Consider the following 55,359-nt stretch of genomic DNA (forward strand, 5'->3'; position numbering starts at 1 on the left):
TTCATCAGACACTTTGTCATTTGCCAAAACGATGGCATTGCCTGCGTTGATGGTGGTTACGGTTGCAGTGGATTCATTGTGGGTCGAAGAGTTGCCTTGACCTTGTGCAGTGATTTCACCGCCGATGCCTTTGTTGGTGCTGATGCCGGCAGAAACGACCAAACCGCCGCCGTTTTGTTTCACATCGGATTTCGCACCGCTGTGTGCCGCTGCATGGGTAACGTTTTTGGCAGATTCAACCACATTGCCGGTCGCATTAATCACTGTACCTTCTTGATTAATATTGCCGTTTGCAGTGATGGTGGTGTTGCCGCCGGTGTTGATGTTGGATATATGGGATGTATTCGTTACGGTAGTTGCATCTGTTTTGGTGCTGGTAATGCCGACAGATACGCCGACGCCTGCAACGTTATTTTTTTCGTATGCAGTAGCAGATACGCCCAAATCGGTTACGCGGCCGGATTCGGTTACAGTGTTGCTGCCTTTGGATGCAACAATATTGACGTCATTGGCTGCAGAAATGTTGACGGATTCTTCGCCGTTGACTTGGCTGCCGCTGACGGTAATGTTTGAGTTGGAAGACAACTGGGTGTTTTTACCGGTCAAAATGCTGCCGTTCAGGTCGACAGAATGGGTGTCGGTGTGGGTATCGGTGAATTTGATACCGGCTTTGGCAGTCACGCTGCCGTTTTCTTTATTGGTTTCGGTGCCAGAGTAGCCTTTGATGGAATACTCGTTGACCTGTTTGTTTTCTACCGCTTTGGCAGCATCAATGGTCAAATCGCCTGCGGAAGACAGTTGCAGTTTTTGTGCCGCAAACAATGCAGAGCCGATCACATTGATGTCTTTGTTGGAAACAACGGTCAGGTCGGCATTGGAAACCAGGGTAGAACCGGTTACTTTTTCAATGCTGCTATTGCTGCTGGTTTTAGAGGTCGTGATATTGAAAATCGTACCTTTACGCGCGCTTTGTGCGGAAGTATCGGTGCTGGTGGCGTTTTTAATATCAACATTGCCTGCTTTGGAGCTGACGAATGTACCGGCTTGGCCTTCAACGGTACTGCCGTAAACGTTGACGCCGTTTTTTGCACCCAAAACTACGTTTGAGTTGGCAGTAATGCTGCTGCCGTGCAGGTTTTCGGTACGGTTGTTTTGAACTTGGCTTTCACCGCCGAACAGACCGCCCCAGTATTTTTTCTGGTCGTTGAGGCTGTTGGTGTTGATGGTGGTTTGAGTACCCAAGTTGATGTTGTTGACATCGGTAACGACATTACCGTTTGCCGCAATGCTTGCGCCGTAAGTGCTCAAATCGCCTTCGGAAATCAAACCGATATCACCAGCTGCGGAGATTTTGGTTTGATGGGCGGTAGAGTTTTGGGAAGATTTTGTTGCGATACCGGTTTTCAGCGCGGCAGTTTCATTTTTGAAGCTGACATAAGTCGAGCTGCTGTCGGTTTCGCTGTTGCTGCTCAATACGATGCCTTGTTGGGCGGCAATGCGAGCATCAGCAGCCGAGTTCAGTTCGGTCGCGTCCAATTGGACTTTGCCTGTGGTGGCAATATTGACAGAACCGGCATTGATTTTGGTTTGATGCAGGCTTTCGTCAACAGAAGAGCTCAGGTTGTTGTTGTACCAAAGGCCTTTGCTTTGAGTGTGGTCGGATTCTGTACGGTTGGTTGTTTTTACCGCGTTAGAATTGATGTTGCCTGTGGCAGAAGCAGTCAGCGCGCCGGCATTGATGTTGGCTGCGCTCAGGTTGAGGCTGCCGCTATTGTTCAAAGTCAATGACTCGGATGCATTGATATTGCTGGCGGTAAAGTTTTCAGTTTTGTTGCGGTCAGAGCGGAAGTGCTGAACATTTTGCGCTTCTTTGCCACTGGAAGATTTATTGGCGGAATGGCTGGTAACCGTGCCTTTGATGTCGGTATCATGGGCAAACAGTTCCATTTGTGCGCCGGTCAGATTGGCGGACTGGATGCTCAGGTTGCCTTTGCTGTCGATATTCAGGTAGCGGGTACCGGTAATGGCGGCATTTTGAATGTTTTGTTTGGCGCGTTTATCGGTCGCGTGGATGCGGATGGTACCGGCGCGCATACTGCCGAAGATATGGCCGTCAAGCACCGGCGCATTTGAGGCAGCGTCCAATGCTTCGATTTGTGCAGTTTTGTAGTCGAAGTTGCTTTTGCCTGAAGAAACGTTGATGGCATCGGCGGCATTAACGTTGGCTGATTTGCCGACTACAACTTGCGGCGCGAGCAGGTCAACTACGCGGTTGCCGCTCAAATTGCCGTTTACTTGCAGTTGTTTGCCATTGTCGCTGATATTGAAAGATTTCAACGCGCCGTCTGAAACGGTTGGCGTACCGACAACCAAGGATGCGCGGTTGGCATTTAGAATGCTGCCGCCGTTGTGGGTAATGCCGTTAGGGTTTGCCAAAACATAGTCTGCGGCAATACCGAAGATCTCTTGCTGACCTAAGATCAGAGAAGGGTTTTTGCTGACCACTTCGTTCAAGATCACAGATGCGGCCTGACCTTGGAAGTTTTTGTTGGCAGACAGGTTTCCGGCCAGTTGGGATTTACCGGCAGACAGGGCGTTATTCAAAACGGCGCCGTGTTGGGAAACGTTGTACTTGTTATATTGGTTGTGAGAAAGACCTTGGGCCGTCGGTGCGGCAATATTGACGATGTCAACATTGTGCTGCTGCTGTACCGAAGTTTGGCCGATGGCTTCGATATTGGCCGCTACCGCTGCATTTCCCAGGAATGCAAAGCACACGGCGACAGTTACTTTGCCAGAAGCTGAGAGCTTAGGCTGATATAAAGTGTCGATTTTCATGGATTTTAATCCTTATTTATCGTGATGGAGATTGAATCAGAAATCCCATATCGAGTATTGGATTTCTATTGAGGAAATTTTTGAATGTATTAACATTGTTATGAAATTTTTTACAATCATACCACCAGTATGGCCTTGTGTGCACTATTTCAAATGCAAATAAAAACCGCTCATCTTATTGATATTAATAGAAAATTAATAACGTTAAGATGGGCGGTTTATATATTGGATAAAAGGATATATATTTACATAACTTTAAAATGGAATGCGTAAAGAAACGGTCACATGATCCTGTATTTCGCTGTTTGATTGGTTGGGCATGCGTGCAAAACCTTTGCCATAGTCGGCAGAAAGTTGCCATTTGTCCGCTTTGCCCAAATTCAAACCTGCAACTACGCTCATGGCGCGTTGCGAACCTTCGTTATTGTTTTTGGCAACGCCGATGTCTGCGCCCAGATAAGGCTCGATATAGATGCCGTGGGGCGTATTGCGGCGGAAATAAACGGTATTGCTCAACAGGACTGCGCTGTTTGCGCTCAAAGAAGTCGAACGGAAACCACGTACATTTTGATAGCCGACGATGTCCATTTCTTTGGCGGCAAACAAATCATGCGGGCTATATTGGGCATCGATTTGGTGATGGTTGCGCACGATCCATTTACCCAATGGACGGTTTTGAATCAAATTGCTTTGCAAGGATACAGAGGTATAGCGCTTGTCGAACGGCGTATGTTCGGTATTTTTTGCAAACCCTTGTTCCACGCCGATATTGTTGAGCCAAATACCGTTTGGCAGGATGGCTGTATGCGACAGGCCGACTTGTGCCGAATAGATTTCCGGACTTTGCAATTCCAGTTTGCTGTCGGCAAATTTTGCAGTCTGTTTCACATAATCGATACCGGCATAGGCGGAGGTAATGTGTTTTTGACTGCGTGAAAATACGCGGTCTGCTTTGATTCCTGCCGCTTTGGATTTGGAGCGGTAGGCATAGCGGGTCACGCTGGGCGTTAAGATGCTTTGCGATTGCGACGCGGCGGCGTAAGTGCTGAATGTCCATGCGCCATAAGGAACTTGGTAGAACAGGCTGCCGCCGCGACTGTAATGGCTGTCGTGGTTGTTTAGATTGGTATAGCCGTTTAGATAAAGGGAGTCGCTCAATCCCAACGGGCTGCCAATATTCAGGCTACCGCGCAGTGTCGTGGTATTGGGTTTACTGCCTTTATTGTCGATGGTAATGCTGCCGCCCCAATGTTTTTCGGCATCGTTGTTGAGTTGGATGGAGGCGGTGCCGTCATCATGCGGATAAACATCGATGCTGACGTTGTTGCCGACAACATGGTTTGCCTGTTCGATACCTTGGTCGAGGTATTGGATGTTCAGCGGTTTGCCTTGATGATTGGGGAAGAGGGTGTCGACGTTAACTGTACGGGAGCCGCCGGTAATCTCACGGATTTTGCCTTCGATGACGGCCAATTTCAAAACACGCTCGGGCGTGGTTTCAAATTTGATTTGCGTATGCGGATAGCCTTGAGCGATATACTCGGCAACGATGTCCCGGTTCAGTTGGTTGATGCTGTTTTGATTGACACATTTGGGGAGCTTGGCTTCAATCTTTTTGGAATCGATGAGTGTAATGCCGGAAAGCTCAATACCCGTGTAATCCAAGCATTCGGTATTGTTTTCAGACGGCCTCTCTTGTTTAACCGCGTCGTTATCTTGTTTTTTCTGTAAATCCCATGCCGACTGCTCGCGTGTTTGGATTTCGACGGAATGAATTTGATCGAGGTTGTCGCGGAAGTCTTTGTCGAATTGGTTGGGTACGTTTTTATCGATTTGATCGAGGGGATTCGGCGTATTGGCCGCATAGGCGTTTAGCGCGGAAAGAATCAATACGGGCAGGGGAAGAAGGCGGGATTTATACATGGTGTCGTAATTTTATAGAGATAATAATTGGGTTTATTTTATCGAAAATAGCTGCTTGGGGCGTATCAGTTTTTATCCTTGTCTGCAATCAGGGTTTATGAAGCAATAATGGGATAAATTTCTATGATAATACCATAAAAATATTAATGGGATTTGAATAACAAAAACCTGCCTTTGAAAAGGCAGGTTTTTCAGACGGCCTGTGAGCCGTTAAAGATTTTGCAAACGCTCGACAGAAGGCGCGTAGTAGTAAGCACCTGATACGGCTTTAGACAAATATTTCAGCAGTAAGTCGGTTTTGCCGTCAGATTCGCCGAACATATTGAGCAGTTGAACTTCAATATTGTGCAACGTGTTGCAATAGGAAGTGAACATCAAACCGTGTTCGCCGCTGATTTTGCCGAATGGCAAGCTACGGCGGACGATTTTCAAGCCAACGCCGTTTTCTTTGACATTGACGCGGCCGAGATGGGAGTCGGGCAGGCGTACATCTTCGCTGAATTCATCATTGGTTTCTTTGCTGCGGCCCACGCTGGCTTCTTGTTCGGCAGTAGGAACGGCATCCCATTTTTTCAAATCGTGCAGGTATTTTTGCAGCAAAACATAGCTGCCGCCGGCATCGGGCTTGCCTTCGGGAATAATGGCGACATTGCGCACATTGTCATCGCCCTGCGGATTTTCCGTACCATCGATAAAACCGTCAAAGCCGCGGTCTTCATACAGGCGCAGGCCGTGTTCTTCAGTGGATACGCGGATGCTGTCGCCGAATGCGCCTAAAACAGATTGAGCCAAGGCATAGGCGGCTTTTTGCTCGGTGGCTTGAATGTGGATATAGAGGTCGTGTTGGGTGGAAGGGGCGAGGCCGTTGCCCAATTCAGGGAAAGGTTTGATTTCTCTGCCTTCGTCAGTATGGCCGAACGATTGCCATGCGCGGCTGCCAAAAGCAATGGTCAAACCCAAAATATCATTCGGAAAACGAGTTTTCAGTTTGGCCAAGGATTCCAAAGAAAGACGGCAGGCAGATTTGATGTCTTCGTTGCGGCCGTCTGAAATGTCTGCTTCGATAAAAATACCGGCTTGTGCGTGATCAGGAATAATAGCTGATTGAGGTTGGCTCATGATGATTCCTTTCAAAATATTATGGGTTTTTACGCGGGAGATTATACACTGAAAGTTTCAGACGGCCTAAAATCTGCCTTTTGATTTTTTAGGGCGGAAAGGCATGTTTGGCAAGATGTTTTTTGTGAGCGTCATTCTGTTGCAAGTGTTTACATTCGGGCTTGGGCGTTCGCTGCAATGGCTGTTTGCGCCTTGGATTGGCAAAGTCGGCAGGCGTTGGCTGATGGGTATTTCCTATTTCATTACAAACGGCTTGTTGGTCGGCTTACTACTGGAATTGGGGCATATGATGTTCCGCGTGGTGGCGTTTTGGATGGTGATCTTGCTGTTTGTGATGTATGCCGCGCTGGCGACATTTATCCTGTATCTTTTGCTGCGCCGTTTTATGGCACGCCAACCGCTTTCTCGAAGCCTGAGGCTGTTTGCGCCTTTGTTTGTGGCCGGTTTGCTCGGTTTTGGGATGTATAACGCCTATACGCCCGTTGTCCGCCATCAGACCGTATTCATCAATAAGAAAATGGATAAGCCGCTACGTATCGGCGTGGCCAGCGATTTGCACTTGGGGATTTTGTTTGGCGCGCGTCAATTAGACAAGCTGACGGACATTATGAAGCAGGAACAAGTCGATATGGTGTTGCTGCCGGGCGATTTGATGGACGATACCGTCGATGCGTACCTGAAAGAAAACATGAAACCGCATTTGCAGAAGCTGACTGCGCCGATGGGCGTTTACGCCACTTTGGGCAATCATGACTGGTTCCGCGATCAGAAGCGCATCAAACATGAATTGGAAGCGGCAGGTTTGACGGTTTTGGCCAATCAGGTTTTGGAAGTGAATGGTGTGTTGCTGGTAGGGCGGAGCGATGATTTGGATCGCAAGCGTCCTAGTGCGGAGCAGCTTTTGGAAGGTCAAAATACCCAATTACCGGTTTTATTGATGGATCACCGTCCTACTTCAATCGAAACCCATGCCCGGCTGCCGATAGATGTGCAGGTTTCCGGCCATGTCCACAACGGCCAAGTTGCACCCGCCAACCTTATCGTCCGTACGCTTTATCGTCTCGCTTATGGTTATGAAGCAATCGGCAACGGCCATTTCTTCACCACTTCAGGCTACGGCTTCTGGGGCATTCCCCTTCGTTTGGGTTCGCAATCAGAAGTGTGGGTTATTGACATCAAGTCAAAGCATTGAAATAGAAATATAAACTTCAGGCCGTCTGAATTTCAGACGGCCTTTTTTATGAAAATTGGGAAAAAATATTAAAATTGGATTATAATCGATGTTAATAAAATCAGCCACCGATATGAGTGGCATCATAACTAGGGAACTCACTATGGGCATTATCAGTCTTGCACTTATCTTCGTATCAATCGCCGCTGTCTTATTGTATTTCAAACAACAGTTGAAAGACCGCAAAAAAGACTGTCGCGAATCCTTTGTCTCTTTGCGCATTGCGCTCGACTGCCGACATCAGGCTGTCCGTCATGTATTGGATGCATACAGCAAACACCTGCAAGAGCAGGGCATTGCATTGGATCAAAACGTTCAGCAGATGTGTGCCGAAGTCGAAACCGCATTGGCGCAAACTGCCAAAACATTTTCCGAGTCCAAAATCAAACATCTGTGTGAAGCCGAAACAGCATTGAATCATGCGCTGAAAAAATTGCAAACTGCCGTCAAAGGCCTTTTGAAACAGTATCCTGATGAGAAATTGGCCGGTTTGATGGAAATGCTGGATGCAGCAGAGGCGGAAGTCGCATCGGCACGCCGCACTTACAACCGCAGAGCCGGAAGCTACAACCATCATTTGAACAAATTGCCCAACCGCCTTGTCGCCAAGCCATTAGGCTTTGACAAGCAGGTAAGATTGGTTCGTTTTACGGAAAACCAAACGCAACGAATGAGTAGCAATATGTTGGCTTAAAAATTAAGCAGTTTGCTAAATAAGCGATAAACAAAAGGCCGTCTGAAATATTAATTTCAGACGGCCTTTTGTGTGCTCTTAATGAAAAGTACTTAGGCTTTTGCAATTTATTGGGCAAAGCGGATTAGGCTGTCGGCAAGTTTATCGGCTGCAGTTTCATAACCTTGTGCAGAGAAGTGAACGCCGTCTTTGGCTGCCAAGCCTTGAGCCATCCAGTTTTTCATGCTGCATGCCCCGCCCATCGCATCCTGCCAAGACCAGAACATAATTTTTTCGTCACGGGCAACGCGTTGCTGCATTTGTTGTACTTCGCTGAGCAAGACAGGGCGGTTGCCGCAGCTTCCGTAGGCGGTTTTCAAAGATTCCGGAGCACCGAGGATCAGGATACCTGCGTTGGGCAGGGTGTTTTTGATTTGACGGATGTAATTGCGCCATGTCCGCTCGGTAGAAGAAATATCGAGGTTGCCGGAAAAGGCTTCATTGGTACCGTAGGCAAGAATGATTAAATCGGCTTTGGTTTGTGCCAAATCTTCCCACATACCCGGCCGCCATTTTGACCATTGGGATAACTGTGCGCCGTTGATGCCCATGGCGGAAACGGTTACGCCGCGTCCGGGGCGTTCGATGTTAATGAAACCGATTTGCCAAGGCATGCTGCTGCTGAGGGTCATCGGCAGGGAGGCATTGGTACGCACCAGTTGCCAACCGTTTTGTGTGGCAGGGATTTCTCGGCCGTTGACGGTCAGGGTTTGTTCGGACCAAACTGGTTTGCCGAAGATGGAGATTTGTTGCATATCCATGCTGCCGTCGGCTGCGCTTAAGGTAACGCTGCCGCCATCGGCGCGTGCTTCAATCCCGCCGAAAGAAAAATCGCTGTGTGATTTGCGGCTGCTGATGGTGTTCCAACCGCTGCCGCTGTAACGGACGGTTGCCATGCGCTGGCCTTTGACGGTATTAGGATAAACCCAACCGATACCGCCGTTGCCCCATTGTTGTTGCAAACGGCGACGCAGGCGGTCGGTGAAATAGTCGCCGGCGGTGTGGGAGTCGCCGACTTGGATAATGCGGAATTTGCCGTCTGAAGTATGGTTGAGCTGTTGCAGTTTGTTCAGCCAGGCAGGACGGTTGGAGCCGTAGTTGCTTAACAGGCCGTCATTGGTTGCGCAGGCGGTAATAGGGAGTGCGAGAAGCGTGAGGAGTAAGGTTTTATTAAATTTCATGGTTGTATATCGTGTGTAAAATTAATTTTTTCCATAATTTTTCCGGCCAGTAGTTTTTGGCCTTCTGCGGAAAAGTGAATGCCGTCCTTGCTGCGGTAACGGATGATTTTTCCATCTACTTTGACAGAGTCGGCATATTCTTCTGCGCCATTGCTCAACAGTTTGTCGGTCGGCAGCCAAATGGCTTGAGGCGACACCGTACCCGACAGGATTTTGTCGAGGTAGCGCATCTGTTCGTTGAGCTTGGCTTTTTTCATGTAAGGAATGCCCAGCCAAATGACTTGGACATCATGTGCGGAGGCTGCATCAAGAATACGGCGGACGCGGTTGAGGTATTCTGCCTCCCATTCGGGGGAGGCGAACTTCAGGTATTTTTTACCCATCGGGAAATCCCAAGGGTCGTTAGGGCCTAAGAATACAACCAAAACGCGGATGTCGGGTTCTTTTTGCAAAGTTTGTTCGATGGTTTTCGGCCAGTCGAAGAAGTTGGGGTAGGACAAACCGGTGCTTTGTTTGCTGAGGTTGACCGATTGTACGCCATATTCTTGCTTGAGGTGCTTTTGTACGAAAGGTGCAACGCCCTGCATCAGCGAGTCGCCGGCAAAGAAAACTTTATTGCCTTTTTTCAACACGACCTGCGTTGCCGACTGATCAGCCTGATTGCTTGGCTCGCTGGCGGCGGTATCCGTATTGTTAGCCGCATCGGAAGCAGCAGAGTCTTTTTGATTGTCCGATACTTCAATGTTTTCCGTATTTTCAGACGGCCTTGTTGTTTCAATGCCAGAGTCTTCCGAAGCTAAAGCGTCTTCTGTTTCCAGCGAGGCTTTCAGGCCGTCTGAAAATTCGTAGGCTTTTTGTTGCCAATCCGCACCGATACGCCACCAAGCATATTCGGATAAAGGCTCAAGCGGACTGTTTTCATGATAGGTCTGCTGCCAATAGGCATTGATGGAGTTTTGGGCAAACCACGTCAGTGCAACCGCACTGAGCAGAATCGAAACAAACAGGGAGATAAAGCGTTTCATGTTCTGCTCCTTAGAAGTTGGCATAAATAAAGCCGGGAATGCCGGACGGGGCGAAGACGATAATCAGTGCGAGGATAAGCGTGATGGGGATAAACCACAGCCATGCAGGCAGTTTGTCCAAGCCTTTTATCGATGCTTCAAATAAGCGGAGTAAATACGGGTATAGCAAAAGCATCATCGCAAATGCACCCAGCAACATGAGGTCGGTCGGCAGAGGCGCGTTCCAACCTTTATCATTGGCAAATAAGGCGCTGAACAGCATTTCCGTATCGGCAAGCGTTGCGCTGTTGAAGACGACAAAAGCGAAACAAACGAAATGGAAGGTAAACAGCCAGGCAAGCGGTTTGCCGATTTTCAGACGGCCTAAGGCATTGCGGCCGACGATTTTATCGCCGCAGTTAAGGAACACCAACGCCGCACCGTGCAGCGCACCCCAAATCAAAAAGCTCCAGCCGTAGCCATGCCAAATGCCGGAAAGCAACATGGCAATCATCAGATTGAGCTGGGTGCGTCCGAAGCCTTTTTTGCTGCCGCCCAAAGGGATATAGATATAGTCGCGAATCCAAGTGGACAGGCTGATGTGCCATCTGTCCCAGAAGTCGCGGATGTTGATGGCGCGAAGCGGCGCGGCAAAGTTTTTCGGCAGCTGGAAGCCGAGTAGCATGGCCAAGCCGATGACCAAATCCGAGTAGCCGGAAAAGTCGAAAAAGAGTTGGAAGGTGTAGCCATAAATCGCAGACAACACGCCCCAGCCGTCGAACTGGGCCGGATTTTCAAAAACAGGTGATACCCAGCCTTCCGCCAATACGCCGGCAAGCCACCATTTTTTAGCAATGCCCAATACAATCAGGCCGACCGCCAAAGCCGGATAAATCAGCTGGCGTGCCTGTTTGGTGCGGATTTGCACCAATGCCCCCGCCTGTTCGCCATCTATACTTTTAAAAGCAGCCGCACGGATAATCGGGCCGGATGTGATGGTGGGGAAGAAGCTCAGGTGCAGTAGGAGCTCATGCCATTCAAAACGGTCTCCCTTAGGCTCGCGGTAGCAATACACCATGTAAGCCAGCGATTGGAAAGTGTAATAAGACAAGCCCAAAGGCAAAAGGATGTCGATGACGGCGCTTTGCCCCGTATATTGCTGAATAATTGGGCGGAAAAAGTCGAAATATTTGAAGAAACACAAAACAGTCAATGCCGCCGAAATACCGCAACCCAGCCAAAATTTGCGGATATTCTCGTTTTCAGAAAACATCAGCACGCTGATCAGGTAAACCACAGACGAGTAAACCAAAATCAGCGCGGCAAAAATAGGGTCGATACGGTAAAGCCAGCCTAGCCCGGCAACCAAAAGTAAAACGTTTTGAACTTGCGGCAAACGTGCAAATGCCCAGTACACTGGCAAAAATACGATAAAGAATACCGCAAACTCAATAGACAGCAACGGCATGACAATTCCTTGATGTGTTTAAACTTTCAAACTTTTCGATTGATTGTTATTTTTTGGCGTTAAGTTTGGCGCGGACGACTTCGACTACCGCAGGTAAAATCGAAATCACGATGATTGCCGCCATAACTAAGCCCAGATTGTTTTTGACGACGGGGATATTGGCGAAGAAGTAGCCTGCATAGGAAAACGACAATACCCACAACATCGCGCCGATAATGTTGTAACGGATAAACGTGCCATAGTGCATATCGCCCATGCCTGCGACAAATGGCGCAAACGTCCGCACAATCGGCACAAAGCGCGCAATGATGATGGTTTTGCCGCCGTGTTTTTCATAGAACGCATGGGTTTTTTCCAAATACGAACGGCGGAAAATTTTGGAATCAGGATTGGCAAACAGTTTTTGTCCAAAATATTTGCCAATCATAAAGTTGGCCGCATCGCCTAGAATGGCGGCCGCTAAGAGCAGCAATACCATGACGTGGATGTTCATGCCGCCGATGGCCGCAATACCGCCTGCAGCAAACAGCAGTGAGTCGCCGGGTAAAAATGGTGTTACGACCAAACCGGTTTCGCAGAAAATCACAACAAACAAAATCGCGTAAATCCACGGGCCGTATTGGGCGGAGAGGTGGACAAGGTGTTGGTCGATATGGAGGATGAAATCAATAAGGATAGAAATCACTAGGGTTCCCCAAATAAAAAGGCCGTCTGAAAAAGAACAGACAAATGTTTCGGCGAGAAGTTCGACATTGTAAAACCAAAGCGGAATAAAACCAATGCCGTAAGCGCGTCAAGATATGTTTAGAAGTGCAGATATGTTGCAGGTATAGGCTTCAGACGGCCTTTATCCTTGATGGTGGACGGCAAAACAACGTAAAATAAAGCCGATTTCAACCTAACCGGTGCGCCTTTGTGAACCAGCTCATCTTCGATTTTGCCAGCCATGATTATCCCGGCTTCGACAAATTTCTGGGAACAGAAAATGCCGAGCTGGTGTATGTGTTGCAGCACAAACATGGGCAGTTTATCTATGTGTGGGGCGAAGAGGGCGCAGGCAAAAGCCATCTCTTGCAGGCATGGGTCGCACAGGCGCTCGATGCCGGACGAAATGCCCTCTATATTGATGCCGCCGCCACGCCGCTGACAGAAGCCGCGTTGGATGCAGAATATCTCGCCATTGACCAAATCGAAAAGCTCAATAATGAAGAACAGGCTTTACTGTTTGCCATCTTCAACCGCTTCCGCAACAGCGGCAAAGGCTTTTTGCTTTTGAGTTCCGAATATACGCCGCAACAGCTCGTTATCCGCGAAGACCTGCGCACACGCATGGCGTATTGCTTGGTTTACGAAGTCAAACCGCTGACCGACCGGGAAAAAATCAATGCGCTCGTCAGCATGGCGGCCGCCCGTCAGGTAACCATCGATCCGGAAATCTTCGAATACCTGCTGAACCATTGGCGGCGCGATATGGACAGTCTGATGCAAATGCTCGATACCCTTGACAACTACGCCGTTATGATGGGCAAGCGTATTACTTTGCCGCTTTTGCGCCAGCTTTTAAAACAACAGGAAACCCAATGAAAAACCTTGCCATTTTCGACCTCGACAACACCTTAATCAATACCGATTCGGATCACTCCTGGCCGCAATACCTGATTAAAAAAGGCATAGTCGATGCGGCTGAAACCGAGGCGCAAAATGAAAAGTTCTACCAAGACTATCAAAACGGTTGTCTTGATATCGATGCCTTCCTCAAATTCCATCTCGCGCCTTTAGCCCGTTTCAGCAAGGAGGAATTGGCTGAGTTTCATCGCGAGTTTATGGCCGAATATATTGTTCCGCATATTTCTCCGATGCAGCGTATGCTGGTGCAAAGCCATCAAATGGCGGGCGACGAAATGCTGGTTATTTCTTCGACCAACGAATTCATCATTACCCCAATCTGCCATCTTTTTGGTATTCACAACATTATCGGCACACAGCTTGAAACCGGCGAAGACGGCCGATATACCGGCAACTATGTCGGTATGCCCAGCCTGAAAGAAGGCAAAATTACCCGATTGAACCAATGGCTTGCCGAGCGAGGCGAGACCTTTGAAAGCTACGGTAAGGTTTATTTTTACAGCGACTCCAAAAACGACTTGCCGCTGCTTCGTATCGTGGATGAACCTGTCGCCGTCAATCCGGATGCCGAGCTGGAAAAAGAAGCCAAAGCAAAAGGTTGGCCGATTTTGAATTTCAAATAACGACGAATCAGGCCGTCTGAAATATTTAACCTAACCACAACCCTAATAAGGACTAAAACATGAAAACGACTAAACTCCTCGCCTCAGCCCTGTTGTTTGCCGCTGTATTCGGTACAGCACAAGCAGCCGATACCGAAACTCTGGAAGCCATGAAAGCGCAAAACGGCAGCGTTAAAACCGTTTTGATGGATGTCTTCACAACTCCTGCCGGCAATGTTGACCGCGTGAATATCATTCAATCCAGCGGCAATCCTGAAATGGACGAACGCGCAGTGAAAAGCGTTTCCAAATATCCTTATCCGAAACGTAAAACTGCATCTAAATACCAACATACCGTTACTTTTGAGACCAATGTTGAAGTAATCAACAACTGACTTGGAATGGAGACATTAGATGTTATCTGAAGAAAAGGAGGATCTTATTGAAGGGTTAATTGATGAAATTAAAAATATGCGTGGTGATCCCTTAGAATATACGGGTAACAAGCTTGTTATCAGTCGTGGAAATTCAAAAGCAAAGTTGTTAATTATCGGTGAAGCTCCTGGACCAATAGAAAACGAAGAGGGAGAACCTTTTAGAGGTCCTGCTGGTATTCTGCTAGACGAGATGTTGGAGAGTGAGAAATTTAAACTAGACCAGGATATATATATTATTAACGCGGTGTTTCGCATGCCACCAGGTAAAAATGGAAAAAAGTTCGGTCGGCCAAGTACTAAAGTGATTGAATATTACCGCCCGTATATTTTGAAGTTCATTAGACTGATAGAACCAAAGATAATAGTTTTGCTTGGTAATTCTGCATGCAAATCAGTATTGGATAAAGTTGGAATTACTAAGTTGAGAGGTGAGTGGAAATGTGAGAAAGATATTTGCCATTTTATTATGCCGACCTATCATCCTTCGTATGTGCGGATGAAAAAGAATCAATATCTGAATCTGGTAAAAAATGATATCAAAATGATTCGCAAGAAGTTTGATGAACCTACTATGTAAAAGAGTCTAATGCAAGTTATACTGTTTTTGTAGTTCATATTGCTTGATAATGATTGGTTGTAGTTGAATAAATATTGGTTGTTATTAAATTGAATGATGAGATAATGTGGAGTACACTTCTATTTGGAAGGCGTTTTGATTGGGAAATTCCCTGTCAAAACGCCGTTTTATTCTTTAAACAAGTATAACCAAAATTGCCGTAAAACCACACGCTCCGGTGTTATACTGAAACAAATAAACCGCTTCATCACACATCATGTCTCCCCGTCCAGTTACCATTACTTCCTACAATATGCACAAAGGCATGTCTGCGCTCAACCGCAAAGTGCAGGTCAACCGCATGGCTGACGCGCTGGGTGCATTGGGTTCGGACGTTTTGTTTTTACAAGAAGTCCAAGGACAACATCTCAACAGAAGCCGCCGTACCGACTTTCCCGATGCGCCGCATTACGACATCATCGGCGACAGCCTCGATTATCATCGCAGCTACGGCAAAAATGCCGTCTATCCCAAACGACACCACGGCAACGCCATTCTCAGCCGCCTACCGCTGAAAACGGAAAACAACCTCAACATCAGCGTCAATAAACTCGAACAGCGCGGCCTGTTGCATTGCGAAGTCGTGCCCGAAGGTTGGGAAGATCCGCTGGTGTGTCTGTGCGTCCACCTCAATCTGCGCGAGCCTGACCGCCTTAAACAATACCGCGCCATCAGCAACTATGTTGACCGCCATATCAACTCTGACAGCCCCTTGATTATCGCCGGTGATTTCAATGACTGGCGGCAGAAATCAGCCCATGAGCTGGGCAGGGCATTAGATTTGAACGAAGTATTTGTCGATAATACAGGCAAACGCCCCAAAACCTTCCCTTCGCGCCTGCCCATCCTCAGTCTCGACCGCATTTACACGCGCAATCTTGATGTCATCGATTCTGAAATCCACAACAGTAAAGACTGGCAGTATTTATCAGATCATCTTCCATTGAGTGTAACGGTTAGACCGCATCGTAAAATGAATATGAAATCCGATAGAAAAATGTAAGGCTGAAATCTTTTTTAAAGCAAAGCACTATTGGCAATGTATCGAAAGAAAAAGTTTTTTCACTCAGATATTTGAGACAAAAACAGGCCGTCTGAAAAGTTTCAGACGATCTGTTTAAGTTTATAAAAAAGCGCAAACCTTTTTAAATCAAAAGTTTGCGCTTTAAATCTGGTGGAGGCGGGGTCAATCGTACTTTGAACTTAACTTATTGATTTAAATATAATCATATTCTTGTTTGCGGTAAAAGTTACCCCAAAAGTTACCCCAAAAATGTCAGGTAGGTGCATTTTTTGACACTATTTTTCCCTTTGTTAGATTGCCAGTTTAAGCCGTTTGGGTGGCAGGGGCAAAAATATTTTGTGGCATTTCTGCCAAGCTGTGAAATATGGTCTGATTGTAACACCGGCAATCACGCGCCGTCTTGTGGGCTGGTGCTTGCTTTATTTTCCAGCCGTCCGATATTGCCTTTCGGTCTGCTTTTGTCTGTATCAGTTCTGCCGGTCATTTGCCCGCAAAAGAAAGCGTATATATACAAAAAAAACGCAAAAATCGTTTGTTACCTTGTTACCAATGGCTGAAAGGCTTGCTATTCGTGGCTTTCGTGGTAACAAAATACAAATTTTAACCTTGTTACCATTTGTTACCGCCCCTGTTTTTTAAATGTAACCATATGAATATAAAAGGGTAACAAGTGGTAACAAATCGGTAACAAGTAAATTTATGTTCATTTGTTACCGTTTTTTCTGTGTTTTTATATTTATATTCATATAGTTATAAATGTTAAGTTTTGTGGTAACAAAGGTAACAAGTGATTTTGTCTCGCGCATATGGTTTTATCTATTCGCTTGTCTTAGTCTTCTTTTCTTTTTTATGGGCTCGCAAAATTCAAGGGCTACATTATTACGCGCGCGCGTATTGGTGTCGAAATTATTTATCCCTCGTCTGTCTTTGTTGGTCATAGCGGAAACAGGGCGTAATTGCGCTGTAAGCGCGTTTCTTTGTTTTGGTAGGGTAGGTATAGGGAAAGGGTCAAACAGTCCTAATTTTTGAAATTTAGGGGCTTCCTGTTGATTTTATGCTTTCTTGGTTGGTCTGCCTGAATGTTTAGACGTAAAAAAGCCCGCCTGTGTTGGTCATGGCGGGCTTGGTTAGGATTTTGGAATTAACCCCATGTAAATGATTAGTCGTCCAGTTCTATATTTGTAGCTAAAACATGAAACCAGCCGTTACCTTTCCGCTGGTGTTGATAGCCTCTATTTTTGTGGTTATATTTCAACAATCCATTATCTGCTAATACGCGGCAAACTTTCGCTTCATCGAAACTTTGGGCGATTTCATTGGCAAAGACACGGCGGATTACCCATAATTCCAATTTTTCCCCCTCCTGTTTCCTATATCCTGCATGGTCTTTATTGGTGCTTTTATCGCTCCATTCCATAAACCGCGTGCCTAATGCGTGCTGGGCGATAAAATCCTCTGCCTGCTCAATGATTCGGCGGTCTTCGTGTTTTCCTGCTCCGTTGGCTTCTAGCCATTCATCAAAGCATTTTTTCACGCCTGCCATGCCTACACCTACGGGCAAGCCGGTAACAGGGGCGGCAAGTTCCAAAGCAGCGGCGGCAATCGCAAAGCGTTTCGCTACTCTTCGCGCCTGTCCTGATAGTTCGGGAATGGTTGCCATAAATGCGGCCATGCGCTCCGTTGCCTGCTGTTTGGCTTGTTCTAGGTCGTCTAAAAGCTGTCGGATAAATAGTCTTCCTGCCGTTCCGTGATATTTTTCTGTTGATTGGGCGATATGCTCACTCAACAATGCGCCATCTTCAAATCCGTGCAAAGTGTCATAAATGCCGTATTGCGCGGCGGCTCTGATACTAGGCAGGCGGGCGGCTTGTCCTGCGTTCCAATCGCCCTTATGGTGCTTCAAGATGGAATCGGGGGTCTTTTCGCCAGTGGAAAACATCATCACTTTCCAGCGGCTTAAAGCGCGGTTTCCGCCTTGTTTTGCGCCTTGCACTTTGTTGATACCGTTCATAACGCTATAAACAGTATCGCCGATAACGTGCGGGCTTGCCTGTCCTATTTCGTCCAACACCAGCAAGCCATCATTACGGGCGGCGGCTGTGTTGGAAAAGCCTATTTTCGTACCGCTCCAAGACAACAGGCTTCCTGATGGTTTGCCCCATACGCTCAAGGCTACTTTTGCGGCTGTGGTTTTGCCGTCTGAAGAATCGCCCATCAAGTGGAAGCCCCCCGATTCTTCGTTTAACAGGGAAAGCAACGGGGCGGCAAATGAAGCTCCCAAAGCAAGGCATAGGCGGCTATTGTTCTCTGCGTATCGCGCTGCCTGCTCCTGCCATTCCTTGAGGCTGCCTTTTTCTGTGTAACCGTCTTTTTGGCTGGTGTCTCCGTTGTATAGAATGTTTGTGCCGTCTGCATTAACGGCTTCCCCGCCTGCCAGTATGTAGGCGTCCCCGTTCCAACCGGCGCGGTCGGTAATGGTAAAGGCTATCGGGCTTCCCTCTTTCTGCAAATAGTCTGCCAGTCTTTCCCTTTTTGCCCGTCCGCTCATGATGACTAGGCCGAAATTCTGCAAACGCTGCCAGCCTTGAACTGTGCCGATTTCTGCTTGTGGTAGGGCGGCGGTCTTTTGTTGGCGTGTGATTTTGTCTTTAAACTTGATAATCCGATAATACGCGCCGTCATTGTCTTGCCCCGTGCCTATGATGTCGATAGGGTCGGAAAGGAATTGCGGCTCTGATTCGATAATATCGCCGTCTTTATCGGTTCTAACGTTTACCCACCATACGCCCTGATTATCGATTTCAAAGTGAGGGCGCGGGCGGAATAGCTCGATATTCTCAAGGTTGTAATCGTTAGGGCTTTCCTGCTTCGCTGTTTCGGTATTTTTCATGCTGTCTGTCCTCCGGAATGATTGTCTGATTGCTTTTTCTCGTTCAGTTCGTCCAGTGCGTCATAGCCCGGCGTTTTGCTTTGCCATATACTCGCCTTGATTCCCTGCTTAATGGCTCGCATTGCCAAGTCATAAGCGGCTCTGTAACCAACGGGGCGGGGCGTGTCGTTATCGGCAATAATCACAATCTCTTTTATACCGTTCAAAAAGTGAAAATTTGCCAAGCTGTTTGCGCTCAAGGCCGCGCATAAGCCCCAATCGTAAGCCTTGTACAATTCACGGGCGGCAAGGGCGGTTTCTATGCCCTCTGCAATGACAAGACGGCCATTTTCAGGAATCGGGAACAGGTGGACGGCTTGCCCCGATATACTGCCTTTCTTGCGGCTTCTCATTTTCTTGGCCGGTAATGTTTCGCCTGTTACAGGGCCTTTGATTGCCAGTTTCTGGTAGCGCGGGGCGTGTAGTCCGTCCTCTCCGCATGGCTTGTCATAGCTAGGCTGTAAATAGGTTAGGTGTAAGCCTTGTAGCTCTTCGTCCATATCGCGGATAGCGCAAACCATACAGGGGAAACTACCAAGCAACAGCGGCTTATCTTCGCCTGTTGTCCAATAGTCTTTTTCAGGTAGGAAACGGACGTTTTCGGGTAAATGCGCCATGTCCAAACCGCGTGATTTCAAATACTGGATAACAGGGGAATCGGGGCGGATAGGTTCTGTGCTTCTCCACAATGCGGCCAGTTCCTCGATTTGGTCTTTTTCGGGGCGTGGTTGCGCTTGTGGGCGTGTTGGCGGTATCGGCAAAGGGTTTGCATTGTCCATGCCTAAAATGCCTGAAACCTGCTTTAAGGCCGTCTGAAAATCACACCCGAAAAAGTGCATTACCAAGCCGAAACCATCGCCCGCGCCGTTGTTGTAATGGCTGCAAATGAATGTGCCGTTTCCGTCCTTGTCGTCATATCTGAAACGGTCTTTCCCTCCACACGCGGGGCAGGGCTGGTGTTTGTTTTTCAGGTATCGCGGGTCTATGCCTAATGCGGCGTGTATTTCCGGCCAGCGGTATTGCGCGACGGCTTTAATGTCTTGGTATGTTGGTTTCATTGCTCTGCCTCCTCTGATACTGGTTCTAAAACAATTCCGGCGGTCGGGTCGGTTTCCCATATTGCGGGCGTTTCCTGCTCTAGTTGCTCCGTGTCGGCGTGGGCGGGCTGGTTACAGGCTCGGACTACCAAAGCCAAAAGCAACACCCAAAACACCAGCAAGGCGCGGTTAAGATACCGGCGGAAACGGTCGGATTTATTGGTCTGTTTCATGGTTTTATCCTTTGCTCTGCCTCCAGTGTTTCAAAACATGAATCTAATAAAATCAATTAGTTATGAAAACACTAGGGCGAAGTTTGCCCTATGCCGTCTGAAATAGGCGGCATAAAGGCGGGTAAATTTCAGGGAATAGGTGGGCTTAACCGGCGTGGGTTACGCTGTAAACAGCCCATTCTTTCAGGTCGTCTGAATCGTCAGGGCGCGGGATGGGGTCGGTTTTGAATATATCCCTCAAGCTCGGATGACAAATCGAAAGATTCCAAGTTTTCCGCATGGGGGACTAGGGTTTGAATGACTGTGGCAAGGCGTGCCGTGCTTCTGATCGCACTTATGGGGGCGTTGTGGACGGGATGGGCGGCCATGTTGTCGCAAATGGTGTCGATGATTGCGCCCGTATTGGCGATAAATTCGCCGCCGTAATACAGCGCGTCCATGATGCGGTTTGCCAGCTCTAAGGGGATGGTTACCGTTTGGGCTTGATTTTGAATGGTTTGGATTTGGGTAGAATTTGAAGATTTCATGAGGTGCTACCTTTCTGTTTGGCTAATGCCTCCTCCGTTCTCACACGGTAGGGCGGCGGGCAAAGGCAAGGTGTGAGAAACTGGCAAACAGTACCAGCGGGCGTGCGCCCTCCTTGCCCCGCCCACCATGAAAGGTAAAGCTAGGGGATAGATACAAAAAAAACCGCTAGGCGGCTTTGTATCTGCCTGTTTGTTTCAGCTTCTCACGGCTGACCTGCTATTGAACAGGTTTGCTAATCTTGCCGTTTTGCGTGGTGTTTGTAAATACTTTTCAGACGGATTTTTATAAATGTCTGATTCTGCTTTTAATTAAAAGGGGCTATGCCTTGCCTAGCACGTTTTACAAGCGCGCTTGTCTTGAGTTACAATCGCGCGCGCGGGCGCGTATTGGTCCGAAAACTCCTGTTATCCTTTCATTAGCTTGCCTGTTCTGTAAGCCATTTCTTCACTTCTCCTGCTACATAAAAGCGGCTGCGCGTGCCTGTGATTTGGCGTGATTGCGGGAATTGTCCTGCTGCCTCCAGTCGTCTAATTTGGCTACTGCTCAAGCGAGTGATTCCGCGCCGTCCTTTCGCTTGGCTGGTCTCAAGTTCTGCGATAGTTAATTGCGCGGTATCAGGTAAGCTGTCGATATTGATAATGTGCATTTATTGCCTCCTTTTGGTTAATTACGCCTGCGGGTTGCTGGCGTTTCGATAGCGGCATTGTGCAAAAAGCATAGGGGGGTTAGGCAATAAAAAAACGGTTAAACCCTCCTTTCAAGAAAGGGGTTTAACCGTCCTGTAATGTATGACTAATAAGGGGTTTGGGGGTTACTCGCCTACTGGTTTTTGAATAATGGCGGGCGTGTCAGGCTGTCAATACGCTTGATTGCTGCCAGTGTGGGCTCAACCCCTGTTATTTTCTTAAAGGTGTCCTTGATAAAGTCTTGAACTATAAGTGCTTTAGGGGGTGCAACCCCTACCGTCTGCTTGTTCCAAAATTCTTTAATCGCTATGCAAGCGGTTTCAAATTCTGGGGTTTCAAATTCAGGGACAACACAATAAGGCAAGGCTTTCATTTCCTGTTTTTCTGCCTCTGCTTTAGCCGCTTCCCGCCTTACCTGTTCTTCTGCCTGAATAGTTTGCCTCAAGCTAAGTACACGTTCTTTCGTTGCCCAGCTAATTAGCACATTCTGCATAATGGTTGTGTCGTTTGGTGCGATGTCATTCATACTGAAAACGGCAGTTTTTTGACTGGCGCAATAAATCCCGCTATCTCCATCATGCAAATACAAATCTTGGACAGTCAGGGTTTTTAAAACAATACCGCCCGAAAAAGCCTGTAATGCAATTTTTGCCCGTGCCTGTTTGCGTGGGTGTTCCTGCCATATACTCCCAAAAGTGAAAAACGCGGGATTAATTCCTGCCCATAATAGGGCGGCTTGCTCCAATGTCCATAACGGGGCTAATCGCCAATCGGACAAATCGGGCATATCTGAAAGGGTTAAGACGTCTGCCATATTCTATTCACTCCATGTTCTTTTTCTGACTGCATAAAACGGATTGAGTAGCCCCAAAAATCAACGGGTGGGGCGTCGTGTGGTACTTCGCGGCGGAAATATATCCGCTCCTTTTCTGTTTCCAGTATCAGGCAATCGCCTCAATTCCCTTGTTCTTGACGATGGTAAGCAGCTTCAAAGCTGCGCCGCTCGGCTTTTTAATGCCCCGTTCCCATTCGGAAACTTGGTTTTTACCGATGTTTAGATACATGGCAAAAGCGGCTTGTGATAATGCTTCGCGCTCTCTGATTGCCTTGATGTCTTCGCCGCTCAATGGTTTGATTTCGGTCAGGCATGATTTGTCAAAATCGCGCATGGTTTTTTTGTCGATAATGCCGATGTCGTGCAAACCCTGCATGGTTTCATGTATTGCTGCGAAAATCTCGCTTTTGTATTTCATGGCTGTATCTCCGTGAAAGTGCCGTTTGATTTGGCTTGCTCTATGTCGGTTTCCGTCATTGCCAAGATGATGGCGGCGGCTTTCTTTAATTCTGCAAGTTCTTTGTTCGTGATGTTTTCGCGGTCGTTCTTGGCAAAGGCGGTCATGAAAAACGCCCGTTCCCCACGTCTGAAAAATATCAGGCTACGATAACCGCCGCTTCTGCCTTGCCCTTGCCTTGCTATGCGCTGCTTGATAACGCCGCCGCCTAAATCTGCGTCTATTACTCCTTTATCTGCCCGCTCTACCGCTTCTATCAGCTCGGAATCGCTGATTTTGTGCTTCTTGGCAAATTTCGTTATCCACTGGTTTCTAAATATCCGCATGGTTTTCTTTCGTAATGCTTAAGATGATAGTTTATTCTGCCGTTTCCTGCAATACGCCTGAATGTGCTTTCAATTCATCAAGATAATCAGCCCATTTTTGAACCATATCGGCGCGCTGTTCTAAGTATTCCGCATGGTTGTAGGCTGCCCTTGTCGTGTTGGGGTCTTTGTGGGCTAGTTGTCGCTCTACCCAATCGGCGTTATAGCCCATCTCATTCAGTATCGTGCTGGCTGTATGTCTAAAGCCGTGCTGTGTGGTTTCTTCCAAGAATCCCAGACGGTCTAATGCTTTCCGTATCGCCCCCTCGCTCAAGGGCTGTTTTTTGCTGGTGTTACAAAATACATATTCATAATGCCCCGTTACAGGTTTCAAGCCGTCCAGTATTGCTAAGGCTTGGCGGCTCAAGGGGACAATATGGTCTATCTTGTTCTTCATGTTTATGCCATCTTTATAGTATTGCTGCTCCTCCCAATCAATTTCACACCAGCGCAATAAACGTAATTCGGAAGGGCGGGCAAATACATAAGGGGAAAGCTGTAATAGGGCGCGTGTTTGCGGTAAACCTGTGTAACCGTCAAAAGCCCGTAACATCTCGCCTATCCTTTGCGGGTCTTTAATGAAGCGGTAATGTTTCTGTTCCACCTTTGCCAGCTCTCCCCGCAATTCGGCGGCGGGATTGAATAGGCTCAAGCGAAGTTTTACGGCATATTTGAAAACTTGATTTACTACGTCATAAATTTTTTGTGCCGTGTCATATTTCCCCGCCGATTCCAGCCTCTGTAACAGTCCTAAAACCTCAAGCGGCATGATTTCGTCTATTTTGCGTGTTGCAAGGTCAGGGAAAATATGAAGCTCAAGGCTGCGGATAACTCTTTGTGCATGGTCGGGCTTCCATTTATTCGGCTTTGCTACTTGGTCGCTGTGCCATTTGCGCGCAATAGCCTCAAATGTGTTTTTTAGCTGTTCTGCCTGCCTCTGTGCTTTGTCTTGCTGGTGTAGTTTAGGGTCTATCCCTTTGGCTATCAGCCCGCGCAATTCTTCGCGTTTTTCTCTTGCTTCTTTTAAGCTGATTTCAGGATAGACACCCAGTCGCATTTCATCGCGTTTGTTGTCGCTTGGTCGGTAGTAACGAAAACGCCAGTATTTGCCGTTTCCCCTTGCTTGAAGATATAACCCGCCGCCGTCTGATAATTGATTCGGCGGTTGTAGTTTTTTGCATTGGCTATCTGTAAGTGGCAGCGTCTGTTTAGGCATTTTTAATCCAGTTTGGGGTAACTTTTAAAAACTCATTAAGCCATTGTTAATAATTGGTTTTATGGACTTTTGGGGTAACTTGTTTAAAAAAATAGGGCTAATTTGCCTACTTTTCAGGCTTGTTTTTTTGGGTAACTCATGAAAAGTTACCCTAAAAGTTACCCTATAAATTGCGAAAACTCAAGCATACGCCAGCATATTCAAGGTAATAAAAAAGCCTTGAAACCGTTATGGCTCAAGGCTTTATGCGTATTACAGGATACTGCTGAAAATTCGGTATGGTGGAGGCGGGGGGAATCGAACCCCCGTCCGAAAGTCCTCTACAGAGCGTTCTACATACTTAGTTGTGTCTATTTAGAATCTCGTTCCCATCATGCCGACCAACAGGCCTTCAGAGAACCAGTTACCTTAAATCTCGTTTCCTGCCAAGTAACCCGACAGAAAACCAGTCAATGTAGAATGACGTTGCGGTAGCTTGCGCTACACAGCCCATTGACCAACTGCTGCAACGGCAGGCCTTAAGCGGCCAGTGCGTAAGTTTCGTCGTTTGCGACTATTTTGATTCAGTGTTTAACGGGAAATCTGAGACCCCGGTATGCCCGCATCTGCTTTGCAACCCCCGTCGAAACCAAGATCGCCCCCAGATAGGAAAAGTTGATTATACGCATGTCAACAGGCTTTGCCAAGTTGCTGTTTGATTAAAAAGGCCGTCTGAACAGCGGTTTGCTTTTTCAGACGGCCTCTTTGTTTAGGTTTATTGATGGTAGTTTTGCAAGAAGCGTTTGAGTTTGTCCATGGCTTCTTCGATTTGATGAACGGGCGGCAGGGTAACGATACGGAAGTGGTCGGGGCGTATCCAGTTAAAGCCTGTGCCTTGTACGAACAAGACTTTTTCACGCACGAGTAAGTCGTAGATGAATTTCATGTCGTCATGAATGCCGTACATTTCGGTATCGATTTTGGGGAACATATACAATGCGCCCATGGGTTTGACGCAGGATATGCCCGGAATCTGGTTGACCAGTTCCCATGCTTTGTTGCGTTGCTCGAGCAGGCGGCCGCCGGGGAGGAGGAATTCGTTGATGCTTTGGTATCCGCCCAAGGCCGTCTGAATGGCGTGTTGCATGGGTGTGGTGGCACAAAGGCGCATAGACGAGAGCATGTCGAGGCCTTCGATATAGCCCTTGGCATGATGTTTCGGGCCGTTGAGTACCATCCAGCCTTGGCGGAAACCGGCCACGCGGTAGGCTTTGGAGAGGCCGTTAAACGTAATGGTCAGTAAGTCGGGGGCGAGGGCGGCAATGTGATGGTGTACGGCACCATCGTAAAGAATTTTGTCGTAAATTTCGTCGGCGAAAATAATCAGGCCGTGTTTGCGCGCTAATTCGGCGATTTCGAGCAGGATTTCTTTGCTGTACACCGCGCCGGTAGGGTTGTTGGGATTGATGATGACGATGGCTTTGGTTTTCGGTGTAATTTTGGCTTCTATATCGGCCAGGTTGGGGAACCAGTTGTTTTCTTCGTCGCATAGATAATGGCGGACGGTACCGCCTGCCAGTGTCGCGGCGGCGGTCCACAAAGGATAGTCTGGTGCAGGAATCAGGATTTCGTCGCCGTCGTTGAGCAGCGCCTGCATGGACATGGTAATCAATTCGGAGACGCCGTTGCCGATGTAAACATCGTTGACGGTAACGTCGAGCAGTCCTTTGGTTTGGTAATAGTGAACGATGGCTTTGCGTGCGGAGTAAAGGCCTTTGGAGTCGCAATAGCCTTGTGAAGTCGGCAGGTTGCGGATGACGTCAACCAAGATTTCATCAGGCGCTTCAAAGCCGAACGGAGCCGGATTGCCGATATTGAGTTTGAGGATTTTGTTGCCTTCTTCTTCCAGTTGCAGGGCTTTTTTGTGAACTGGGCCGCGAATATCGTAGCAAACGTGATCCAGTTTGGATGATTTAGGGAATTTCTCCATGATGTGTGTTCCGTAAAATTGTTAACAATGGGATAAATGTACTCTTTTTGTGGGTAAATTAAAAGAGCTTCAGACGGCCAAGGCTTACTTATTGCGCGCTTCGGAACGGCGAACCGTCACGCTTTTGCCGCCTATGCCCCAGTTGTCCATATCGATTTCGTCGATGACGACGACGGTCGTCTCAGGGTTTTTGTTGAGAACGCGAGTGAGTAATTCGGTGACGCCTCGGATTAATTCGGCTTTTTGCTCTGCATTCGGGGCTTCGCTGCCGCCGGTTACTTTGATGTTGACATAGGGCATAGCTTTTTCCTTTTAAAATAGCGTTCACATGTTATCTTATTTTTATCAGGCCGTCTGAAATTTGATTGCAGGATTTTTCATTGCTCATGACTGCTTTTACAAAGAATTAAGTTTTTTGGAATAGATTGTTTTTACAATGCGGTTTTATTTTGGATGGATATCGTCATGAACCGTTTTCTTCAGACTTTGATTGTGGCCGCACCGATGGTAATTGCCGCGCCTTATGTGGCGGCGGAAACGCATCCGGCGCAAAAACAGATGCAGCAGAACATTGATGCCGTGTTGAAAATTGCACGTAACACGTCTTTGACAGAGGCGCAACGTGTGAAACAGGTTGAGCAGTATGCCAACCGTTATCTGGATTATGAGCGTATTTCGGCTTTGGCGGTTGGTGCGCCATGGCGTGAATTTTCTGCTAAACAGAAAACCGATTTTATCCGTGCATTCAAAGACATGGTCATTGCGATGTACTCGCATTCCGCGTTAATTGGCGCGGCAGATGCGAATGTGCGCCTGTTGCCGAAGATGACGGAAAACGGCAATAAGTTTGACGTTTTCTCAGAAATTCAGACCAAAAAAGGCACTAAGTATGAAGTGGCCTACCAGCTTTACCAAAGTGGCGGTGCGTATAAGATTTACAACATCCGCGTGGACGGTACCAGCTTGGTAACGGTATACCGCAACCAATTTGGCGAGCTGATTAAGAGCAAAGGCATTGACGGTACGATTGCGACTGTTGCAGCCAAGGGCTTGAAGAAACAATAAGGTAGATTGATAAAAAGGCCGTTTGAATGTTCAGACGGCCTTTTTGTGTTACGGGCTGATTAAGCACGTTTGCGGAATTCGCCGGTACGGGTATCGATTTCGACTTTGTCGCCGTTTTCGATGTAAGACATCACTTGGATTTCGGTGCCGCCAACCAGACGTGCGGTTTTCATTACTTTACCGGAGGTATCGCCTTTAACGGCAGGCTCGGTGTATTCAACTTCGCGAACGATGATGGTAGGCAATTCTACGGAGATTGGGTTGCCTTCGTAGAAAGTGACTTCACATACGTCTTCCATGCCGTCAACGATGAATTTCAACGCGTCGCCGATGTTGTCGGCTTCGATTTCGTATTGGTTGAATTCTTCGTCCATGAAGACGTACATTGGGTCGGCAAAGTAGCTGTAAGTACAGTTTTTGCGGGCCAAGATTACGACGTCGAATTTGTCGTCGGCTTTGTAAATGCTTTCAGAAGCGGCACCGGTCAGCAGGTTTTTCAGTTTCATGCTGACTTTGGCGGAAGAGCGACCACCTTTGATATATTCGGTTTTTTGAACAACCATAGGGTCGTTGCCAACCATGAATACGTTGCCGGCGCGCAGTTCTTGTGCTGTTTTCATTGTAGTTTTCCAATCAAATCGGTTGTAATAAAACGCGCTATTTTAGCGTATTTTTTTGTGCTTTGAAATAAAGGCGGCAAGTTTTTCAACGGCACTTTTTTGAGCAAAAAGTCCGTCCCGCCATTTTGCCGCGCTTTGCCGCCATTCGTTTTGATGTGCCGTCAGGGTTTGCCATGCCTGCAGGCGTTGGCTGTCGCTGAGTGTTTCGCCGTTGTTGAGTTCGTCGGAAAGGCGACGGTGTGCCGTGGCGACAACATCCGGATAAACCTGATGCGCTTTGTCCCAAAACGCGTGCAGCTTGTCGAGATGGATATTTTCTTCTTGCGGGTAGATGTGCCAAAAGAAAGGCTTTCCGGCGAGCTGGGCGCGAACAAAGCTGTCTTCACCGCGTATGACAGCGCCGTCGGCAAGGTTGAGCAGTTTGTCGAAATCCTGTTGGGGGACAAAAGGGATTTTGATCAGGGTAATGTGTTCGCTCTGATACATATCGCCGTCTTCAAGCAGGGCATTTTGCGGCACTAGGCCGCTGTTTTTCAGGCTGGCGATGATTTGTGTACCTGCAAATAGCAAGGTAATGGGTTGGCAGGCCTGTTGCCACATGGTCAGCCATTTTGCCCAAATATCGCTTTGATAGCCGAAAAGTAGCCATTCGGGCGCATTTTTTGCGGGAAGTTTGAGTTGTCGGCGTAAGGCTTCCGTATCAAATCCGGCAGATTCGGCGTAATCGCATTCGCGCAGCAGGCCGCCGCTTTTTTCGCTGAAACCCATAAACCAAAAGTATTTCTGTATGCCGCCGGCTTGGGGCGAGGGCATTAAGTGCAGCCTCTCGTTGCTGTCTTCCGCGCTGAGGTATTCCCAATTGAGCCAAAGCAGTCGGTGTCGGCGGATGATGGATTGAACGTTGTCGGGCAGTTCGCAGGCGAAGGTTTCGATGACGATGTCGGGGGTAGGGACTGTATCGGTATCTTCGGCATGATCGGCTTGCCAAGCGTGAATGCCGATGCCTTGATGGATATTGGGAATCGAGGCTAAGTCAGGACAGAGTGCCTGAAGGGACGGAAAGTCGTCTGTCCACAAATGCACTTGCCAGCCGAGTTCGCGTTGCAAAACACGCGCCAGCCGCCATGAAACGCCGATGTCGCCGAAGTTGTCGATGACGTTGCAGAAAATCCAGCAGGTATAAGGTGGGGTGGTGTTCATGGAAAAATATGCCCAAGGCCGTCTGAAAATATCAGAATGCGCCGAAATAATGGAACAAATAAACAATCAGCAAAATAATCGGGATAAACATCCAAATGCTTTGCCGTTTCAATTCAGGCTCTTGTTTGAGGTGGTGTTTGATGACGTCAACGAGGACGAACTTGAATAGGAACGTGGCTTCGCAAGCAAGGATGATGCCGTTGATGAGGTGTTGCGTTTTGTCTTCGGGCGGGTTGAGGGCAAACCACAAAAGGGTGGCGAGCGGAATCAGGCAGATGATGAGCCAGCGCAGAAGGATGGGTTTGGACATGGTGTGCGTGCAAGAAATAAAAAGGGCATTATACCCTGTCGTCTTTCAGACAAGTGCAAATCAGGCTATCATTCGTTTTATTTGAAGCGAACATTTATCCCTATGCAAACCCAAGCCATCATCCGCCATATTGTTCAATGGCTCAAAGATTACGCCGAGCAGGCGCGTGCCAAAGGTTTTGTCGTCGGCGTATCCGGCGGCATCGATTCTGCCGTGGTTTCCACACTTGCCGCGCAAACCGGTTTGTCGGTTTTGTTGTTGGAAATGCCGATTCGTCAGAAATCCGACCAAGTCAACCGCGCGCAAGAACACATGGGCCGTCTGAAACAGCGTTATCCGAATGTAAAAGCGCAAAGCGTTGATTTGACCCAAACTTTTGATACTTTTGCCGATACCGTTGACGTCAGTGAAACCGAATTTCCCAACAAACAGCTGGCACTTGCCAATGCACGCAGCCGCCTGCGCATGACGACGCTTTATTATTACGGCCAGCTGCATGGTTTGCTGGTGGCGGGGACAGGCAACAAAATTGAAGATTTCGGCGTCGGTTTCTTCACCAAATACGGCGACGGCGGCGTGGACATCAGCCCGATTGCCGATTTGACCAAAACTCAAGTGTACGCGCTAGCAGCCGAACTGGACGTATCGGAAGACATTCAAAAAGCCGTACCGACGGACGGACTTTGGGATACCGAACGTACCGATGAAGAACAAATGGGCGCATCTTATCCTGAACTCGAATGGGCGATGAGCGTGTATAGCAGCCACAAGCCTGAAGATTTTGAAGGCAGACAGCGCGAAGTTTTGGCAATCTATACCCGATTGCACAAAGCCATGCAGCACAAAGTCAATCCGATTCCGGTTTGCAAGATTCCGGAAGAATTGTTTTAAGTTTGAATATCAAAAGGCCGTCTGAAAACGCTGGATTAAGGTTTTCAGACGGCCTTTTATATTTTATTTCAATAAGAATTGGGAATATGCTTGAAAAACAGCATCATCAAATACCAAAACAGCGTAGCCGCCGCCGCGCCCAGCAATACCCACGCGCTGATTTTGGCGATTTCCCGAATGGTGCGCTTTTGTTGGCGGCTGAACAAACGGTTCACAATCAATGCAGCGATGGCGCAAAAGAAAAAAAATCGCAAAAGCCTGCCTATCATTCCACATTCTCCCAAAAATATTGCCTTTAATCAGGGCAGGCCGTCTGAAGCCTCATGCACAAAACAAAAACGAAACGTTATAATACCCCTTTTGCCGCTTCACTTGGAAATTACAAATGACAACAAATGCCTCAGTGGGCATTGTAACGCCCCAGAAAATCCCGTTTGACACACCGCTTGCTCTGGAAAACGGCAAAACCTTACCTCGTTTCGACCTGATGATTGAAACCTACGGCACACTCAATGCCGACAAAAGCAATGCCGTCCTTATCTGCCACGCCCTGTCAGGCAATCATCACGTTGCCGGCAAGCACAGTGCGGAGGATAAATACGCCGGCTGGTGGGACAATATGGTCGGCCCCGGCAAACCCATCGATACCGAACACTTTTTTGTGGTCGGTTTGAACAACTTGGGCGGCTGCGACGGCAGTACCGGCCCTTTGTCCGAAAATCCTGAAACCGGCCACGAATATGGCGCGGATTTTCCGGTTGTAACCGTCAAAGACTGGGTGAAGTCCCAATCCATGCTTGCCGATTATCTCGGTATTCAAAAGTGGGCGGCCATTGTCGGCGGCAGCTTGGGCGGCATGCAGGCATTGCAATGGACGATTTCTTTGCCTGAACGCGTTGCCCACGCGCTCGTTATCGCTTCTGCGCCTAAACTTTCCACTCAAAACATCGCGTTTAACGATGTTGCCCGTCAGGCGATTTTGACCGATCCCGATTTCCATGAAGGCAATTACCGCAGCCATCATACCGTTCCTTCACGCGGTTTGCGTATCGCGCGCATGATGGGACACATTACCTATCTTGCCGAAGACGGCTTGGGTAAAAAATTCGGCCGCGATTTAAAATCAGACGGTTATCAGTATGGTTACGGCGTTGAGTTTGAAGTGGAATCTTATCTTCGCTATCAAGGCGACAAGTTTGTTGGTCGCTTTGATGCCAACACTTATCTTCTGATGACCAAGGCACTCGACTATTTTGACCCGGCCGCCGATTACGGCCACAACCTCACGCGCGCTGTGGAGAATGTACAGGCCAAATTCTTCGTTGCCAGCTTCAGCACCGACTGGCGCTTCTCGCCACAACGTTCGCATGAATTGGTCAAGGCATTAATCGCCGCGCAAAAATCCGTGCAATACATTGAAGTCAAATCCAATCACGGCCACGATGCCTTCTTGATGGAAGACGAAGCCTATATCCGCGCGGTTGCCGCTTATATGAACAACGTTTACAAGGACTGCCAAAAATGAATCTGCGCGACGATTTGCAACTCATTTACGATTGGATACCCGAAGGCAGCCGCGTACTTGATTTAGGCTGCGGCGACGGCGAGCTGTTGGCTGCGTTGGTGGAACATAAAAATTGCACCGGCTACGGCGTTGAAATAGATACCGACAGCGTGATTGCCGCCATATCCCGTGGCGTGAATGTCATTCAGGCCGACTTGGAAGAAGGTTTGGTGGCTTTTGGCGATCAAAGTTTTGATGTGATTGTCTTGAGCCAAACCATTCAGGCGATGCAGAACACGGAAAAAATCCTGCGCTGCCTGATGCGCGTGGCCAAGCAGGCTATTGTCAGCTTCCCTAATTTCGGCTACTGGCGCAACCGTTTTCAAATCGCCGTTGGCGGCCATATGCCGGTTTCCGAGCGGATGCCGTATCATTGGTACGATACGCCCAATATCCATTGGTGTACCCTCAAAGACTTCGATTTATTGTGTGCCAAAAATAAAATCCGTGTGCTTGAGCGTGCGGTCATGACGGGCAACCGACAGGTCAAACATCTGCCGAATTTATTGGGCAGTCTGGCGTTTTATCGCGTAGGTTGATTGCGGTCATAGATAAAGGCCGTCTGAACAGGTAATCACGAAAGCATGGCTTTTGAGATACCTGTTCAGACGGCCTTTTATTGTTCAAGCCGGTTTAAGCCTGTTTCAATTTTTCCAACAAGGCCAAACTGCCGGCATCGACCAGACGGTAGGTTTCGTCAAAGTCGCCTGTGTACCACGGATCGGGAACGTGGTTGTAACCTGAATCGGGGATAAGGTCGGTCAGTTTGAAGATTTTGCCGGGGTGGAAACCGAGCTGCTTTTCAGTTTCTCTGAGGTTGTTGTCGTCCATCACGATGATGTAGTCGAAATGCTCGGCATCGCTGGGTTTGATTTTGCTGCTGGTAAAGCCTGACGGGTCGATGCCGTGTTGCTTGAGCGCGCGGCGCGTGCCTTCGTGCATGTCTTCTCCGTCGTGCCAACCTGATGTGCCTGCGCTGGCAGTAATGACGGCATTGCCCATGCCTGCTTCGCGGGCGCGGTGGCGCAGGACGTATTCGGCCATGGGGGAGCGGCAGATGTTGCCGAGGCAGACGAAAAGGATTTTGTGGGTTTTCATATGCGTGAAAATGAGCGGTAAGGTTTGAAAATCAATGCAACACGCTAAACCGTTTTCAGACGGACTTGGCGTGTTGCATTTTCAATTTAGTTTACATTGCTGAAGAAAGGATTATGACCTTCCAGTTTCAACGCTTGGGCATAAGTAGGGATGTTCTCGTTTTCGCCCAATGGGTTGTGCAGCAGATAGAGGTGCTCGATTCGGCATTCTGCCATCAGGTCGAGGAAGTTTTGCTGAACGATGGCGATATTGTCGGTTGAAGCCAGCTCCCAAGTGAAGGTCTGTGGAACAATTTCAAACGCGCTGTCTGTCGCGTTGAAGCTGAACTGGAGCTTGCCGTCCGCTTTCGCTGCGGCAACAACGCCGACGCGCGGGCTTTGCATACGGATGGCGCGGATAGCGTTGGTGGCAAAAACGTCCATGGCCATGCGTTGGCGGGTGTGGCTGCCGTCGGTCAGTGCGTCAAGCGGCGTATTGGGCGAGAGCGGGTTGGTAAAGAGGGTAACGCCGTCGAGGGCGAGATGCTCTTGCCAAACCTGCATCAATGGCAGGCCTGCCTGTTGCAGGTTAAGGCCCAAGGCAGTCTGAATGTCTTTATTGCCGTAGCCCAGCGCGTAAACAACATGGACGGATTGACCTTCGGGCAGCGTCAATGGTTTGTATTCGAATTTTTGCAGGAATGCGCCTGCCGCTTCATCGTTTTGCTTGGCTTGGAACCATTCGCCCGGGGTAACGCTGCTCAAGTCGGTAGATTGGACGAGGTAAGGCAGCCATTGCGTGTTTTGCGTGAGGGCACGCAGGTTGGGGTAGTTTTGCAGGCAGGCGAAGAGGGCTTCGGTAGGCAGCGTGAGCGGCAGGGTTTGTTCTTTTTTGCAACCGGCGACCAAAACGACAGGCAGGGCAAACCATTGGGCTTCGTTATCGTTTTCTGCCTTCAGGACTTCGCCCACGCTTTGAATCAGGCTGGTGTAAGTGCCGACATCGGGCGCCATGGTCATCGCCAATGAAAGGTTGATGTAATGGTTTTGGCTGAGCATGGTGCGGATTTCGGTTTGCAGTTGGCCGGCCGAAAGCTTGCGTGATGCGGAGGAGGAGTTGTGCGCCAGCTGATAGGCATTGAGCAGAAGGTAGTTTTTGATAGGGCTCTGCGGATAAGGGCGGGTATCTGGAAGAACAAAGGTTTTCATGACAGTTTGAAGTGTTGTGTTGTAATTGTGGCGATTATAGCAATTTAGTCAGTCGGTGTGCTTGTTAATACATGAAATTCAAATGACGGCAGGGTGTGTGCTTCATTTTTATGCAGTTTCAGTGTCGGTATTTTGAGGCTGAAGAGGATGGTGCCCGATGTGTTATAATCCATGACCAAACATAATTCAGAAAGGAACAATATCATGCGCTTGCTTCATACTATGCTGCGTGTCGGCAATCTCGAACGCTCTTTGAATTTCTATCAAAACGTATTGAATATGCAACTGCTGCGCCGCCGCGATTATCCCGAAGGCCGTTTTACTTTGGCTTTTGTCGGTTATGGCGATGAAGCGGACCATACTGTTTTGGAACTGACCCACAACTGGGATACCGAGTCTTACGATTTGGGCGATGCTTATGGCCATATCGCGATTGAAGTCGATGATGCTTACGCGGCGTGCGAGCGTGTCAAAGAAATGGGAGGTAAAGTGGTACGCGAAGCCGGCCCGATGAAACACGGCACGACTGTGATTGCGTTTGTTGAAGATCCAGATGGCTACAAAATTGAATTTATTCAAAAGAAAAGCGGTAGCGATTCGGTTCAATATTCATCTTAAGGCATAAGATAATGGAAAAGGCCGTCTGAACATTCAGACGGCCTTTTTTTGATCAACCCAACTGTTTTTGCTTTTCGCTCAACAGGGCGTGTACTTGAAGCGCAGTAGCGTAGCGGTCTTCTCCTGCTTCAATCGGATCGAGGAAATGCAGTTCGACCGTGTTGGAAGGCTGGCTGATGACCATGCAGATAGATTGCCAGAGGCTGATGTCGCCGTAGTAGGCAGTGTGCGGATTGGGGCTGCTGCCGTCTGGATTCGGATAGCGGCAGAGTGCCGGAATAATCGGTACGCCTGCATCATAGGCCGTCTGAAAAAAGCTCGGTTTGAACGGCAGGATTTCACGGCCTTCGGTACTGGTGCCTTCGGGAAAAATGGTGACGGTATCGCCGTTTTTCAGCGCTTCGGTTACGCCGGCGATTTTGGCAGAATTGCCTTTGATGCCGCGGTTGCGCGAGACGTAAACCGTTTGAGCCTGTGTGGCAAGATAACCGACCACAGGCCATTTGGCCACATCGTCTTTAGCCACAAAACGGCCGGGGAAAGCACCGTTGACCGCCATAATGTCCAACCATGAAATATGGTTGCTGATAATCAGCTGACCGCGATCTTCTTGCGGCGGCGTGCCGAAAGTTTGCAGTTTCATGCCGCAGGAAGCGAGCACGCGCAGCGACCATAATTGGATCGCGCGCAGTTTGCGTTTGCTGCTGTAAAAGGGAAACAGAAAAAACATTTCGGCCATGCCGTATAAAAGGCAGCCGGCAATGCAGAGAAGACGGAAGATAAAACGGATTTTGGCGGTCATTGTGTGTGTTTTTTTATAAAGATTAGGCAGGCCGTCTGAAGTTTCAGACGGCCTTTTATTATGAATCGGTTTTAGGGGCAAAACGCTGCAAGTAGCGGTCGGAAAGGTGGTTGATGTCCATCATGATCAGCACATCCGCGCAGTTGAATGCTTCATCGACGCAAGGCTCGCCGCAGAACCACGCGCCTGCTTTGAGATAGCCTTTGATCAGGGCAGGTACGGGCGGATTTTCAGACGGCGTGATGCTGTCCCATTTGAGCGGGTTGAGCGGTTTGACGCGCCATTGTTCCGGAGCGAGGTATTTGTCTTTCAAAGCATGATACAGACCGGCCGCATCGTTGCCGCCGTCGCGCATTTCGATACTGCCGCAACCAATCATAAAGCGCAGGTTTTCGTCTTTCATGAATTTGACCAAACCGGTCCACAACAGCATGACCAAACCGCCGTTGCGGTAGTCCGGGTGGGTACAGGCGCGGCCGAGTTCGACGGTTTGCGGCAGGATATCTTTTAAAGGCTCAAGGTCGAATTCATGCTCGCTGTACCAGCCGCCGACTTTTTTTGCGGTTTCTTCGGTAATCAGGCGGTAACAGCCGATTACCTCGCCGGTTGCATCGTCAAACGCGAGCAGGTGGTGGCAATGCTCATCATAAGGATCGACATCGCGGCCGTCATCGCTTTCGATTTCCGCCCCCAGTTCTTGGGCAAAAACCTGATAGCGCAATCTTTGGGCGGCTTCGATTTCAGCTTGGGTTTCTGCAAGGCGTACGCTCAGGCCGATTTTGGGGCCCGTTTGATTGAAACGGCTGGGGGACATGATGTTTCCTGTTTGAAGAAAATGGCTGATTATAGCGGATATACGGACAGATTTATATTGATTTGCTTTGCGGTAGGGCAAATTATGTCGGGTTGTTGGAAAAAGGCTTCAGGCCGTCTGAATTTGGCATGCCAAGCGGTAGAAGCGTAAAATCAATGTTTTTGCCGCTTTTTTATTATGGAAACCTCTTTCCTGCTTGCCGGAAAAATTACCGAGCTGACGTTGATTGTTTTGATGGGCGTGGCCTTGGTGAAGGCAGGGCTGTTGAAATCGGAAAACAGCTATACGCTCTCGGTCATCGCGCTTTACCTGATCAGCCCGTCCGTCATGATTCATGCTTTTCAGATGGACAATATGCCGCAGATTATCGAAGGGCTGAAGCTTTCCGTCATGCTGGCAGTGTTTTTCCATGTGGTGTTGATTGTTTTGGGCAGGTTGTTTAAACACTTGTTCAAACTCGATGCGCTCGAACACGCAGCGACGGTGTACAGCAATTCGGGCAACCTGATTATCCCTTTGGTAATGTCGGTCTTTGGGCCGGAATGGGTGATTTACACCAGCGGTTTTATCATGGTGCAGACGTTTTTGTTTTGGACGCATCTGCGCCTGTTGATTTGCGGTCGAGGCAATGTGGCTTGGAAAACCATTTTTACCAATATCAACATCTTATCCATGTTGGTCGGGCTGCTGATGTTTGCCTTTCAAATCAAGCTGCCTCATATTGTCGATAATACTTTGGCGACGGTGGGCAGTATGATTGGCCCAGTTGCCATGTTGGTGGCGGGCATGCTGCTGGCCTCTTTGCCGTTGCGTTCGATTGTGTGGACACCGAGGCTTTATCTCGTTGCTTTTTTAAGGTTGATTTTGATTCCGATATTATTGCTTTTTGCCGTCAAAGTCTGTGGTTTTGCCCATCATGATGCGCATGCGGATACGGTTGTTTTGATCAGCTTTTTGGCAACGACTTCGCCTGCCGCTTCGACAGTTACCCAAATGGCGGTTGTTTACGGCAAAAATGCCCAAAAAGCCAGCGCGATTTATGGGCTGACGACCTTACTTTGTGTGGTAACTATGCCGGTGATGATTGCGTTATATCGTTGGATTATTTAAGAAAAGGGTAGGCTGTCTGAAACGTTAGCCTTATGTTTCAGGCGGCCTGTTTGTTATTTTAAATTTGAAAATAACTTTTATTATCAATTAATTAAGCAATTAAAAAACTATACAAAGCCGTTTGCAGCGTGTATCCTTATGTCTAACATTCATCCAATATCAATCTTTAAAGGAACACAGCCATGACCGACTTTACCGTTTGGGAAACCGCACCTTTCAATTCCACCATTGACCATATTTTGCAGCGTTACCACAATGTCCACCGCGCCCAGTTTGAAGAGTTGGTTCCGCTGGCGCAAAAAGTGGCGCAGGTTCATGCCGACACTTTCCCTGCCGAAGTGCCTGATTTGTTGGCCTATATGCAAAACGAGCTGTTGATGCACATGATGAAAGAGGAACGCATGTTGTTCCCGATGATTAATCAGGGTGTGGGTCGCGGCGCAGCCATGCCCATCAGCGTGATGATGCATGAACACGAAGACCACGATCAGGCCATCGCGCGCTTGGAAGAATTGACCAATAATTTTGAGCTTCCCGAAGGCGCTTGCGGCAGCTGGACCCGTTTGTACACTTTGGCCAAAGAGATGGTGGACGATTTGAAAGACCATATCCATTTGGAAAATGAGATTTTGTTCCACCGCGTTTTGGCTTCTTAAAATTTGAGCTTAATCAAGGCCGTCTGAATGTTCAGACGGCCTGTTCTTTAATCCCTTGCTAAGTTAGTATAATAGTTCTAAAATTTTAATAAAGAAACAAAATTAGGTAGTAAAGGCACACATCCGTTCTTTTGTTTACTTGAGAAGGAGTTTATGAATGAAACATTCTAAAGTTTTACTATCGGGTATTCTGTTTGTTGCTCTGACTGCGTGCGCCCAAACGATGGACGGCAGCTGGAGCGCCCTGCAGGATACGAAAACAGGCGTGCAGTCGCGACCTTATTATGAATTTGGCAATGTACTTCAGAAGATTTCTTTTAAGAAAACCGGCAATCCGGAAAATGGTCTGAAAAAGCCTGTCTTGACTGTGTATCGTCAGGGCAAGCTGTTGGGCGAAGCATATAATTTGGAAGCCTCTCATGGCAGCCCCTTGTTGCCAACCCTGTTTCTGGTAAACGGCAAGTCATTAAATGTAAATGACGGCAACGATAAAAAACAATTGGCTTCTGCGAAGAGAATCGATTTTTACGATTTCGGCCACGGCCGTATCGGCCATGCAGTCTTTACCGCGCCTAACGGCATCTGTCAGGATATGAAACACGGCAAAGGTGTTTCCTACAAGCTGGTTACCAACTATGTTAATTTTCCGGATTATCCTTCGCCTGAAAATATCTTGATTATCACTGCGCAAGGCAAATATGAGCAAGACGGGTTTATATTGGATTCCACTGAGTCAAGAGTGACCAGTGCCAATAAAGAGTTTGCCAGAAAATATGGCGAAGCCCTGAAATCCAAGAATGGCCCTGAGACCAGACAGGTAAATATGGCCAATGCAGCCAGTGCGGAAAAAGGCAGACTGTTGGCTGATTATATCTGTCAGTAATCATATTAAAGGCCGTCTGAAATTCAGACGGCCTTTTTGAATCATGAATGCATCTCTTGTTCAAATGACAGCAGAATCTGTTTTACTTCATCCGCTTCTTTGACGGCGCGGATGCGGTCAAACAATACCTGCGCTTGTTCAAACTCTTTTTTCATCATGCCCAGCCACTGTTTCAAACGGGCAACCGGATATTTGTTGTTGGCTTCTTTGGCAAGGCACAAGTCGAAGAACTGGACTATCCATGAGGAGACTTCGGCAAAGTCGGTGTCTTTGACTGTTTCGCCGTTTTCATATTGCTTGATTTGCCGCGCCAAGTCGGGACGGATAACTGCGCCGCGCCCGAGCATCACGCTGTCGCATCCGCTGACGGTTTTAATGTCGAGATAGTCTTGAAGGCTGAATACATCGCCGTTGGCAGTAACGGGAATACTGACTGCATCGCGGATTTTGCGCACCCATTCCCAATGTGCCGGCGGTTCGTAGCCTTCGACTTTGGTGCGCGCATGGACGGTTAATGCACATGCGCCGCCGTTTTCAATCGCGGAAGCACATTCCAATGCCAGACTTTTATCTTCATAACCGAGCCGCATCTTGGCAGTCAGCGGAATGTGTTGCGGAAGGCGTTGGCGCAGGGTGCGGACGATGTGGTAAATCAAGTCGGGCTCTTTGAGTAAGACTGCACCGCCTTTGTGTTTGTTGACCGTCGGCGCGGGGCAGCCGAAGTTGAGGTCGATTTTGTCCGCACCGAAACGCACGGCTTCCAAAGCATTGACGGCCATGTTTTCCGCATCGCTGCCCAAAAGTTGGACAGTACAGGGCGTGCCGGCCGGCGTGCGGTTGGCATGGGCGATTTCGGGAACATATTTAAGCCAAGTGGCGCGTGAGTGGACCGTGTGCGTAATGCGGACAAATTCGCTGACGCATTCGTCAAATCCGCCGATGCGCGTCAACAAGTCGCGCATCACATCGTCCACCAGCCCCTGCATGGGGGCAAGAATAAGCTGCATGAGTCAGGCCGTCTGAAAAAAGGAGGACATATTGTAGCGGTATATCGGTTAAAATACAGCTTCCTTTTTCAGACGGCCTTTTTATGATGCACACAATTCCGGCAACCGCCGCCATGTTGGTAAAAAATTCAGAACGTTATCTTTCAGAAGTTTTGAGTGCACTGAAAGACTTTGACGAAGTCCTGCTGTTGGACAACGGCTCGACCGACCGTACTTTTGAAATTGCCAAGGGCTTTTCCAATGTCAGCTATTACAAGCATGACTTTATCGGGTTTGGCCCGATGAAAAATCTGGCGGCCAGACTGGCGCAAAACGATTGGATTTTCAGCATAGACAGCGATGAAGTGGCGGATGAGGCTTTAATCGAATCCATTCGTGCGGCCGTTTTGGAAAATGAGAAGGAACATATTTTTTCGCTTTCCCGTTTGAACCATTATCACGGCAGGCTGATTAAAGGCTGCGGCTGGTATCCGGATATTATTCCGCGCCTTTATCATCGCAGATTTACCCGTTTTTCCGACCGTCAGGTGCATGAGTCTTTGGTGTTGCCGCAGGAAGCCAAGGTTAAACAACTTGATGGCCGTCTGAAACATTATTCTTTTGAAAACGCCGAAGGACTGATCCAAAAAATGCAGCAGTACAGTTCGCTGTATGCGGAAGAAAATCGTTTTAAGAAAGACAGTTCGCCGTTTAAGGCTTTGCTGCATGGCGGCGTATCGTTTGTGAAGAATTACCTGCTCAAGCGCGGTTTTGCCTATGGTGCAGACGGCCTGACGATTTCAGTTTCCAATGCACAAGGTTCGTATTACAAATATGTCAAACTCTACGAGCGCAACCGCACGATAACCGTCTCCCTCATCATTACCACTTACAACCGCCCAGATGCTTTGGAGCTGGTGTTGAAATCGGCTTTATCGCAAACCCGTCTGCCGGATGAGATTATTGTCGCGGATGATGGCTCAAGGCAGGAAACCGCCGAAGTGGTTGATTTTATCCGCCGCAGGACAAGTATTCCCGTTAAGCATTCATGGCAGCCGGATAGGGGCTTTCGTGCCGCCGAATCGCGCAACCGTGCGTTGGCGCAGGCGAAAAGTGATTATATTGTGTTGATTGACGGCGATATGGTCTTGGATCCGTCTTTTATCGCCGATCATTTGAAGATTGCCCGCAAAGGCCGTCTGATACAGGGTTCCCGCGTGATTTTGACTGAGGATAAAACGCAGGATATTTTGGACGAAGGCGATTTGCCTGCTTTGTCCATGTTCAGCTCGGGAATAGAAAAACGGCTTTCCGCCCTGCGCTGCCGTTGTTTGGCCAAATTGACAGGCCGAAAAGGCAACCGCAAACACAAAGGCATCAAAACCTGCAATATGGGCTTTTTCCGCAGCGATGCGCTTGCCGTCAACGGGTTTGACAATAGCTTTGTCGGCTGGGGCAGGGAGGACAGCGAATTTGTCGCCCGTTGCTATCATAACGGGATGAAGCGCCATAATCTGAAATTTGCCGGCATTGCGTACCACCTCTGGCACAATGAGGCAGAACGCGATTCATTGCCGCAAAACGATGCCTTGTTGGAGGCAACTTTGTCGGAACGCAAAATCCGCTGTGTTCATGGCGTATCGGATTTTATAAAAGATGAAGAAGTAGCCGGAAAATAGCCTTATCATCTTTTTAAATCATAGAGGCCGTCTGAAAATTTTCAGACGGCCTCTTTTGTATTTTTAAAACCTAGTGTTTAAATGAGGATATTATTTATTTGATATAGACCAGTATGTATAATTAGGTAAAGTATGGTTAGGAAAGAGGGTTTACTCTATAATCCAACCGTTTGTAATTTTATTTCGGCTAAGGCCGGATTTTGGGAGTTGTTATGTCAACTATGTTTTTTATCCAGTTTGCCGTTGTGCTGCTGTGTATCCTGATTGGTGCGCAGGTTGGCGGTATTGGTTTGGGCGTGCTCGGCGGTATCGGCTTGGCCGTATTGTCTTTTGGTTTCCATCTTCAGCCGACCAGCCCGCCGATTGATGTGATGCTGATGATTATGGCGGTAGTGTCTGCCGCGGCGGCCATGCAGGCCAGCGGCGGTTTGGACTATATGATTAAGATTGCCACGCGCGTGTTGCACCGCAATCCGAAATACATCACCTTTATCGCGCCGGCGGTGACTTATACCTTTACCGTGTTGGCAGGTACGGGCCATGTGGCTTACTCGGTCTTGCCCGTGATTGCCGAAGTCAGCCGTCGCAATGGCATCCGTCCTTCCCGTCCGTTGACGATGGCGGTTATTGCTTCCCAATTTGCGATCGTTGCCAGCCCGATTGCCGCCGCGGTTGTTGCCTGTGTTACCATGCTTGAGCCGCAACACATCACGATGGCGGATGTGTTGAAAGTTACTGTTCCGTCCACGATTTTGGGTATCGGTTTGGCTTGCGTGTTCGTAAACAAACTGGGCAAAGAATTGAAAGACGATCCGCATTATCAGGCTTTGCTGAAAGACCCGAACTATGTGAAAGAATACATCGATGTGGAGGAACAACAAACCGATGTCGCCATTTCGCCGAAAGCCAAATTGTCAGTCGGTATTTTCTTGACTGCGGCATTGCTGGTAGTTGTGATGGGTGCGCTGCCTGAGCTGCGTCCGGCTTTTGAACACGATGGCGCGATCAAGCCTATGGGCATGGCGCATACGATTGAAATCGTGATGTTGTCTGCTTCTGCATTGATTATCTTGGCGTGTAAACCCAATGGCGATGCGATTACCCGAGGTTCGGTATTCCATGCCGGTATGCGTGCCGTGATTGCGGTGTTTGGCGTGGCTTGGTTGGGCGATACCTTGATGAACGGCCACTTAACAGAAGTGGAATCGACAGTCAGCCATTTGGTTGAATCTGCACCATGGACCTTTGCCTTTGCCCTGTTTGTCTTGTCGGTATTGGTCAATAGCCAAGGCGCGACAGTGGCAACGCTGTTTCCGATCGCCATCAAACTGGGTATTCCTGCGCCCATCATTATCGGCACATTTGTTGCGGTAAACGGCTATTTCTTCATTCCGAACTACGGTCCGATTATTGCCGCTATCGACTTTGATACAACCGGCTCAACCAAAATCGGCAAATTTATCTTCAACCACAGCTTCATGATTCCGGGCCTGTTGAGCATGGCATTCAGCTTAGCCATCGGTTTGTTGTTGGTTCAACTGTATTATTGATGGAGTGAAAAATAAAGGCCGTCTGAAATTAAATTTCAGACGGCCTTTTTGATATTGTTATTTGAGAGCTTAATTGCAGTATTTATTGACGTCGTTTTGGTATTGCTTAATCAGGCTGTCGCGATTGGCCAAGCGTGCGCTTTCGGCGACTTGGCGGTTGATTTTGGCGATTTTGCAGTTTTCCAGCTTGTTTTGGCGGTTTTGCTCTTCGATTTTTTTATTGCGCTCTTCGATTTGTTTGTTTTGTTCCGCGACCTGTTCGTTGGGTTGCTCGGCAACCGGCTCAGATGCCGCAACAGCAGGCGCAACGGCAGGTTTGACGTTGTGTGTGCGGATGTTGACCACGCCGGAACGCTTGGGTTGCAGACGGTTTGGCGTATCGGAATAGCTGTTGCCCGACGCGCCTTTCCAAGTGTAAACCTCGGCCGCGCCGGTCAGGGCGGCGGAAGAGAGAAGGGCTGCTATCAGACAGGTTTTGAGTACGGAAGATTTCATGGGTTTCCCTTATGTAAATGATGTTCTCATCCGACCTATTTTACTTGAAACTGAAATGCGTTGGCATATTTTTGTACTGCGGATCAAATCATGTAAAAAAATAACGTTAAAACATGTATTGCCAATGTTAGCATCAAGCCGGTGTGATATAATGCCGTGCATCTTGCACAAACTGAAAGACCGAGCATCATGCGTATTGTAGAAAAAGCCTATACTTTCGACGACGTTTTGTTGGTTCCAGCGCACTCAAACGTGCTGCCTCGAGATGTCAAACTTCAAACCAAACTCACCCGCGATATCTCGCTCAACCTCCCTCTACTTTCTGCTGCAATGGATACCGTTACCGAAGCGCGTCTGGCCATTTCTATGGCTCAAGAAGGCGGCATCGGCATTATCCATAAAAACATGACGCCGGAGTTGCAAGCGCGTGCCGTTTCCAAAGTGAAGCGCCATGAGAGCGGCGTGGTGAAAGATCCCGTTACCGTTGCGCCGACCGCATTGATCCGCGAAGTCTTGGAAATGCGCGCACAACGCAAACGCAAAATGTCCGGTCTGCCTGTTGTGGAAAACGGCAAAGTGGTCGGTATCGTGACCAACCGCGACCTGCGTTTTGAAAACCGTGTCGATCTGCCGGTTTCTGCCATCATGACCCCTCGCGACCGTTTGGTTACCGTTCCTGAAGGTACCAGCATCGATGAAGCCCGCGAAATCATGCATGCGCACAAAGTTGAGCGCGTTTTGGTGTTGAACGACCAAGACGAACTCAAAGGTCTGATTACAGTTAAAGATATTCTGAAAACAACCGAATTCCCTAATGCCAACAAAGATGCCGAAGGCCGTCTGCGCGTTGGTGCCGCGGTGGGTACCGGCGGCGATACCGAAGAGCGCGTCAAAGCATTGGTAGAAGCAGGTGTGGACGTGATTGTGGTTGATACTGCCCACGGTCATAGCCAAGGCGTTATCGATCGCGTGCGCTGGGTAAAAGAAACCTACCCACACATCCAAGTCATCGGCGGCAACATCGCGACTGCTAAAGCCGCTTTGGATTTGGTGGCCGCAGGTGCGGATGCCGTTAAAGTCGGTATCGGCCCGGGCTCGATTTGTACGACCCGTATCGTGGCAGGCGTGGGCGTGCCTCAACTGACTGCGATTCACAATGTTTCCGAAGCACTGAAAGGTACAGGCGTTCCCCTGATTGCCGACGGCGGTATCCGCTTCTCCGGCGATATTGCCAAAGCTCTGGCAGCAGGTGCATACAGCGTCATGCTCGGCGGTATGTTTGCCGGTACGGAAGAAGCACCGGGCGAAATCGAACTCTACCAAGGCCGCTCTTACAAGTCTTACCGCGGCATGGGTTCGTTGGGTGCGATGAGCCAAGGTTCTGCCGACCGCTACTTCCAAGACAAAACCGACAGCACAGACAAATATGTTCCTGAAGGCATCGAAGGCCGCGTTCCTTACAAAGGCCCGATTGTGAACATCATCCACCAGCTGACCGGCGGTCTGCGCTCCAGCATGGGTTACTTGGGTTGTGCCAATATTGCTGAAATGCACGAGAAAGCAGAATTTGTGGAAATCACTTCTGCCGGTATGAGCGAATCCCACGTTCACGACGTACAAATCACTAAAGAAGCGCCTAACTACCATCGTTAACCCACTATAAAAAGGTCGTCTGAAAATATTTCAGACGGCCTTTCTGTTTTTATAAGGTTTTAAAAATGAAGCAAATATTGTTTGCCGCCGTTTAGCCTGGTGTTTCAGGTTGGGTATTTGCAGAATTTGCCGAATAATTGGGAAGACGAACGCTTCATGCGCTGAAATGACATGTATCAACTAGTACGTTTTGAACTGAGAGATTAAACCGAGTTTCAGACGGCCTTTTAAAAATCGTATTACAATAAGCCAAAATTAAAAACACATTTCATTATGTCCAAAAAAATCCTGATTATTACCCCAAGCTGGATTGGCGACTGCGTCATGACCCAACCGCTTTATCGCCGTTTGCATGAGCTGCATCCCGGCTGCACTATTGATGCTTTTGCGCCCAAATGGTCGATGGCCGTATTTGAGCGTATGCCTGAAATTAGCCGTGTGATGGAAAACCCGTTTGGACATGGTGCGTTGGAATTGAAAAAACGCTGGCATATCGGTCGCGAATTGGGAAAAGAAGGCTATGATCAAGTGATTGTTTTGCCCGGTTCGCTCAAATCCGCCATTATTGCCTTGGCTACGGGCATCAAGCAACGTACGGGCTACGTCGGCGAGTCGCGCTATTTTTTACTGAACGATATCCGCAAGTTGGATAAGGTCGCGTTGCCCCTGATGGTCGACCGCTATACTGCGCTGGCGCATCCGACCCAAGCGGATTTTAACGGGCATTCCGATAATCCGTGTTTTAAGATTGATCCCGAAAGCCGTCAAGCCGCTTTGGCAAAACATGGTTTGGCGACGGATAAGCCGATTTTGGCATTTTGTCCCGGTGCGGAGTATGGCCCGGCCAAGCGTTGGCCTGCGCGTCATTTTGCCGAACTCGGTCGCCGATATTTGGCAGAGGGTTGGCAGGTTTGGCTGTTTGGTTCGCAAAAAGATTTTGATATTGCAGATGAAATCAACCGACTTTCAGACGGCCTTTGCACCAATCTTTGTGGCAAAACCAATCTTTCTGAAGCCATTGATTTGTTGTCTTGCGCCGATACGGTTGTGTGCAACGACAGCGGTCTGATGCACCTTGCGGCCGCGCTTGATCGGAAATTGGTTGCGGTTTACGGCTCATCCAGCCCTGACCATACGCCGCCTCTCAGCCAAAAGGCAAAAATCGTCAGCTTGAATTTGGATTGTTCACCTTGTTTCAAACGTGAATGTCCGTTGGGGCATACGGATTGTTTGAACAAGCTGACGCCGGATATGGTGCAAAAAGCAGCGGAAGCGCTGGCTCGTTCGGCGTAATCTAATAAAGGTTAGATGGAAAACAGTAAAGAACAGATTTGAGTCTGTCTTTTTAATCTTTCGTTTCTTTTATTTTTTAACAAAAGGCCGTCTGAAAATCATATTTCAGACGGCCTTTTTTGGTTTGAAATCAATACATCTGATTATTTTTGATGCAGATTATAAACGTATTCTACTTCTTCGCGGCTGCCCATGAATACGGCAACACGTTGGTGCAGGCCGGTAGGTTGGATGTCGAGCATGGCTTCGATGGCGTTGTTTGATGCGCCGCCGGCTTGTTCCATAATCAGGCTCATCGGGTTGGCTTCGTACATCAGGCGCAGTTTGCCCGGTTTGGATGGGTCGCGTTTGTCTTGCGGATACATGAATACGCCGCCGCGCATCAGGATGCGGTGGATTTCGGCAACCATGCTGGCTACCCAGCGCATATTGTAGTTTTTGCCGCGTACGCCGGTTTCGCCTGCCAGTAGTTCGTCAATGTATTGTTGAACAGGAGCGAACCAATGTCTTTGATTGGACATATTGATGGCGAATTCTTTAGTGGATTCTGGAACACGCGGATTTTCTTTGGTCAGCAGGAATTGGTTGGCATCGTCCAGAGTGAAGACGAACACGCCGTGACCGACAGTCAGTACCAGTTGGGTTTGCGGACCGTATAAAACATAACCTGCGGCCACTTGGTCGCGGCCTTTTTGCAGGAAAGACTCGGTAGTCAATGCACCTTCAGGTTTCGCCAAGATGGAGAAGATGGTGCCGACGGAGATGTTGACGTCGATATTGGAAGAGCCGTCCAGCGGATCAAACAATACCAAATAGCCGCCGTTTTCGTGCGTGGCGACATAGGTGTCTTCTTCTTCGCTGGCAAGACCGGCGATGTTGGCATTGGCTTTTAAAACATCAATCATGATATTGTTGGCGATGACATCGAGTTTCTTTTGGTCTTCGCCTTGGATGTTGCCGGTACCTGCCATACCCAAAACGCCGGAAAGCGCGCCGAGGCGGACTTTGGCGTTGATATCCAAACAGGCGGCGGCTACGGATTCCAATACGCTGGCCAGCTCTTGCGGCAGTTTGTGTTCGGGCAGGTGGTGGGCTAAGAATTGGTTCAATGTCTTCATGGTTTCACTCTTTTCCTAAGTTTGAATCGAATATTTTTCAATTTCAGGCCGTCTGAAAACGGCGTGTTCATTTGGTTTTGCTGTCAGCCATGCCTAAAACTTCTTTAGTACAGGCGATGCTGGTGTCTTTGATGCGTTTTTTCAGCTCGTCGCTCATGGAGTCGCTGCCGCCCAAAAGCGATGTCGCTTCTTCAGGATTGATTTGGTCGACTGTTTTTTCGCCGATGCAGCGGCAGATTTTTTCAGTGGTCGCGGAATCAAACGGGCTTTTTCCGGAAGCTTTTTCTACGCAGGCTTCGGTTGCCGAGCGGACAAATTCGGTGCGGAAACTTTGGGTAAATTCTTCTTTAAATTCGTTTTTTACAGATTCGCTGCACGCGCAAAGTAGGAGCGTGCAGGCTAGGGGTGTGCGTATATTCATGAGTGGACGGTCGTTAATTGTTATGTTGTGAATTGTAGTGGAAAAAGGCTTAAGTATAAAGGGTTAAGGCCGTCTGAGCAGGTCTGGCAGAAAAATTGAAGCTCTTGGATATGCATTTAGACGGCAGCGTTTATTTCGTTTTGCTTTCCAATATATAATGCGCGTCGGCATCTTGCGCCAAAATTTTGGAAAGTTCGGGCAGATTGTTTTGCAGCTGTTCGGCAAGCATATAGGGCGGGTTGATGACAAACATGCCGCTGCCGTGCATACCGAAGCCGTCACTGCGCGGCGTATGGACATGGAGCTCGGCGTGCAGATAATTGTCGGGAGCGATTTTTTTGAGTTCGTCCGGCAGTTTACGGCTTTCTTCACGGCTCAAGCAGGGATACCAAATCATGTAGCAGCCGGTTTCAAAGCGTTTTAAAGCATCTTTCAAGACTTGGACGACGCGGCGGTAGTCTTGTTTTTCTTCGTAGGGCGGATCAATCAAGACGGTGGCGCGGCGGGGCGGAGGAGGCAAGAGTGAAATCAGGCCTTGATAACCGTCCGCTTGGCTGACTTGCACTTTGCGCGTCGGACGGACTTCGCGCATATTGTTTTGCAAATGGACAAAATCGGCAGGGTGCAGTTCAAAGAGGCGCATTTTGTCGCTGTCGCGCGTGAGTGCCTGTGCTAGCCAAGGCGAGCCGCAGTAAAGGTTGTCTTGCGGCAGTATTTGTTTCAGACGGCCCACAAATTCGGCCAATTCGGCAGGCAGCTTGTCAGCTTGTTCCAAGAGCGCAATGCCTTGTTTGTATTCGCCGACTTTTTGCGCTTCATCGCCGCTCAAATCATACAAACCGGCACCGCTGTGCGTATCGATATACCAATAGGGCTTGTCTTTACGGTTGAAATATTCGAGGACGAGGAAGAGGGTGAAGTGCTTGAGCATATCGGCATGGTTGCCGGCATGGAAGGCGTGGCGGTAGCTGAGCATGATCGGGCTGCGGAAATAAAAATCCGATTATACCCCAAACCATCGCCATCACCGCTTTCAGACGGCCTTTGTGCCTGGAAAATGCTACAATATCCGCCTTATCGTACCATCGGAAAGAAGACATCATGTTTACAGGTATCGTACAAGGCATAGGCAAAATTACAGACATCGCCCAACCTTCGCCCGACTTTCGTACCCACACTGTCGAGCTGCCCCCCGAAATCGCCGATAATCTGCAAACCGGCGCATCTGTCGCCAACAACGGCTGCTGCCTGACCATTACCCGAATCGACGGCAACAAAGTTAGCTTTGATTTGATGGACGAGACCTTACGTAAAACCAATCTCGGCAGCTTGAAAGTCGGCGACAGTGTCAATTTGGAACGCGCGGCGCGGTTTGGCGACGAAATCGGCGGCCATGTGATGAGCGGCCATGTGATGGTGGTTACCCGAATTTCCCGTATCGAATCCAGCGAGTTCAACCGTACAGTTTGGTTTGAGCTGCCGGAAAACCTCAAACCCTACATCCTGACCAAAGGCTTTGTCGGTTTGGACGGTTGCAGCCTGACCATAGGCGAAGTCAGCGACAGCGAATTTTGCGTACACCTGATTCCGGAGACTTTGGAACGTACCCTGTTTGGCAGCCGCAAAGAAGGCGATCTCATCAATATTGAAATCGATCCGCAAACCCAAGCCGTTGTCGATACCGTGATGCGTGTATTGGCACAAAAGGCCGTCTGAAAAAAAAAAGAAAGCCGAAATGAAATTATCCAATTTTTTGAAAAAAGCGAATTCCGTTTTAAACCGTCTGGATTTAATCCTGCCTGACGAAGCCGGTAAAACCGACTGGCGCGCTTTGGCCTACCGTTGGCACAGTGTGGGCAAAAAAGGCATTTTGGAAAGCCTGCCGCGTCCGCATACGTTTCCTTTGAGCAGATTGGCGGCAGTCGGTTCGCAAACCGACAGGCTGAAACGCAATACCGAGCAATTTTTGGCAGGCCGTCCGGCAAATAATGTCTTGATGACCGGCGCACGCGGTACGGGAAAATCTTCCTTGGTTAAAGCGCTGTTGCACGAATATGCAGATCGCGGCCTGCGACTGATTGAGGTGGATAAAAGCGATTTAATCAGTTTGCCGGCTTTGTTGACGCTGTTGTCCGAGCGTCCCGAGAAATTTATCGTTTTCTGCGATGATTTGTCGTTTGAAACCGGCGATGAAACCTATAAAGCCTTGAAAACTGCTTTAGACGGCGGACTGTCGCAACGTTGCACCAATGTTTTGGTTTATGCCACTTCCAACCGCCGTCATTTAATTCCCGAATACATGGATGAAAACGGCGGTACTACGGGCACTCGCGGCGAAATCCATCAGAAGGAAGCTGTCGAGGAGAAAATCTCCCTTTCCGACCGCTTCGGCTTATGGCTGAGTTTTTATCCTTTCGATCAAAACGATTATTTGACCGCTGTAGCCAACTGGTTGGACGATTTCAATGTGCCTTTTGACGATACGGCGCGCCAAGCTGCATTGCAATGGGCGCAAATGCGCGGCAGCCGTTCAGGCCGCTCGGCATGGCAGTTTGCCTGCGACTGGGCAGGGCGGTTGCTGGAAGAAAGAGTGCTGGATTAAGGCAGAAAAAGCAAAGGCCGTCTGAATATGGTTTCAGACGGCCTTTTTGTATTTTTATTTATCCATCAGCGCAAGCATGAAGACAACCATTGCTGGCGTTGGCGCGGATTTAGCAGATGATAGAAGCGGTATTGGATTTCCATTTCATCCACCGCATAGTCCATGCTGGAGAGGTAGCGGTTTTCAACATAATCGCGGGCGGCGTTTGAGTCGAATGAGTCGCCGGAGAGGATTTTGATGATGGTTTGACGGCGGTTGCGGTCGGAGCGTACGGTTTTGCGGTAGGCTTTATCGTTGATTTGTTTGAAGTCGGTACGCAGGTGGCGCAGGGCGGCGTGTTGGTCGGCGGATAAATTAAGCTGTCGGATGTCGCAATTCGGGTGGAAGTCGTCCAAAGTGGCCAGAAACGGGCCGGCGTGTGCAGGCAGACTGGAACAGAGTAGGGCGAGTGCTAAGAAAATAAAAGTCGGATAGCGGGAAAGTGCAACAGACACGGTGTTTTCCTAATGTTTCATCAGGTTTGGAAATATAACCGATAAGCGTGTGAAAGGCAGTATCAATGCAGTTAACTTTTGTTAATGATGTTAGATTTTTTTGCATATGTATGTAATCTAATAATTTATTTTCAAAGCCTTACTATGTGATTATAAGTTTCATTAATGTATATGAAATGTAAATTCATAAAAATGACGGCAGAGATGTTGTCGGCAGCATACAACATAGGGTTAAAAATGCGATAATGACAAAGGAACACACTTTAGGAGGATAAACATGACCGACTACCGTATCGCACCCAGTATTTTGTCTGCCGATTTTGCCCGTTTGGGCGAAGAGGTTGCCGAAGTGATTCGCGCCGGTGCGGATTTGATTCATTTTGACGTGATGGACAATCATTATGTGCCGAATCTGACTTTCGGCCCTATGGTTTGCGCGGCTTTGAAACCGTATGCAACCGTGCCGGTCGATGTGCATTTGATGGTTGAGCCGGTGGATGATTTGATTCATGCGTTTGCCAAAGCCGGTGCCAATATCATTACCTTTCATCCCGAAGCCAGCCGCCATGTCGACCGCAGCTTGGGTTTGATTAAAGAATACGGCTGTCAGGCAGGTTTGGTATTGAATCCTGCTACGCCGGTCAATATTCTGGAAAACGTTTTGGACAAACTGGATATGGTGTTGCTGATGTCGGTCAACCCGGGCTTTGGCGGACAAAGCTTTATCCCGAATACGCTGGTGAAAATCTGCAAAGTGCGCGAGATGTTGGACGAGTATGAACGGCAAAGCGGCCGCCATATCGCATTGGAAGTCGATGGCGGCGTGAAGACAGACAATATTGCTGAAATTGCGGCGGCAGGTGCGGATACGTTTGTGGCCGGTTCGGCGATTTTTGGCAAAGCGGATTACAAAGCCGTTATTGATGAAATGCGTCAACAGTTGGCGCAAGTTGGATAATTAAGCCGGGATATTCTTGGTTTCCAAACTTTAAATAATCAATGTTTAATATTAAAGGCCGTCTGAAATGATTTTCAGACGGCCTTTTATTTTAGCCTAAACCCTTACAGCGGCCATTTCAATGCTGGATTGCTTTCAATGACTGCTTTGAATTGGTTTTGAATACGCTCAATCGCTTCTTGCGTATCCGCTTCAAAACGCAATACCAAAATCGGCGTGGTATTGGAAGCACGCATCAGTCCGAAGCCGTCAGGGAATTCAACGCGCAAGCCGTCGATGGTGATGATTTCGGTCGCCCCTTCAAACTTGGCATTGGCAGCCAGCTCTTCAATCACTTTGTGGCCGTTGCTGCCTTCAGGCAGGTCAATGTTGAGTTCCGGAGTGGAAATACTTTGCGGCAGCTTGTTCAACACTTCGGACGGATTGTCGAAGGCAGACAGGATTTCCAAGAGGCGTGCGCCGGCATACATACCATCGTCAAAGCCGAACCAGCGTTCTTTAAAGAAAACGTGGCCGCTCATTTCGCCTGCAACCAGTGCGCCGGTTTTTTTCATGGTAGATTTGATGAAGCTGTGGCCGGTTTTTTCCATTACAGGTTCGCCGCCGTGTTCTTTAATCCAAGGCGCGAGCAGACGGGTGGATTTGACGTCGAAAATCACTTTGGCTTTAGGATTGCGGTTCAACACGTCTTGCGCGAAAAGCATCAGTTGGCGGTCTGGATAGATGATGTTGCCGTCTTTGGTGACCACGCCCAAGCGGTCGGCATCGCCGTCAAATGCCAAGCCGATTTCAGCATTGCCGTTTTTGAGCTCGACGATGAGGTCTTGCAGGTTTTTCGGTTTGGAAGGATCAGGGTGGTGATTAGGGAAGTTGCCGTCTACTTCGCAGAAAAGTTCGGTTACTTCGTTGCCCAAACCTTTGTAGAGTTTGCCCGCGAATGCGCCGCCGACACCGTTGCCCGCGTCGATGGCGATTTTCATCGGGCGTTTGAGCTTGATGTGGCCGACGATGTTGTTGTGGTATTCGCCGGAGATGTCTTTTTCAGTTACGCTGCCTTGTTTGTCGGCGGCAACAAAACCGTCTTTTTCAACAATGGCTAAAAGTTCTTGAATGGCTTCGCCTGCGAGCGTGTCGCCGCCGAGCATCATTTTGAAACCGTTGTAATCGGGCGGATTGTGGCTGCCGGTAATCATCACGCCGCTGCCGCCGCATTCGTTGATGGCTGCGAAGTAGAGCATAGGGGTGGCAACCATGCCGACGTTGAGGACGTCAATGCCGCTGTCTGTAAAACCGCGTTGAATTTGTGCCATCAGGCCGGGACCGCTCAAACGGCCGTCGCGACCGAGTGCGATGCGGGTAATGCCTTTTTCGGAGGCTTTGGTAGCAATAGCTTTACCGATTAAGTAGGCAGCTTCGTCGGTCAGGGTTTTACCGACGATGCCCCGGATGTCGTAGGCTTTGAAAATGTCGCGGGCGATATTTGCCATGTGGGTTTCCTTTGAATTTAAGGGGAAATAATAGGCGTTATTCTAACACGGCTAAAAGGCCGTCTGAAGAATTCAGACGGCCTTTTATCGTTACATCAAAGAACAGTGTTGTTTGGACGAATCAATTGTTGAAAGTGTTGCACTGGTTGATGTCGCCGCTTTCCAAACCGCGCTTGAGCCAAGTTATGCGTTCTTCGGACGAGCCATGGGTAAAGCTGTCGGGAACGACATAGCCCTGAGCCTGTTTCTGCAAGCGGTCATCGCCGACGGATTCGGCAGCCAGCATCGCTTTTTGAATGTCTTCGGCTTTGAAGATATTGTTGTTGACGGCGTAGTGTCCCCAAATACCGGCGAAGCAGTCGGCCTGCAATTCGAGTTTGACGGAAAGGGCATTGGCCTCTTTCTTGCCGACTTGCTGTTGCATTTTGTGGACTTTAGGCAGAATGCCGAGCAGGTTTTGGACGTGATGGCCGACTTCATGGGCAATAACGTAGGCAAACGCAGCATCGCTGGCAGATTTGAGTTTGGTGCGCATGTCTTCGTAGAAACTCAAATCCAAATAAACTTTTTGGTCGCCTGGGCAGTAAAACGGGCCCATGGCAGATTGGCCCGTACCGCAGGCGGTGGATGTACCGCCTTCATACAACACCATGGTTGCCGGCGTGTAGTGTTGACCGTGTTGTTGGAAATATTTGCTCCATGCTTTTTCCGTATCTGCAAGGACGACGCGGGACAGTTCGTTCAATTCGGCTTCTTGTTGGCTGTCGAGTCGGGAAGCTTGCTGGGTAGGAATGCTCATTGAAGATGAGCCACCAACCAAACCGCTCAAATCCACGCCGTAATATGCACCGACCAAAACCACGATAATGCCGAGTATGCCCGGCGTTTTGCCGCCACCGCCGCCGCCACGGCTTCCGCGGCGGTCTTCGACGTTTTGGCTTTGTTCACGGCCTTTCCAATCCATAATGCGTATCCTGTGTAGTTTTCATGCGGCGGATTATACTATGGAATGTCAAATGTGTTTGATCGAATTGCGAATATTGCTTGAGGCCGTCTGAAAATGCGACATCGGGAAAGTGAAAACGGCAGTATCTTTCAGACGGCCTTGGGGTTTGTTAGAATGAACAAACCTACTATTGGGAGATATAAGATGAAAGTCAGCAGTAAAGCTATTGTCAACGGCGAATTTGAAGACAAATACGGCAAGCGCGGCAGCCAGTTCAGTCCGAACGGTATGCCTACTTATTCGATTCCTTTTGAGATCGAAGATGCGCCTGAAGGAACAAAATCGTTTGCCGTGGTGTTGGAAGACAAAGATGCCATTTCAGCATCGGGTTTCGTATGGACGCATTGGTTGATTTCGGATTTGAAACGTACTTCCGTGGTAGAAAATGAAAGTATTTCTGCAACGGATTTCACGCAAGGCGCGAACACCTGGGCGAGCGCATTGGGTAAATTTGAAATCGAAGAGGCTTCGTTTTACGGCGGCATGGCGCCACCGAACAACCGCCATCGTTATGAGCTGATTGTGTACGCGCTGGATACCGTTTTGGATTTGCCGCGCGGTTTCCGCTTTAATGAGCTGCATTTTGCCATGCAGGGTCATGTTTTGGATTCGGCATGCGTGGTCGGTACTTATGATGTGTGAAGGTATCGTCATTAATGATTGAAAAACAGCCTGTCCGTTTTGAATTCGGACAGGCTGTTTTTATGGGAAATCAATCAATTAAACCACTTCGGCTTTGGTG

The 55,359-nt window shown here is 48.6% G+C and carries 58 protein-coding genes and 1 other RNA gene (2 of these 59 only partly in view); 23 read left to right on the forward strand and 36 right to left on the reverse strand.

The window, feature by feature from the left end:
• From DBY95_RS01095 to DBY95_RS01105, 3 genes are all read right to left on the reverse strand, one after another.
• Positions 1-2,838, reverse strand: the 5' portion of a protein-coding gene (locus DBY95_RS01095; RefSeq protein WP_107723082.1) for a hemagglutinin repeat-containing protein. It extends 921 nt beyond the left edge of the window; 2,838 of the gene's 3,759 nt are visible here — the first part of the coding sequence; the start codon lies at positions 2,836-2,838; its stop codon lies beyond the left edge, outside the window.
• Positions 2,839-3,093: 255 nt separating this feature from the next.
• Positions 3,094-4,761, reverse strand: a complete 1,668-nt coding sequence (locus DBY95_RS01100) for a ShlB/FhaC/HecB family hemolysin secretion/activation protein (RefSeq protein ID WP_107723083.1) — start codon at positions 4,759-4,761, stop codon at positions 3,094-3,096.
• A 210-nt stretch (positions 4,762-4,971) separates the two neighbouring features.
• Positions 4,972-5,880, reverse strand: a complete 909-nt coding sequence (locus DBY95_RS01105; protein WP_107723084.1) for a Dyp-type peroxidase — start codon at positions 5,878-5,880, stop codon at positions 4,972-4,974.
• Positions 5,881-5,983: 103 nt separating this feature from the next.
• Here DBY95_RS01105 and DBY95_RS01110 point away from each other — a divergent pair, with 103 nt between their 5' ends.
• Together DBY95_RS01110 and DBY95_RS01115 are read left to right on the forward strand one after the other, a co-directional pair.
• Positions 5,984-7,072, forward strand: coding sequence for a metallophosphoesterase (locus DBY95_RS01110; protein WP_107723085.1), 1,089 nt, complete (start codon positions 5,984-5,986; stop codon positions 7,070-7,072).
• A 112-nt stretch (positions 7,073-7,184) separates the two neighbouring features.
• The gene (locus tag DBY95_RS01115; RefSeq protein ID WP_234394563.1) at positions 7,185-7,805 is read left to right on the forward strand and encodes a LemA family protein; all 621 of its coding nucleotides are present in this window, start codon (positions 7,185-7,187) and stop codon (positions 7,803-7,805) included.
• Between the two features lie 107 nt (positions 7,806-7,912).
• Here DBY95_RS01115 and DBY95_RS01120 read toward each other — a convergent pair whose 3' ends face one another.
• Genes DBY95_RS01120 through DBY95_RS01135 form a run of 4 tightly spaced genes read right to left on the reverse strand, consistent with a single transcriptional unit; the run spans position 7,913 to position 12,182 of the window.
• Entirely contained in the window at positions 7,913-9,025 is a 1,113-nt protein-coding gene (locus tag DBY95_RS01120; protein ID WP_107723087.1) for an SGNH/GDSL hydrolase family protein, read from the reverse strand.
• Positions 9,022-10,050, reverse strand: a complete 1,029-nt coding sequence (gene patB / locus DBY95_RS01125; RefSeq protein WP_107723088.1) for a peptidoglycan O-acetyltransferase PatB — start codon at positions 10,048-10,050, stop codon at positions 9,022-9,024. The genes DBY95_RS01120 and patB overlap by 4 nt, the downstream gene beginning before the upstream one ends.
• A 10-nt stretch (positions 10,051-10,060) precedes the next feature.
• Positions 10,061-11,497, reverse strand: a complete 1,437-nt coding sequence (locus DBY95_RS01130) for an MBOAT family O-acyltransferase (protein WP_107723089.1) — start codon at positions 11,495-11,497, stop codon at positions 10,061-10,063.
• A 46-nt stretch (positions 11,498-11,543) separates the two neighbouring features.
• The gene (locus tag DBY95_RS01135; RefSeq protein ID WP_107723090.1) at positions 11,544-12,182 is read right to left on the reverse strand and encodes a DedA family protein; all 639 of its coding nucleotides are present in this window, start codon (positions 12,180-12,182) and stop codon (positions 11,544-11,546) included.
• A gap of 230 nt (positions 12,183-12,412) precedes the next feature.
• Between DBY95_RS01135 and hda the strand changes: the two genes are divergently transcribed.
• The 5 genes from hda (at position 12,413) to DBY95_RS01160 (ending at position 15,781) form a co-directional block, all read left to right on the forward strand.
• A complete protein-coding gene (gene hda, locus DBY95_RS01140) occupies positions 12,413-13,081 on the forward strand; it encodes a DnaA regulatory inactivator Hda (protein WP_070826137.1) in 669 nt (222 codons plus the stop codon).
• Complete coding sequence (locus DBY95_RS01145) at positions 13,078-13,746, forward strand: HAD family hydrolase (protein ID WP_107723091.1); 669 nt, start codon at positions 13,078-13,080, stop codon at positions 13,744-13,746. The genes hda and DBY95_RS01145 overlap by 4 nt, the downstream gene beginning before the upstream one ends.
• 59 nt (positions 13,747-13,805) lie before the next feature.
• Positions 13,806-14,120 carry a TonB family protein gene (locus DBY95_RS01150; protein ID WP_003747161.1) on the forward strand — a complete coding sequence of 105 codons (315 nt, stop codon included), beginning with the start codon at positions 13,806-13,808 and terminating at the stop codon, positions 14,118-14,120.
• A gap of 19 nt (positions 14,121-14,139) precedes the next feature.
• Positions 14,140-14,739: a uracil-DNA glycosylase gene (locus tag DBY95_RS01155; RefSeq protein WP_107723092.1), complete on the forward strand. Its 600-nt coding sequence runs from the start codon at positions 14,140-14,142 to the stop codon at positions 14,737-14,739.
• A 256-nt stretch (positions 14,740-14,995) separates the two neighbouring features.
• On the forward strand, positions 14,996-15,781 hold the full coding sequence (locus DBY95_RS01160) for an endonuclease/exonuclease/phosphatase family protein (RefSeq protein WP_107723093.1): 786 nt from the start codon (positions 14,996-14,998) through the stop codon (positions 15,779-15,781).
• Between the two features lie 1,180 nt (positions 15,782-16,961).
• Here DBY95_RS01160 and DBY95_RS01170 read toward each other — a convergent pair.
• The 12 genes from DBY95_RS01170 to DBY95_RS01225 form a co-directional block, all read right to left on the reverse strand.
• The gene (locus tag DBY95_RS01170) at positions 16,962-18,692 is read right to left on the reverse strand and encodes a DUF927 domain-containing protein (RefSeq protein ID WP_107723095.1); all 1,731 of its coding nucleotides are present in this window, start codon (positions 18,690-18,692) and stop codon (positions 16,962-16,964) included.
• Positions 18,689-19,789, reverse strand: coding sequence for a DUF7146 domain-containing protein (locus DBY95_RS01175; protein WP_107722977.1), 1,101 nt, complete (start codon positions 19,787-19,789; stop codon positions 18,689-18,691). The genes DBY95_RS01170 and DBY95_RS01175 overlap by 4 nt, the downstream gene beginning before the upstream one ends.
• On the reverse strand, positions 19,786-20,001 hold the full coding sequence (locus DBY95_RS01180) for a hypothetical protein (RefSeq protein WP_049351938.1): 216 nt from the start codon (positions 19,999-20,001) through the stop codon (positions 19,786-19,788). The genes DBY95_RS01175 and DBY95_RS01180 overlap by 4 nt, the downstream gene beginning before the upstream one ends.
• Positions 20,002-20,201: 200 nt before the next feature.
• Positions 20,202-20,528 carry a hypothetical protein gene (locus DBY95_RS01185; protein WP_107723096.1) on the reverse strand — a complete coding sequence of 109 codons (327 nt, stop codon included), beginning with the start codon at positions 20,526-20,528 and terminating at the stop codon, positions 20,202-20,204.
• A 416-nt stretch (positions 20,529-20,944) separates the two neighbouring features.
• On the reverse strand, positions 20,945-21,175 hold the full coding sequence (locus DBY95_RS01190) for a helix-turn-helix transcriptional regulator (RefSeq protein ID WP_049344708.1): 231 nt from the start codon (positions 21,173-21,175) through the stop codon (positions 20,945-20,947).
• Positions 21,176-21,348: 173 nt separating this feature from the next.
• Positions 21,349-22,029 (reverse strand): hypothetical protein, encoded by a 681-nt coding sequence (locus tag DBY95_RS01195; RefSeq protein ID WP_107723097.1) that lies wholly within the window; start codon positions 22,027-22,029, stop codon positions 21,349-21,351.
• A gap of 127 nt (positions 22,030-22,156) precedes the next feature.
• On the reverse strand, positions 22,157-22,468 hold the full coding sequence (locus DBY95_RS01200) for a helix-turn-helix domain-containing protein (protein ID WP_070460005.1): 312 nt from the start codon (positions 22,466-22,468) through the stop codon (positions 22,157-22,159).
• Positions 22,465-22,833: a type II toxin-antitoxin system RelE/ParE family toxin gene (locus DBY95_RS01205; protein ID WP_107723098.1), complete on the reverse strand. Its 369-nt coding sequence runs from the start codon at positions 22,831-22,833 to the stop codon at positions 22,465-22,467. Before DBY95_RS01205 ends, DBY95_RS01200 begins: the two co-directional genes overlap by 4 nt.
• A gap of 31 nt (positions 22,834-22,864) precedes the next feature.
• The gene (locus DBY95_RS01210) at positions 22,865-24,088 is read right to left on the reverse strand and encodes a tyrosine-type recombinase/integrase (protein ID WP_107723099.1); all 1,224 of its coding nucleotides are present in this window, start codon (positions 24,086-24,088) and stop codon (positions 22,865-22,867) included.
• 279 nt (positions 24,089-24,367) lie between these two features.
• Positions 24,368-24,730, reverse strand: a transfer-messenger RNA (tmRNA) gene (gene ssrA, locus DBY95_RS01215).
• A gap of 112 nt (positions 24,731-24,842) precedes the next feature.
• A complete protein-coding gene (locus tag DBY95_RS01220) occupies positions 24,843-26,057 on the reverse strand; it encodes a pyridoxal phosphate-dependent aminotransferase (protein WP_107723100.1) in 1,215 nt (404 codons plus the stop codon).
• Between the two features lie 84 nt (positions 26,058-26,141).
• Positions 26,142-26,357: a tautomerase family protein gene (locus DBY95_RS01225; protein ID WP_107723101.1), complete on the reverse strand. Its 216-nt coding sequence runs from the start codon at positions 26,355-26,357 to the stop codon at positions 26,142-26,144.
• Between the two features lie 165 nt (positions 26,358-26,522).
• On the opposite strand from DBY95_RS01225, the gene DBY95_RS01230 reads away from it, so the two are divergent.
• Positions 26,523-27,122: an MlaC/ttg2D family ABC transporter substrate-binding protein gene (locus DBY95_RS01230; protein ID WP_107723654.1), complete on the forward strand. Its 600-nt coding sequence runs from the start codon at positions 26,523-26,525 to the stop codon at positions 27,120-27,122.
• A 59-nt stretch (positions 27,123-27,181) separates the two neighbouring features.
• On the opposite strand, the gene efp is transcribed toward DBY95_RS01230, so the two are convergent.
• From efp to DBY95_RS01245, 3 genes are read right to left on the reverse strand one after another with little or no spacing between them, the layout of a single operon-like run.
• Positions 27,182-27,742, reverse strand: a complete 561-nt coding sequence (gene efp, locus DBY95_RS01235; RefSeq protein WP_070608205.1) for an elongation factor P — start codon at positions 27,740-27,742, stop codon at positions 27,182-27,184.
• A gap of 42 nt (positions 27,743-27,784) precedes the next feature.
• Positions 27,785-28,942, reverse strand: coding sequence for an elongation factor P maturation arginine rhamnosyltransferase EarP (gene earP, locus DBY95_RS01240; RefSeq protein ID WP_107723102.1), 1,158 nt, complete (start codon positions 28,940-28,942; stop codon positions 27,785-27,787).
• A gap of 31 nt (positions 28,943-28,973) precedes the next feature.
• Positions 28,974-29,252, reverse strand: a complete 279-nt coding sequence (locus tag DBY95_RS01245) for a hypothetical protein (RefSeq protein ID WP_107723103.1) — start codon at positions 29,250-29,252, stop codon at positions 28,974-28,976.
• A 102-nt stretch (positions 29,253-29,354) separates the two neighbouring features.
• Here DBY95_RS01245 and nadE point away from each other — a divergent pair, with 102 nt between their 5' ends.
• The gene (nadE, locus tag DBY95_RS01250; protein WP_107723104.1) at positions 29,355-30,143 is read left to right on the forward strand and encodes an NAD(+) synthase; all 789 of its coding nucleotides are present in this window, start codon (positions 29,355-29,357) and stop codon (positions 30,141-30,143) included.
• Positions 30,144-30,211: 68 nt separating this feature from the next.
• On the opposite strand, the gene DBY95_RS01255 is transcribed toward nadE, so the two are convergent.
• A complete protein-coding gene (locus DBY95_RS01255; RefSeq protein ID WP_003747144.1) occupies positions 30,212-30,412 on the reverse strand; it encodes a protein MIGRI in 201 nt (66 codons plus the stop codon).
• Between the two features lie 116 nt (positions 30,413-30,528).
• On the opposite strand from DBY95_RS01255, the gene metX reads away from it, so the two are divergent.
• Together metX and metW are read left to right on the forward strand one after the other, a co-directional pair.
• Positions 30,529-31,668 (forward strand): homoserine O-succinyltransferase MetX, encoded by a 1,140-nt coding sequence (gene metX / locus DBY95_RS01260; RefSeq protein ID WP_107723105.1) that lies wholly within the window; start codon positions 30,529-30,531, stop codon positions 31,666-31,668.
• Complete coding sequence (gene metW / locus DBY95_RS01265) at positions 31,665-32,246, forward strand: methionine biosynthesis protein MetW (protein WP_004519858.1); 582 nt, start codon at positions 31,665-31,667, stop codon at positions 32,244-32,246. Before metX ends, metW begins: the two co-directional genes overlap by 4 nt.
• A 94-nt stretch (positions 32,247-32,340) precedes the next feature.
• Here metW and DBY95_RS01270 read toward each other — a convergent pair whose 3' ends face one another.
• Both DBY95_RS01270 and DBY95_RS01275 read right to left on the reverse strand, forming a co-directional pair.
• Positions 32,341-32,805, reverse strand: a complete 465-nt coding sequence (locus DBY95_RS01270; protein WP_003685247.1) for a low molecular weight protein-tyrosine-phosphatase — start codon at positions 32,803-32,805, stop codon at positions 32,341-32,343.
• A gap of 86 nt (positions 32,806-32,891) precedes the next feature.
• Positions 32,892-33,992, reverse strand: coding sequence for a conjugal transfer protein (locus DBY95_RS01275; RefSeq protein WP_107723106.1), 1,101 nt, complete (start codon positions 33,990-33,992; stop codon positions 32,892-32,894).
• A 204-nt stretch (positions 33,993-34,196) separates the two neighbouring features.
• On the opposite strand from DBY95_RS01275, the gene gloA reads away from it, so the two are divergent.
• Positions 34,197-34,610, forward strand: a complete 414-nt coding sequence (gloA, locus tag DBY95_RS01280) for a lactoylglutathione lyase (RefSeq protein WP_234394564.1) — start codon at positions 34,197-34,199, stop codon at positions 34,608-34,610.
• A 52-nt stretch (positions 34,611-34,662) separates the two neighbouring features.
• Here gloA and DBY95_RS01285 read toward each other — a convergent pair whose 3' ends face one another.
• Complete coding sequence (locus tag DBY95_RS01285) at positions 34,663-35,412, reverse strand: lysophospholipid acyltransferase family protein (RefSeq protein WP_004519853.1); 750 nt, start codon at positions 35,410-35,412, stop codon at positions 34,663-34,665.
• A 58-nt stretch (positions 35,413-35,470) separates the two neighbouring features.
• Entirely contained in the window at positions 35,471-36,226 is a 756-nt protein-coding gene (locus tag DBY95_RS01290; RefSeq protein ID WP_070625413.1) for a GNAT family N-acetyltransferase, read from the reverse strand.
• A gap of 177 nt (positions 36,227-36,403) precedes the next feature.
• Between DBY95_RS01290 and DBY95_RS01295 the strand changes: the two genes are divergently transcribed.
• From DBY95_RS01295 to DBY95_RS01305, 3 genes are all read left to right on the forward strand, one after another.
• Entirely contained in the window at positions 36,404-37,336 is a 933-nt protein-coding gene (locus tag DBY95_RS01295) for an AEC family transporter (protein WP_107723108.1), read from the forward strand.
• 182 nt (positions 37,337-37,518) lie between these two features.
• The gene (gene dnrN, locus DBY95_RS01300; RefSeq protein ID WP_107697094.1) at positions 37,519-37,992 is read left to right on the forward strand and encodes an iron-sulfur cluster repair protein DnrN; all 474 of its coding nucleotides are present in this window, start codon (positions 37,519-37,521) and stop codon (positions 37,990-37,992) included.
• 157 nt (positions 37,993-38,149) lie between these two features.
• A complete protein-coding gene (locus DBY95_RS01305) occupies positions 38,150-38,875 on the forward strand; it encodes a hypothetical protein (RefSeq protein WP_107723109.1) in 726 nt (241 codons plus the stop codon).
• A 41-nt stretch (positions 38,876-38,916) separates the two neighbouring features.
• On the opposite strand, the gene DBY95_RS01310 is transcribed toward DBY95_RS01305, so the two are convergent.
• Positions 38,917-39,882, reverse strand: coding sequence for a tRNA dihydrouridine synthase (locus DBY95_RS01310; protein ID WP_107723110.1), 966 nt, complete (start codon positions 39,880-39,882; stop codon positions 38,917-38,919).
• An 83-nt stretch (positions 39,883-39,965) separates the two neighbouring features.
• On the opposite strand from DBY95_RS01310, the gene DBY95_RS01315 reads away from it, so the two are divergent.
• Positions 39,966-41,540 (forward strand): glycosyltransferase family 2 protein, encoded by a 1,575-nt coding sequence (locus DBY95_RS01315; RefSeq protein WP_107723111.1) that lies wholly within the window; start codon positions 39,966-39,968, stop codon positions 41,538-41,540.
• Between the two features lie 221 nt (positions 41,541-41,761).
• A complete protein-coding gene (locus tag DBY95_RS01320; RefSeq protein ID WP_107723112.1) occupies positions 41,762-43,090 on the forward strand; it encodes an anaerobic C4-dicarboxylate transporter family protein in 1,329 nt (442 codons plus the stop codon).
• 69 nt (positions 43,091-43,159) lie between these two features.
• Here DBY95_RS01320 and DBY95_RS01325 read toward each other — a convergent pair whose 3' ends face one another.
• Complete coding sequence (locus tag DBY95_RS01325; RefSeq protein ID WP_049322303.1) at positions 43,160-43,585, reverse strand: DUF4124 domain-containing protein; 426 nt, start codon at positions 43,583-43,585, stop codon at positions 43,160-43,162.
• Between the two features lie 189 nt (positions 43,586-43,774).
• On the opposite strand from DBY95_RS01325, the gene guaB reads away from it, so the two are divergent.
• Positions 43,775-45,238 (forward strand): IMP dehydrogenase, encoded by a 1,464-nt coding sequence (gene guaB, locus DBY95_RS01330; protein WP_107723113.1) that lies wholly within the window; start codon positions 43,775-43,777, stop codon positions 45,236-45,238.
• A gap of 273 nt (positions 45,239-45,511) precedes the next feature.
• A complete protein-coding gene (waaF, locus tag DBY95_RS01335) occupies positions 45,512-46,531 on the forward strand; it encodes a lipopolysaccharide heptosyltransferase II (RefSeq protein WP_107723114.1) in 1,020 nt (339 codons plus the stop codon).
• Positions 46,532-46,674: 143 nt separating this feature from the next.
• Here the strand turns inward: waaF and DBY95_RS01340 are convergent, their stop codons facing one another.
• From DBY95_RS01340 to DBY95_RS01350, 3 genes are all read right to left on the reverse strand, one after another.
• Positions 46,675-47,649, reverse strand: a complete 975-nt coding sequence (locus DBY95_RS01340; RefSeq protein WP_107723115.1) for a class 1 fructose-bisphosphatase — start codon at positions 47,647-47,649, stop codon at positions 46,675-46,677.
• Positions 47,650-47,716: 67 nt separating this feature from the next.
• Positions 47,717-48,070, reverse strand: a complete 354-nt coding sequence (locus tag DBY95_RS01345; RefSeq protein WP_070583373.1) for a hypothetical protein — start codon at positions 48,068-48,070, stop codon at positions 47,717-47,719.
• A gap of 130 nt (positions 48,071-48,200) precedes the next feature.
• Positions 48,201-49,046: a 23S rRNA (adenine(2030)-N(6))-methyltransferase RlmJ gene (locus tag DBY95_RS01350; RefSeq protein WP_107723116.1), complete on the reverse strand. Its 846-nt coding sequence runs from the start codon at positions 49,044-49,046 to the stop codon at positions 48,201-48,203.
• A gap of 125 nt (positions 49,047-49,171) precedes the next feature.
• Here DBY95_RS01350 and DBY95_RS01355 point away from each other — a divergent pair, with 125 nt between their 5' ends.
• Positions 49,172-49,786, forward strand: coding sequence for a riboflavin synthase subunit alpha (locus DBY95_RS01355; RefSeq protein ID WP_107723117.1), 615 nt, complete (start codon positions 49,172-49,174; stop codon positions 49,784-49,786).
• Between the two features lie 19 nt (positions 49,787-49,805).
• Entirely contained in the window at positions 49,806-50,672 is an 867-nt protein-coding gene (locus tag DBY95_RS01360) for an ATP-binding protein (RefSeq protein ID WP_107723118.1), read from the forward strand.
• A 65-nt stretch (positions 50,673-50,737) separates the two neighbouring features.
• Here the strand turns inward: DBY95_RS01360 and DBY95_RS01365 are convergent, their stop codons facing one another.
• Positions 50,738-51,166 (reverse strand): Spy/CpxP family protein refolding chaperone, encoded by a 429-nt coding sequence (locus DBY95_RS01365; RefSeq protein WP_107723119.1) that lies wholly within the window; start codon positions 51,164-51,166, stop codon positions 50,738-50,740.
• 277 nt (positions 51,167-51,443) lie between these two features.
• Between DBY95_RS01365 and rpe the strand changes: the two genes are divergently transcribed.
• Positions 51,444-52,124, forward strand: a complete 681-nt coding sequence (gene rpe / locus DBY95_RS01370) for a ribulose-phosphate 3-epimerase (protein WP_107723120.1) — start codon at positions 51,444-51,446, stop codon at positions 52,122-52,124.
• A 104-nt stretch (positions 52,125-52,228) separates the two neighbouring features.
• On the opposite strand, the gene DBY95_RS01375 is transcribed toward rpe, so the two are convergent.
• Positions 52,229-53,611, reverse strand: a complete 1,383-nt coding sequence (locus tag DBY95_RS01375; RefSeq protein ID WP_107723121.1) for a phosphomannomutase/phosphoglucomutase — start codon at positions 53,609-53,611, stop codon at positions 52,229-52,231.
• A 121-nt stretch (positions 53,612-53,732) separates the two neighbouring features.
• Entirely contained in the window at positions 53,733-54,575 is an 843-nt protein-coding gene (gene ypfJ / locus DBY95_RS01380) for a KPN_02809 family neutral zinc metallopeptidase (RefSeq protein ID WP_107723122.1), read from the reverse strand.
• Between the two features lie 186 nt (positions 54,576-54,761).
• Between ypfJ and DBY95_RS01385 the strand changes: the two genes are divergently transcribed.
• On the forward strand, positions 54,762-55,259 hold the full coding sequence (locus tag DBY95_RS01385) for a YbhB/YbcL family Raf kinase inhibitor-like protein (protein WP_107723123.1): 498 nt from the start codon (positions 54,762-54,764) through the stop codon (positions 55,257-55,259).
• 78 nt (positions 55,260-55,337) lie between these two features.
• Here the strand turns inward: DBY95_RS01385 and DBY95_RS01390 are convergent, their stop codons facing one another.
• A protein-coding gene (locus DBY95_RS01390; RefSeq protein WP_003747093.1) for a peptidylprolyl isomerase crosses the window boundary here: on the reverse strand, positions 55,338-55,359 show its final stretch. 488 nt of this gene lie beyond the right edge of the window; 22 of the gene's 510 nt are visible here — the last part of the coding sequence; the start codon falls outside the window, past its right edge — the gene reads right to left on this strand; it ends in the stop codon at positions 55,338-55,340.

Origin of the sequence: Neisseria subflava (genome assembly GCF_003044935.1) — a bacterium.
GTDB lineage: Bacteria > Pseudomonadota > Gammaproteobacteria > Burkholderiales > Neisseriaceae > Neisseria > Neisseria subflava_E.

Coding starts and splice junctions, on each gene's coding strand:
- DBY95_RS01270 (WP_003685247.1), bottom strand. CDS start 32,805: ATGAAAACCCACAAAATCCTTTTCGTCTGCCTCGGCAACATCTGCCGC.
- rpe (WP_107723120.1), top strand. CDS start 51,444: ATGACCGACTACCGTATCGCACCCAGTATTTTGTCTGCCGATTTTGCC.
- DBY95_RS01305 (WP_107723109.1), top strand. CDS start 38,150: ATGAAACATTCTAAAGTTTTACTATCGGGTATTCTGTTTGTTGCTCTG.
- DBY95_RS01385 (WP_107723123.1), top strand. CDS start 54,762: ATGAAAGTCAGCAGTAAAGCTATTGTCAACGGCGAATTTGAAGACAAA.
- DBY95_RS01200 (WP_070460005.1), bottom strand. CDS start 22,468: ATGAAATACAAAAGCGAGATTTTCGCAGCAATACATGAAACCATGCAG.
- DBY95_RS01375 (WP_107723121.1), bottom strand. CDS start 53,611: ATGGCAAATATCGCCCGCGACATTTTCAAAGCCTACGACATCCGGGGC.
- DBY95_RS01210 (WP_107723099.1), bottom strand. CDS start 24,088: ATGCCTAAACAGACGCTGCCACTTACAGATAGCCAATGCAAAAAACTA.
- dnrN (WP_107697094.1), top strand. CDS start 37,519: ATGACCGACTTTACCGTTTGGGAAACCGCACCTTTCAATTCCACCATT.
- DBY95_RS01160 (WP_107723093.1), top strand. CDS start 14,996: ATGTCTCCCCGTCCAGTTACCATTACTTCCTACAATATGCACAAAGGC.
- DBY95_RS01245 (WP_107723103.1), bottom strand. CDS start 29,252: ATGTCCAAACCCATCCTTCTGCGCTGGCTCATCATCTGCCTGATTCCG.
- DBY95_RS01195 (WP_107723097.1), bottom strand. CDS start 22,029: ATGGCAGACGTCTTAACCCTTTCAGATATGCCCGATTTGTCCGATTGG.
- DBY95_RS01355 (WP_107723117.1), top strand. CDS start 49,172: ATGTTTACAGGTATCGTACAAGGCATAGGCAAAATTACAGACATCGCC.
- DBY95_RS01290 (WP_070625413.1), bottom strand. CDS start 36,226: ATGTCCCCCAGCCGTTTCAATCAAACGGGCCCCAAAATCGGCCTGAGC.
- DBY95_RS01350 (WP_107723116.1), bottom strand. CDS start 49,046: ATGCTCAGCTACCGCCACGCCTTCCATGCCGGCAACCATGCCGATATG.
- DBY95_RS01225 (WP_107723101.1), bottom strand. CDS start 26,357: ATGCCCTATGTCAACATCAAAGTAACCGGCGGCAGCGAAGCCCCGAAT.
- DBY95_RS01340 (WP_107723115.1), bottom strand. CDS start 47,649: ATGAAGACATTGAACCAATTCTTAGCCCACCACCTGCCCGAACACAAA.
- DBY95_RS01110 (WP_107723085.1), top strand. CDS start 5,984: ATGTTTGGCAAGATGTTTTTTGTGAGCGTCATTCTGTTGCAAGTGTTT.
- DBY95_RS01180 (WP_049351938.1), bottom strand. CDS start 20,001: ATGAAACAGACCAATAAATCCGACCGTTTCCGCCGGTATCTTAACCGC.
- DBY95_RS01185 (WP_107723096.1), bottom strand. CDS start 20,528: ATGAAATCTTCAAATTCTACCCAAATCCAAACCATTCAAAATCAAGCC.
- earP (WP_107723102.1), bottom strand. CDS start 28,942: ATGAACACCACCCCACCTTATACCTGCTGGATTTTCTGCAACGTCATC.
- DBY95_RS01105 (WP_107723084.1), bottom strand. CDS start 5,880: ATGAGCCAACCTCAATCAGCTATTATTCCTGATCACGCACAAGCCGGT.
- DBY95_RS01230 (WP_107723654.1), top strand. CDS start 26,523: ATGAACCGTTTTCTTCAGACTTTGATTGTGGCCGCACCGATGGTAATT.
- DBY95_RS01145 (WP_107723091.1), top strand. CDS start 13,078: ATGAAAAACCTTGCCATTTTCGACCTCGACAACACCTTAATCAATACC.
- patB (WP_107723088.1), bottom strand. CDS start 10,050: ATGAAACGCTTTATCTCCCTGTTTGTTTCGATTCTGCTCAGTGCGGTT.
- DBY95_RS01120 (WP_107723087.1), bottom strand. CDS start 9,025: ATGAAATTTAATAAAACCTTACTCCTCACGCTTCTCGCACTCCCTATT.
- DBY95_RS01130 (WP_107723089.1), bottom strand. CDS start 11,497: ATGCCGTTGCTGTCTATTGAGTTTGCGGTATTCTTTATCGTATTTTTG.
- gloA (WP_234394564.1), top strand. CDS start 34,197: ATGCGCTTGCTTCATACTATGCTGCGTGTCGGCAATCTCGAACGCTCT.
- DBY95_RS01100 (WP_107723083.1), bottom strand. CDS start 4,761: ATGTATAAATCCCGCCTTCTTCCCCTGCCCGTATTGATTCTTTCCGCG.
- DBY95_RS01295 (WP_107723108.1), top strand. CDS start 36,404: ATGGAAACCTCTTTCCTGCTTGCCGGAAAAATTACCGAGCTGACGTTG.
- DBY95_RS01315 (WP_107723111.1), top strand. CDS start 39,966: ATGATGCACACAATTCCGGCAACCGCCGCCATGTTGGTAAAAAATTCA.
- DBY95_RS01345 (WP_070583373.1), bottom strand. CDS start 48,070: ATGAATATACGCACACCCCTAGCCTGCACGCTCCTACTTTGCGCGTGC.
- DBY95_RS01285 (WP_004519853.1), bottom strand. CDS start 35,412: ATGACCGCCAAAATCCGTTTTATCTTCCGTCTTCTCTGCATTGCCGGC.
- DBY95_RS01255 (WP_003747144.1), bottom strand. CDS start 30,412: ATGATAGGCAGGCTTTTGCGATTTTTTTTCTTTTGCGCCATCGCTGCA.
- metW (WP_004519858.1), top strand. CDS start 31,665: ATGAATCTGCGCGACGATTTGCAACTCATTTACGATTGGATACCCGAA.
- DBY95_RS01325 (WP_049322303.1), bottom strand. CDS start 43,585: ATGAAATCTTCCGTACTCAAAACCTGTCTGATAGCAGCCCTTCTCTCT.
- DBY95_RS01310 (WP_107723110.1), bottom strand. CDS start 39,882: ATGCAGCTTATTCTTGCCCCCATGCAGGGGCTGGTGGACGATGTGATG.
- DBY95_RS01205 (WP_107723098.1), bottom strand. CDS start 22,833: ATGCGGATATTTAGAAACCAGTGGATAACGAAATTTGCCAAGAAGCAC.
- DBY95_RS01275 (WP_107723106.1), bottom strand. CDS start 33,992: ATGAAAACCTTTGTTCTTCCAGATACCCGCCCTTATCCGCAGAGCCCT.
- DBY95_RS01190 (WP_049344708.1), bottom strand. CDS start 21,175: ATGCACATTATCAATATCGACAGCTTACCTGATACCGCGCAATTAACT.
- DBY95_RS01320 (WP_107723112.1), top strand. CDS start 41,762: ATGTTTTTTATCCAGTTTGCCGTTGTGCTGCTGTGTATCCTGATTGGT.
- efp (WP_070608205.1), bottom strand. CDS start 27,742: ATGAAAACAGCACAAGAACTGCGCGCCGGCAACGTATTCATGGTTGGC.
- DBY95_RS01175 (WP_107722977.1), bottom strand. CDS start 19,789: ATGAAACCAACATACCAAGACATTAAAGCCGTCGCGCAATACCGCTGG.
- ypfJ (WP_107723122.1), bottom strand. CDS start 54,575: ATGGATTGGAAAGGCCGTGAACAAAGCCAAAACGTCGAAGACCGCCGC.
- nadE (WP_107723104.1), top strand. CDS start 29,355: ATGCAAACCCAAGCCATCATCCGCCATATTGTTCAATGGCTCAAAGAT.
- DBY95_RS01150 (WP_003747161.1), top strand. CDS start 13,806: ATGAAAACGACTAAACTCCTCGCCTCAGCCCTGTTGTTTGCCGCTGTA.
- waaF (WP_107723114.1), top strand. CDS start 45,512: ATGTCCAAAAAAATCCTGATTATTACCCCAAGCTGGATTGGCGACTGC.
- guaB (WP_107723113.1), top strand. CDS start 43,775: ATGCGTATTGTAGAAAAAGCCTATACTTTCGACGACGTTTTGTTGGTT.
- DBY95_RS01220 (WP_107723100.1), bottom strand. CDS start 26,057: ATGGAGAAATTCCCTAAATCATCCAAACTGGATCACGTTTGCTACGAT.
- DBY95_RS01115 (WP_234394563.1), top strand. CDS start 7,185: ATGAGTGGCATCATAACTAGGGAACTCACTATGGGCATTATCAGTCTT.
- DBY95_RS01360 (WP_107723118.1), top strand. CDS start 49,806: ATGAAATTATCCAATTTTTTGAAAAAAGCGAATTCCGTTTTAAACCGT.
- DBY95_RS01170 (WP_107723095.1), bottom strand. CDS start 18,692: ATGAAAAATACCGAAACAGCGAAGCAGGAAAGCCCTAACGATTACAAC.
- metX (WP_107723105.1), top strand. CDS start 30,529: ATGACAACAAATGCCTCAGTGGGCATTGTAACGCCCCAGAAAATCCCG.
- DBY95_RS01155 (WP_107723092.1), top strand. CDS start 14,140: ATGTTATCTGAAGAAAAGGAGGATCTTATTGAAGGGTTAATTGATGAA.